Here is a 44,163-nt window from a genome sequence, read left to right as displayed (position 1 = left end):
TATCCAATTTCTTGGATGAAGTAATTATATCATAATTTATGGTAAAAAAAATAGTCGAAATAACAAAAAAATGTAGAAAAATGGTAAAGAACATTTCGGTTTAAAATGTTTGTTAAGCGATAAAAGATTCTATGTTTAAAAAAATGATGAAGTCTTAGTCATCCTCGCAAGTTTTTACATATTTTAAAGACTTAGGAATATAATGAAATGACAAAGAAAAATAGGAGGGTAAAAAATGAGTTATTCATTTAATTGGGATTGTACACTACCAATCAAAAACATAGAAGATATTGTATCGATTAATATTGTACCTGAGACAAACGTTTATGATGAAGGGGATTATTTATCACTTCGCGGGCAAGTGTGTATTGATGGAGAATATGTTTCATCGACTAAAGAGCAATTTTTATTTAATGAGTGTATTCCTTTAGATATCACGCTACCTAATAACGATCGTACGACGAATATTAAAATTGATGTAGAGAATTTTGATTATACGATTGAAGATGGAAATAGGTTATGTTTAAATATTAGATTATGCATTGCAGGATATAATTTAGATAGTACACCAACATTAATTGAACCTGATGAAGAGGATGAAGGGCAGGAACAACCGCCTGTTATTTTTACTAAGGAAGCTATTTTTTCTCCTAAATCAGTTGCGTCGAATGATGATGAGGATCTTGACTATTTAGATTTTGATGACGTTGCGATGCCATCTCACCAGGAAGCGGTGGAATTAGTTGATGAGGAACCAGTTAAAAAAGATGCTGCACTTCCTAAACCATTTTTATCAGAGGTGGCTCGAAAAGAAATAGCAGTTAACCAAGTTCAAAATGATGGAGAGGAAGAAGGAGAAACAGAAATCTTTACTGAATCAAATGATGAATTTGTTCCTGTGGTTGGGGGGGATGTTGAGGCAGTTGCACCGATTGAGGAAGTAGGAGAAGAGCCAGATTTAGTAATTGAAGGTGAGGTAGTGGAGGAGCTAGAACCAGTGATTGAAGCCGAGGTAGTAGAAGAGCTAGAACCAGCGATTGGAGTAGAGGTGGTGGAAGACCGAGATCCAGTGATTGAAGTAGAGGTAGTAGAAGAGTTAGAGCCAGTGGTTGAAGCAGAAGTAGTAGAAGAGTTAGAGCCAGTGGTTGAAGCCGAGGTAGTAGAAGAGTTAGAGCCAGTGATTGAAGCAGAAGTAGTAGAAGAGCTAGAGCCAGTGGTTGAACAATTATCTGATTCAGGTGCATTTGTTGAGCAGGCATCTCGAAAAGAAACATTAACAGATAAAATTAAGCAAATTTTAAATAAAGAACCGGTTGTTGTAGAAAAAAAATCAGAACCTGTTCCAACTACTCCTGCTACTGAGGTGGTTGAAGAAGTCGTACCGGTTAAAGAGGAAGTCGTTAAAGAAGTTGAGGAAATTCAAGTACCCGTTGAACAAAAAGTTGTTGAGCAAGTGGCTACGATTGAGCAAACGATTCAACAACCAATCTCACAATCAACAGGATGGGAAGAAGTTATTTCAGAACAAACGATGCCGACTAAATATCATCCAGTGATGCCAATTCCAGTGGTGCAAGAAGAAGTGACAGAACCAAAAGAAATGATAGAAGAGGAAGAAATTTTACCGTATCCATTAAAACAAAATATTAAAGAAGTAACTTTTGAAGAGCCTGTTGTGAAAGAAAAGTCTAACTTGTTTGATATGTTATATGGATTAGATCAAGAGGAGGAAGTGGCGACGGTGGAAAGTCAAGAAACTGTATCTGAAACGCCAGTTTCGACATCAATTCAAACTGTCTCACAACCTGTTATTCAAAAAGTTCAAGTAACACAACAAATGACACAACCAGTTCAAGTAACACAACAAATAACACAACCGGTTCAAGTGGAACAATCATTAGTTGCTGTACAACCTGTTGAAGAAGAGGTAAAGGAAAGTAAGGTAGCCGTCAATATGTCATCATCAAGTGATGATTCGATTGCAAGTCAATTCTCAGATGGGGAAAGTATTATTAAAATCGTGTTTGTTCAAGAGGAAGAAACAACCATTGATGATATTTGTACAAAATATAATGTAACCCAAGATCATATTTATAATTGTGCAAATGTTCAGTCTCCTCTTTGTCCAGGCGATCATGTGATGATAAATTATGGACAATTTAGAAGAAATTAAAATTTTAATTGAAACAAATTATAATCTGAGTGTTGAAAAGGTTTCAAACATTACCTCTAAATCTTTGAAAGTTTCGACAGCACAACACGAATATGTTTTAAAGCTAGCAGAGGGTAATGATGAATTTATTATGAAGCAATTATTTGCTTATAAGTCATTACCTAAAAATATTTTACCCATTTATAGAACGAGAGATCGACAACATTTAGTTCCTTGTCGAGGTCAATTTTTTTATCTGACAGATTATGTTCAAATTATTGCTGTTCCACTTGAAAAGCAGTTATACTATTATGTTGAATTGTTAAATGACTTGCATGAGAAAACGCGTTTAATGACGGATATAAGCGATGAAGAAATTTCTAAAATTTATAATAAAGAGTATAAACGACTTGAGACGAGTTATTCGAAGTTACAAAAAATTATGGAGGCGTGCGAACTTAAGAAGGATCGCTCGCCTTATGAGTGGTATTTTATGATGGTTTATCCGATGATTTATCGGATGTTACAGCAGGCTCATGAGGAGTTGAAAAAGTTTTACGATTTATTAAAAAGGGATCATAAGATGCCGATTAGTTTAATTCACGGTGATGTGAATGTGGCTAATGTTTTAATAAGCGAAAAGGATACATATCTGATTAATTTTGAAAAAAGCCTGTTTTCTTTATCTTCATTGGATATGTATTATTTGGTTGAGGTTTATTATCAGGTTCCTGGAATGAAATCAATTATTTTAGATTATGTTAAAAATGAAAAAGCCGCAATTTTGCGGCACTATTTTTTCTTTAAATCATTATTAGTTGACTTATCAGAGCTCGGTGAGTCTTTACAAGACCACTCGTTGATTAATATTGCAGTATTAAATGAAACATTAGCTCCTCATTTATTAGCTTTTCAAGTTTATAATGAGTTTAACACACCCACCACAACAACGCCAACAAGCCCCCAAGGATCATCAACATGACAAAGTCAAACTGTGAAAAAGAAAAAATGATGAGGAATAATTGATAAAAAAATAAAAGACAAATAATTGATTTTAAAGAGCTTAGATAAGCTCGCCATCCACCTCTTCTTGGATTATTTTTTGGATACATCATATCCACCCCCTTAATATAGTTTATGCATGAGATAAGGGATATAATATATAAGCCCTGATTAATTTTCTACAGAAAGAAAATTTTATCTCATTATCTAGTAATGAAGGGCGGCTTTTCGAGGGGAGAGAATGTGTATTCAGACTTGATAATCGAGCATTTGAATAACCAAGACTGACTTTCACGATCTAGGTTATTAATCATTATATATAAAACATCTAGCAAATTTTTAAGTTAGATGTTTTTTTGTTCCATTCACTTAATATCTTTTATAAGGTATTAGAATTAATTTGAAATTCTTATTCAGCTATTGAATAAATTTGTTTGATGTTGTAGAATACTAACATATATAGCATGATAGGTAATAACCGTGACCAGGAGGAGTAAAAGTATTTTTACATTTTAGAGAGGAGTTCATGTGCTGAAAGAACTCTATGTGAAGACTTTGAAGGTAGCCTGCGAGTTGAGTTTCTGAATAGAGAAGTTAGTAAGAAATTCCGTTTGCTGCGTTAAAGCATAAGTGGTAAGTATAAACTTACAATTAAGGTGGTACCGCGGAATTTTAAGCATTTCGTCCTTTTATAGGACGGAGTGCTTTTTTTGTTAGTCGAGCTTGTCGGTTTACTGATACGGACTTAGTTTAACTATGTTAGATGTTCTTCTTAAATGAATTAAGAGCTAGAACGTCTATACGCCTGTGGTGGATATCACTAATTCGATGTCGTCTATCAATTGTTTGGTCTTGAGATGAAAGAATAAAATTTCAAGATGTACATGCACACTTTTGCTAGCTTATTTTCTGATGATTAAACGGGACCTTATCGTGAATTTGAATTGAAGGAGGGCATTAAAATGACTAAGAACTTAGCACCTAAGTATAATCATTTAGATGTTGAACAAGGTAAATATGCGTTCTGGTATGAACAAGATTGTTTTAAAGCAGAACCACAATCAAATAAACCAAAATATACAATCGTTATTCCGCCACCAAACGTGACAGGAAAATTACACTTAGGACATGCTTGGGATACATCGTTACAAGATATCATTATTCGTATGAAACGTATGCAAGGTTATGATGCTTTATGGTTACCAGGAATGGATCATGCTGGAATTGCAACTCAAGCAAAAGTTGATGCACGTTTAAAAGAACAAGGATTATCTCGTTACGATATTGGACGTGAAGCATTTTTAGAAAAAGCGTGGGAATGGAAAGAAGAATATGCAGGCTTTATCCGTCAGCAATGGGAAAAAATGGGGTTATCATTAGATTATTCTCGTGAACGTTTCACATTAGATGAAGGATTATCAAAAGCAGTTCGCCGTGTATTCGTTCAATTATACGAAAAAGGATTAATTTATCGCGGTGAACGCATTATTAACTGGGATCCAGCAGCTCGTACAGCTTTATCTGATATCGAGGTTATTCATAAAGAAATCGAAGGAGCTTTCTATCATTTCAAATACATGATTGAAGGAACAGATGAATTCTTAGAAGTTGCAACAACTCGTCCTGAAACAATGTTTGGAGACGTTGCCGTTGCGGTTCACCCTGAAGACGAACGTTATAAACATTTACTTGGTAAAAATGTTCTGATTCCAGGAAATGCTAAACCAATCCCAGTCATTGCTGATGAATATGTTGAAATGGATTTTGGAACAGGGGCTGTTAAAATTACGCCAGCTCATGACCCTAACGATTTTGAAGTTGGAAATCGTCATAACTTAGCTCGTCCAATCTGTATGAACTTAGATGGTTCAATGAATGAATTAGCAGGTAAATATAATGGAATGGATCGTGCAGATGCACGTAAACAATTAGTGGCTGATTTAGAAGCAGCGGGATTAGTTGTTAAAATTGAAAAACATGTTCATGCAGTTGGGCACTCTGAGCGTACAGATGCAGTCGTTGAACCTTATTTATCAACACAATGGTTCGTTAAAATGGAAGAATTAGCTGCTCGTTCAGTTACAAATCAAGGAACTGATAATAAAGTAAACTTCGTTCCAGAGCGTTTTGAAAATACATTCTTACGTTGGATGGAAAACATTCATGATTGGTGTATTTCACGCCAATTATGGTGGGGACATCAAATTCCAGCTTGGTATCATAAAGAAACTGGAGAAATGTATGTCGGAGAAGAGGCTCCAGCAGATATTGAAAACTGGAACCAAGATGAAGACGTATTAGATACATGGTTCTCGTCTGCTTTATGGCCATTTACAACTTTAGGTTGGCCAGATGTTGAATGTGAGGACTTTAAAGCTTACTTCCCAACAGATACATTAGTAACAGGATATGATATTATCTTCTTCTGGGTATCTCGTATGATTTTCCAAAGTTTAGAGTTTACAGATGAGCGTCCATTTAAAAATGTCTTAATCCATGGATTAGTACGTGATGCTGAAGGACGTAAGATGAGTAAATCATTAGGTAATGGGGTTGACCCAATGGATGTTATTGAGAAATACGGGGCAGATAGCTTACGTTACTTCTTAACAACAAATTCAGCACCAGGTCAAGATTTACGTTATATTGAAGAAAAAGTAGAGTCTACATGGAATTTCATTAATAAAATTTGGAATGCTTCTCGTTTCGTCATCATGAATTTGGAAGGGATGACAGTAGAAGATGTATGTTTACAGGCTGCTACATTAAACGTTGCAGATAAATGGATTTTAGGTCGTTTAAATGAAACAATTGAAGCAATCAACTATAATGCAGATAAATTTGAATTTGGTGAGGTAGGACGTCACTTATACAACTTTATCTGGGAAGATTTCTGTAACTGGTATATTGAAATGGCTAAGTTACCATTACAAGGTGAAGACGAAGAAGCAAAACGTTCAACTCGTATGGTTTTAACTTATGTATTAGAATCTATCGTGAAATTATTACATCCATTTATGCCATTCGTAACAGAAGAAATTTATCAAATGATTACACGTGAAAATACGGCATGTGCAGTAGCAGCATGGCCAGTTGTTAAACCAGAATTCAATGATGCGAAAACAATGGCTGATTTCACATTATTAATGGATATTATCCGTTCAGTTCGTAACATCCGTGCTGAAGTAGATGCGCCAATGAGCAAAAAAATCCGTATTTTTATCAACGCTAAATCAGAAGAGGCATTAGTCAACTTAACAGCAAACCAAGCTTACTTAGCTCGTTTCTGTAATCCAAGTGAATTAGTGATTGAAAAAGATTTAACAGTATCAGAAGAAACAATGACAGCTGTTGTAACAGGAGCTGATATCTTCTTACCAACTGAAGGATTAATTGATGTAAGTGCAGAAATTAATCGTTTAACAGCCGAACTTAAAAAATTAGAAGGTGAAGTTAAACGTGGAGAATCTAAGCTTGCAAATGAAAAATTCGTTTCAAAAGCACCTGCTCACTTAGTTGAAGAAGAACGTAATAAATTAGCTGATTACAAAGAAAAATTTGAAACGGTTAAAGAACGTTTAGCACAACTTCAAAAATAATTATTTTTAAACTGCCTTAGTTTTAGGGCAGTTTTTTTTATCGACTAAGATGATGAATTTTGTAAGTAATTATATTTTTTAGTAAATGTGACAAAAAATACAAGTTATGAGGGACGGTTTTTTCTTTCAAAAACGAATATTAGTTGGTAGAATTATGATAGTATTACAAAAAATATGATATCAAATGATGCTTAAATCAAAAGAGAGTTATAAATTTAGATAAAATGGGAAAAATAATCTATTATTGGATGGGGAAAGGGTGGTATCAACATGAATGAGTCAAAGAAAAGAAAAAAATATCGTTTAAATGCTAAGTTTTATTGTTGGATTTTTCTTTTTGGGATTATTGGCACATTAATTTTTAATGTTAAATATTCAATTCAATCAAATACACTTCCTAATTTTCATGGGTGGTCAGCCGAAGAAGTGATGGCATATGACAAAGAACACGAAAATATAACAGTGATTTATGAATTAGTTTATTCCTATGATATTTTACAAAATAGGGTCATGGAACAATCCATTAAACCAAGAACTGTCATTGGAAAAGATCCATTGGTCTTAACGGTAACCGTTTCTAAAGGGGCCCCTGTAATGGATGATTTTACGGGGAAAAGCGTGTCAAAGTTAATGGAGTTTGCAAATGAACACGATTTAATTGTAGTGTCGACTGAAGGATCAGATGAAGTGGAAAAAAGAAGTGGTAATCAGGTTATTTCTCAGTCTGTTTTAATGGGAGAGACACTTAAGAAAGGTGAAAAAATCCAAGTGACGCTAAATTAAAACAGCTGATTTTGATGTAATTAGGTGGTGTTGAAATGTTTAGAAATGGAAATGATGTCATTGAATGGGTAAATCAACAATTACGATTTGGAATAAAACCAGGACTTGAACGAATGGAAGCTGCTTTAGCGCGTCTTGGGAATCCCCATTTAAAAATAAGAACCATTCATATTGCAGGAACGAATGGAAAAGGATCAACAGTTACGTATCTTCGTTCGGTATTACAGGATGCAGGGTATCTTGTAGGAACCTTTACGTCTCCCTATATTGAATCATTTAATGAACGTATTTCATTAAATGGTGTTCCGATTAGTGATGATGATTTAGCGTGGTGTGCGAATGTCGTGAAACCGATCGTTGAAGAAATTAATAAAACTGATATTGGACCTTTTACAGAATTTGAATTAATCACACTTATTTCATTTGTTTATTTTAAAAATCAGCCCGTTGATGTCGTGATTTATGAAGTGGGATTAGGAGGTCGTTTGGATGCAACAAATATGATCCAACCACTGGCATGTGGGATTACGAATATCGGCCATGATCATGAAGCGATTTTAGGTGATACTTTACAAAAAATTGCAGTTGAAAAACTGGGGATTGTAAAACATGGTGTTCCTTTGTTTACAACAGAGGATGATGACGATGTGTTAGAAATTTTTAAAGTTACCTGTGAAGGGAAAAATAGCCCATATTTAAATGCCTTAAGTACTTATGCTCCAACAAATATTAAGAATCGACATGAAGGGATTCAATTTGATTGGGTTGATTTACCGAATGTTAAGTTAAATATGAAAGGACTTCATCAGGTTAAAAATGCGACTTTAGCCTATTCTATCTTAAAGTATTTAAAAGAAAAAAGGATTTTTAGCATTTCTGAAGTAAATATATATAGGGGAATGAAAGAAGCTTTTTGGAAAGGTCGCTTTGAATTGATTCATGATGAGCCAGCCATTATTTTAGATGGTGCTCATAATCCTGAGGGAATGAAGAACCTATGTGAAACAGTACAAGAGCTTTATCCAACCAAACGCCATGTATTTATGGTGAGTGTTTTAAAGGATAAAGAGTATAGCGAGATGTTTAAGTATTTAAAAGTAGTAGCGGATGAGGTTCATTTTACAACCTTTGATTATCCACGGGCACAATCGGGAAAAAATCAGTTTGAGAGTTATAGCGGTCTGAATGCAGATTATGACGAAGATTATGAACAATTACTTGAGAAGTTATTAGATCACTTAACGGATGAGAAGTGCCTAATTATTACGGGATCTTTATATTTCATTTCAGAAGTTCGAAAATATTTAATGAAATGAGATTTCAACAATTTTCTTAAGATGATTTTGATATCATGAGACTCATAAACTAATTAGTAAAACTAATCATGGGATGATTTGTACGATTGGATGGGGGATTATGGTTAAAAAAAATAAAATGGATCCTAAGATGATTCGAGCTTTTTTGTTGTTGACGTTGATATTTACTGTTTTAGGGTTTTCGTTTGGTAAAATATTAGATGGGATTTTATTGCCAAATTCAAGTGAGGATCAACCAACTGTCTCAGTTGAGACACCTGAAGAGACTAAAGCAACGGGCGAATCAGATGAAACAACTGAAGAAAAGACCTCGATAGAGGTGGCAGTAAATGATGAAAATGCCATTTATATTATGCAGTTAGGTGTTTTTGAAACCTATGATAATCTTCTAACGTTAGCTGGAGATTTACAAAAACTAGGGTATAACTATGGTGTTACTAGAACGGATGGAAAGTATTCTGTATTTTCCCATATCTCAGGAACGAAAGAATCATTAGAAAGTGTTGAACAAGCTTTAAAAAGCCAAAATTTAACGTATTTCATTAAACGATTAGAAATTGAAAGTGGAGATTTACGTTGGGATTATTTTTTACAAGCTGTCAAACAAAATCCATTTGAAATGACAAGTGAGTTTATACAGACGTTTACAGATGATGAGATGCACATCTTTGGTTATTATATGACCTTATCAAATGCTTCCTTTGAGACGCTTGCCAATGAGCGTCAAAAAATGTTACTTGAAATCTATCAATGGTTAACTCAATAAGATTGGAAGTGATTGATTTTAAATGGAGTCCTTTATGATTCGTGATTTACCGTTTGATGAGCGGCCACGAGAACGTTTATTAACTGAGGGGGCAGAGTTTTTATCAAATGCTGAACTTTTAGCCATTTTATTAAGAACGGGGACAAAGAATCAATCAGCTCTTCAAATGGCACAGCTTATTTTAAAGCAAACACAAGGATTGAAGTTTTTAAATGAGATGACCATTGAAGAGCTTATGAATGTAAAGGGAGTAGGCAAAAGCAAAGCGATTCAATTGCTTGCAAGTATTGAACTTGGGAAACGTATTTCTAAAGCGAAATATCAAAAAGTTGATGCTATTTTATCACCTAGTGATTGTGTCGATTATTTAGCAGTTGAAATGAAACATTTGACACAAGAACATTTTGTTGTTTTATTCTTAGATACTAAAAATTATATCATCTCGAAAAAAACAATTTTTATTGGATCATTAAATAAAGCGATTGTTCATCCAAGAGAAGTCTTTAAAGAAGCCATTAAACGTTCTGCGGCTTCGGTGATTTGTGCACATAATCATCCGAGTGGTGATCCTACACCGTCTGAACAAGATATTGGCTTGACTCATCGTTTGTATGAGGCAGGCGAATTAATTGGTATTAAAGTGCTGGATCATTTAATTATCGGTGATGATCAATTTGTAAGTCTTAAAGAAAAAGGTTATTTATAAAATTATAAAAGCTCGCTATTACAGCGAGCTTTTATTCTGTTTTAACGTTGGTTTTAGCATCTTCTTTCATTTCCCATTGGATGACAATCGTCATTAAAACTCTCAATAAAAAGATGGAACCGAGGATAATAAGTTCATTTAAACTTTGGATGAGAACAGTTTTTAATATTTCAGCTGCTAATTTAAATTCTAGCCCTGTTGCCATGGAATTAGCAAATTGATGTTTAACAGGGTAGGCATCTTTTGTGAGAAGTGCTCTAACATAATGATAAAAAGCCCTAAATGATCCAATGGTTATAATTAAGATTCCCATCATTTCTAAAATACTAATAATGATAGGTAATATAGTATCAATTATTGATTCAACCATAAAGTCCCTCTTTTTTATAAGATTATTTTTATTATTCGGAATAATGACAAAGATATACAACTTTTCAAAAAATCAGAAAAATTTGTTATTTGTTAGACGTTTCTAGATATATAGTTTAGAAAACTTTAATAAAGTGGGGGGCTAGGAGGTATGTGTGGATTTATGGTGTAATGATTTAAAAACAGAAGAGTTTGAAGGAAGTGTTGTCTAGATTTCGTATCGAGGACCTGATTGATGTATGATTGAAAATCGTGTGGGGATGTGAGAGTTTTATTATTTATCGACTATAAGAGTTGAAGATTCACAGATGCAACCTTTTGAGTTAAATGGCAGTTTAGTTGTTTGCAGTGTAAAAGTCTATGGGGTTGAGGTTGATTATTGGATGTTGAATCAAGCAAGGGAAGGATGTCAGGTTTTGGATCCGATTGCTCGATTTTTAAGTAATTACGGTGATAGTGGAAAATAAATGTAAGAGATAGTTGAAAGGATGTCTAAGTCAAAGGGTTAGATGTTATAATGTAACTAATAAAAATGTAATAGAATGAGATGAGGAATGTATGAATGGTCAAGCATGTAGGAACGTGTGAGTTAGAAACGAAACGGCTGATTTTAAGAAAATTCAAACGGGATGATGCAGTAATGGTTTTTAATAATTGGGCAAGTGATGAGGAAGTGACACGCTATGTGGCTTGGCCTATACATCATCATATCGGGGAAACTACTAAAGTATTGATAGGATGGGAGATGGATTATCAACATCTAACGACTTATCAATGGGCAATAGTTTTAAAAGAAACACAGGATGTGATTGGGTCGATTTCTTTATTTAATATAGTCAACTTACATCAAAAAGAAGGGGCTGTTTGTGAGTTTGGTTATTGTTTAAGTCGAAAGTATTGGAATCAAGGAATTACGACGGAGGCTTCTTGTGCGATTTTAGCTTTTGCTTTTGAAGTAGTCGGGTTTACGAGAGTGAAGGCTCGTCACGATGTGTTAAATGTGGCATCAGGCCGCGTGATGCAAAAGCTTGGTATGACATATGATCGTTTGTTGAAAAACGCCTGTCAAAATAGTAGACGACAATGGATTGATTGTAAGGTTTATCAAATTCAGAAAGAGGAGTTTTTTAAGTCCTTTCAATCAAATATAAAAGGTGGAATGTAAGATTCCACTTTTTATGTGTTTTTGTCTGGTCATTCAGTGTTATTGAGATGATCGGATTCGAATTAAGGATGAGATGACGAAATTTGAGTTAAACTAAATAAGAATATTTCATGTCAGATAGGAAAAAAATACTGTTCTTTTTGGAATATTGTAACTCTTTTTCTTTTAGATAGTGTAAAAAGTGTGTAAACTTTCCACAGTTAAATCTATCTGTTCAAATGGGGTTGTGTATAACATATCAATTCTATATAATTAGCAGTATATATTATTGTTTAAGTTTAGGATGTGTTCGAATGAAGGGTGTTAACCATTTAAAAGTTTTTGGAATTATCGTTTTAATTTTTATGACCTTAATCACGGTGGGGTATACGATGCATAATGAAACGCTTAATCCACTTCCTGAACGTGTGATTAAAGATGGAATGTCAGTGGTTCAGACTGGGTATACAGGGATTGTGGAAGGCTTTAAGCGGTTTGTGACGAATGTGAATGATTTATTTCATACGTATGAGGAAAATAAGTTATTAAAACAGCAGCTTTATAATTATGAGTCTTTAAACGTTTATACGAATCAGTTAGAAGAGCAGTTGGCTTCTTTAGAGGAAACATTAGAGACAGGGTTGTCACTGACCAGTTATGATACGATTAATGCCACAACCGTGATGCGGAATGTTGATCAATGGCATGACTTTATGGTGATTAATAAAGGGAAAAAAGATGGAATTGAGACGGATATGGCTGTTTTATCAAAAGAGGGGTTCTTAATCGGTAAAGTGATTACAGTCAACGAAGTTTCATCAAAAGTTAAATTAATTAAAAATCAAGATTTCGGTAGTAAGGTGTCAGCTTTAATTGATGGGAAAGAAAATTCAATCGGAACGGTTGAAGGTTATGATTACATGAATGATGAGTTAGTGATGACACAGGTTTCAAAAGATGTATTGGTAGAGCCTGGGGATGTGGTCATTACAAGTGGACTTGGAGGTGTTTATCCGCGTGCTTTATTAATTGGCTATGTGGATCGTGCTGAAGTTAGTAAAGATGGCTTGACACAGACGCTTTATTTAAAAGGGGAGAAAAACTATAATAATATGGATTATGTCATTGTTGTAAAACGTGAGGCGGTGGTTCCGAATAATGGTTAGAGTCATTGTTTTATTTATTACCTGCTTTGTTATGGATAATTTGTTAGTTAGTTTTTTACCAATTCAACCGATGTTTGGTTCTTATAGTGCAATTCCTAATGTGTTTTTAATGTGTTTATGCTTCTTTACGTTTTATGATCGTGGAAATAAGGCATTAGTATTTGCGATTATTTTCGGTATTTTATATGATATTTGTTATGCGGATTTGTTTGGAATCTATACGTGTTTGTTCCCGATTATTACGTTCTTACTTCAACGCTTTGTTTCAAATAGTATGCCAGTCAATATTTTATCGATGCTTGCTTTATTCTCAATTGTCATTGTGATTGAAGAATGGGCGGTTTATTTTTTAGTTAATACGATGATGGTAACGAATGTTAGTGGTTATGCCTTCGTAAAATTAATTTTATTTCCAACCTTATTATTTAACTCACTTGTTGTTTTAGTCTTGTATCCCATTTTGAAAAGTCAGTTTGGAAGATATCAAAAACAACTTGAACATATGTAAAAGCATCTCTTAAGAGATGCTTTTTGTTTTATAAAGTAAAGATGACACATTTATAGATGCATTGAGATAATCTAAATAATTTTTATTTAAAATAAGTTTTGAATTTCTCCTCAAATGGTCTAAATGCTTAATTTCCTTCATATGATGAAAGTGAAATATCAGGCTATGAGTTGTAAATGATGTTGTTAGGGGGAATAAATCGTGGCTGATCCTAGAAAGAGAAAAAGCACATACCGGTCTAATTATCAAGGATATCGACCAACACATTCAAATTATTATGCAAAGTATCGAAATAAAAAACAGCAAGATGAGACTAGCCAGATGGTGGGGCGTTTTAGCATGCAGGCAACAGTTTGCTTATGTATTTTGATGGGGGTTTTAATTCTTCAAAAGTTACCACAAACTCCGGCTTATCAAAGTGTAAAGACGATTTTACTGAGTGAGATGCCTTTTTTGAAGTATAAAAATCAATACGAGAAGTTTTTAACTAATATGTTTCCATTTGAATTTAATTTACCAACTCAAGAGAATGACACCACAACAGTTAGTGGAATTATTGGAACAACGGAGAGTGACGTGGGAGTTGAATCTGAAGGGACAGAACAAATGATTGATGTGGCGGAGTACTTAACTAAGATTAATGAAAACATGGTGTTACGTGATTTCCATCACGGTGTCATTGTCAAAACTGAAATCGGAGAAAGTATTCCAAATTTAGTGCCTGGAATTGTGATTCATGTCGGGATTGATCCAGATATCAGTAATTATATGAGTATTGAATTAGATAATGATATGATTTTAACCGTTGGTTTTTTAGAAAAACGAAGTGTGAGTTTGTATGAACATGTTAAACAAGGAGAGTCATTAGGTGTTGGTTCAGTGATTGGAGAACCTGGAACAGAGTTAGGGGATTATGCTTATTTCTATTTGCAATTAGAAAAAGATGGGGAGTACTTAGATGTTAGTGATTTTTTAAATAGCCTAATGAACTAGATGAAATGGAGGGCTTAAGGTTGCATAAGAATAAGATTAAGTTTGAGCCATCTTATTATATCGTGACGTTACTAGCTATCTTAACTGGATATTTTAATCAATATATTGTGTTTGCAATTAGTATTTTGTTGCATGAATGTGGTCATCTCCTGATGGCCTCTTTTTTCAAATGGGAATTAGATGAGCTAAAGTTTTTTGCATTTGGTGGACAGATGCGATTTAAGGGAGAGTTGAATAAGGCGAATAAAGAAGATTTATTGATCAGTAGTGCAGGCGTCATGGTTAATCTCATGTTACTATCCATTTTTCTTTATTTTGCACAACTAGAGGTGAGTGGAATTCAATTAAAATGGATAAACTCATTTATATGGGCGCAATGTTTTATTATCGTATTTAATCTAATTCCATTACCGCCACTTGATGGAAGTCGAATACTTGGAGATATCTTGTCATGTTTTTTTCCGTATCGATACTCTTTAAGAATAATTTGTTACTTTAATATTGTGTTTATCAGTTTTATTGTATTACTTACAATTTTATACGATTTTCGACAATTCTATTTAATCCTAGGTTTTTTGTTTTATTCGACTGTAAAGTTTAATCAAAATGCTCAGTATTTATTTCAACGATTTTTACTACATAAGAAAATGTATAGAAATGTTGATTTACCAAGAAAAATCACGATTCTTTGTGATGATTCCTGGGAGGATAAAATTTATCGAGGGTATTTAAACATGTTTCAGTTTAATGAAAGGTTTCATGACGAGCTAACTTGGTTACAGTTGAAATTTAGGGAAAATAATAAGGTAATTATTGACGTTAAAATTAAAAGTGATTAAAATGATAACTGTCACTTTTTTAAGTAACTATGGAGGCGGAGTTTAAATGGAAATGATGGAACATGATTTTTCCGTTTTAGTAGTAGATGATAATGAAATTAATCTCATGCTAATGGAAGATATTTTAGAAGTAATAGATGTGAAGCATGTTAAAACGGTTGACAGTGGTGAAGGAGCCATTGATGAAATAAAACAAAATCCTAATTACGATGTCGTGGTCATGGATATTTGTATGCCAGTAATTGACGGCTATGAAGCCTCAAAAAGAATTCGTCAGCTCGGGTATTCAGGTCGCATTATTGCATTAACGGCCAATGGTTTATCAAAAGATGATCCGAAATTTTTGGAAGCTGAGATGGATGATATTTTATTAAAACCTGTTGATTTGAATTTAATTAAAAAAGTCTTATGTGCGTAAAAAAACATAAGGCTTTTTGTTTTAAAAGTGAAAAATAAACCAAAATAAAATGAATAGATTATCTCATAGATTAGTTCAGTGAATGTCAAATTGAATAGATAAACGTAAAAAAAGGTAGACATAACCACTTATAAATCGTTGACGAATAGGATTCACTTTGATATAATGAATCATGTTGTTAGCACCTTAGGGTACTACAACCGCTCGGACAAGGTTTCAAATATGAAACTTCATATGCCTTTGATGGCGAGTCTTAGTTAAATTTTAAGGAGGTGCAGGTAAATGTACGCTATTATTAAAACTGGTGGTAAACAATTAAAAGTTGAAGTAGGTCAAGCAATCTACATTGAAAAATTAAATGTTGCTGAAGGTGAAGTTGTAACTTTCGACGAGGTATTATTCGTTGGAGGAGAAAACACAAAAGTTGGTGCTCCTTTAGTAGAAGGTGCAACTGTAACTGCTAAGGTTGAGAAACATGGTAAAGGTGAAAAAATTATCGTGTTCAAATACAAACCAAAAAAAGGTTACAAAAAGAAACAAGGTCACCGTCAACCATACACTAAAGTTGTTATCGAAGCAATCAACGCTTAATTAGTTGACACATGATTACAGCCAATTTTAACTATAAAAACAATAAAGTAGAGTCATTTGAGATTAGCGGCCATGCCTTTGCAGGTGAACCAGGTGAAGACTTAGTCTGCGCTGCGGTGAGTGCTGTTTCGATTGGCTTAACCAATTCCATTATCAGCTTAGATGAATCAGAACTTACAATTAAAATGGAAGATGGTTATTTATTCGTTGAAAATATTCCATCAACTGATGCGGCTCAAACGCTGATGTTTGGAATGTTGACTTCTTTGAATACGATTGAAGAAGATCATTTTAAATATTTAACAGTAATAGAAAACAAATAGGAGGTGGAAACATGTTAAAATTAAATTTACAATTATTCGCATCTAAAAAAGGTGTTGGTTCTACAAAGAATGGTCGTGACTCTGAGTCAAAACGTTTAGGAGCTAAATTAGCTGATGGACAATTTGCTACTGCAGGATCAATCATCTACCGTCAACGTGGAACTCGTATTTATCCAGGTGTAAACGTAGGTATGGGTGTAGATCACACTTTATTCTGCAAAATCGATGGTGTTGTTAAATTCGAGCGTTTAGGACGCGACAAAAAACAAGTTTCTGTTTACCCAGCAGCTAACTAATTGATTGAATAATTCCCCTAATCATCAGATTAGGGGTTTATTTTTATGTAGATTTCTTTGTATGAGAAAGACTAAATCAATTGATAATATAAATAGATAATCAAATTGATGAAGCTTTTGCTTCGCAAAATAGAATTGAGGGATTGCCTTGTTTATAGATCAAGTCAAAATTAAAGTGACGGCAGGTGATGGAGGAAATGGTGCTGTTGCCTTCCGTCGCGAAAAATATATCGCCAATGGTGGACCTGCAGGTGGAGATGGAGGAAACGGTGGAAGTGTCGTTTTCGTCGCAGATGAAGGATTATCAACGTTACTCGATCTTCGCTATAACCGAGTTTTAGCCGCTAAGAATGGTGAAAATGGAATGGCAAAAAGTTGCCATGGTAAAAATTCAGACGATTTAATTGTTAAAGTTCCTGTTGGAACAATCGTTTATGATACGAGCACAAATTTAATTATTGCTGATTTAACTGAAAATGGACAACGTGCTGTTATTGCAAAAGGTGGACGCGGAGGACGTGGAAATATTCATTTTGCTACACCAAGAAATACAGCGCCAGAACTTGCTGAAAATGGTGAGTTAGGACAAAAACGCGAAATTCGTGTTGAATTAAAAGTTTTAGCTGATGTTGGATTAGTTGGATTCCCGAGTGTCGGAAAATCAACTTTAATTTCTGTTGTTTCAGCTTGTAAACCAAAAATCGCTGCTTATCACTTCACAACATTAGTGCCAAATTTAGGTGTTGTTGGAGTTCCGGATGGTCGTTCATTCGTTATGGCTGATTTACCGGGATTAATTGAGGGAGCGGCAAGTGGAGCTGGACTTGGTCATCAATTCTTACGACATATTGAACGTACACGTGTTATTTTACATGTTATTGATATGTCAGGAATGGAAGGCCGAGATCCTTATGAAGATTATGTAACGATTAATAACGAATTAGGACAATATCGTTATAAACTTCTTGAACGCCCACAAATTATTGTGGCGAATAAAATGGATAATCCGGATGCAGAAGAAAACTTACGTATCTTTAAAGAGAAAGTAGGAGACGATGTTACAATCGTTGAGATTTCTGCTGCAACACGTCAAGGAATTGACCAATTATTATACAAAACAGCTGATTTATTAGAAACAACTCCACAATTCCCATTATATGATGAAGAAGAAGTGGAACAATCAGTTATGTATAAGTTTGCTCCTGAAGAAGCTAAATTCCATATCACTCGTGGAGATGATGGAGTTTATGTGGTAACTGGAGCCCATATTGAAAAAATCTTCCATCAAACAGACTTTAATCGTGAAGCATCTGTTATGCGATTTGCACGTCAATTACGTCATGCTGGAGTTGATCAAGCATTACGTGATCTTGGGGTACAAGATGGAGATCTTGTTCGTATTCTTAACTTTGAATTTGAATTCAAAGACTAATCCTATTTCAAAAAACCATGTTACATGTCGTAATATGGTTTTTTTTGTTTTATGCGTTACTTTAAAGCCAACATGGTACAGCATGAATATGTCAATTCATCTCATTCTTTTATTGTTTTTAAATTAACAATAATAAATAAAATATTTACTCTAAATTCATAATCAAAATGGGACGGTATTGGTTTAAAGAGCGCCAGATTAAATAAAAAAATTTTTATTTGTAATGGATTAGCATTGACTATACGTCTAGATTTGTAATGGTGTGAAACTGTTATTAAATGACTCTAGCAACGCAGAGATTTTTCTTCTTGATAGGCCAGTCTTTCTTGCAGGATATTTTCTAGAGTAATCGAAGATAGATTTTATTTTTAAAAATAGGTCTAGCTTCTAAAAGACCTAACCCTTGAGAAGAATTACATCATTTAAAAATCTTTATCTTTAGATAATAGAATCTTTTTCTCATGAAATACGAAGTTATATTCAAGAAATGGTTAACATATATTGTAAAGAGAAAATTGTAGAGAGGAGAATCGGACTTATGAAAATCCATATCGTGCAACGAAATGACACATTTGATTCTATTGCAGAAAAATACAATGTTAGTGTCCAGGATTTGATAGGGATGAATACACATATTAATCATTTAACTCCACTCGTACCCGGATTAAAAGTTAAAGTGCCATCACCAGTCAGAAAAGATGAGCCAAATGTAGCACAAAACATTCAAAAGTATTATCCTAATTTAGATAAGGAGAGTATTAATTTACAAACTGCAACAACTACAGAGCCTGTTGTTGTCAACACAACCCCAACAAAAAAAGTAACAGTAACAGAGAGTCATATGCTTTCTGAAACACCGACAACGACGACAACGACTACGCAAACGGTAACCCAAAAACCAGTTGAAAATATGACTTCTTTAGTGACAGAGACGCCAGTCACAGTGAGTACCCATCAAGAAATGACTACTGTCCCACTTGTTCAAACCAAAACCGAAGAAGCCGTAACTATTCCACTTAAACAGGTTCAAACCAAAACCGAGGCAGTAAAAGCGCCTAATGAGGGTGTAAAAATTGCAAGTACTCAACAAACAATGGAGGAATATCTAGTTAATATGAATAAATCATATTATCAAGGTGCTCCGTCTTATACGACAACAAATTATCAAGTTCCTAATGTTCCTCAGATGACCTTCCCATATGCAGGTGTTCCATATCCACCAATGCCAAGTCCTTATTCGATTCCTTATCCACCAGTATGTGGAATGACAAGAGGACCAGAAGATGAACGCTTTTTTATGGGTGGATTTGGTTATCCATTTTACGGAGGTTTTGGATGGGGAGGCTATCCATTTTACGGAGGATATGGATGGGGGTATCCATATTATGGCGGTTATGGATGGGGCCGTCCTAATTACGGATGGGGATATGGACACAGAGCACCATCTTGTGGCTCATCTTATCCTTACTATTAAAACTAAGTTAATCCCATTTCCTAAAAAGGAGTCTATTTCAAAAGAGATAGACTCCTTTTTAATCTATATTAAAACGATATGGATAAAGTCACACTTCATATTCACTTTTTTTTGAACTCTACTTTATCCCGCCGGTAAGCGTTTACTAATAGTAGTTTTAGTGTTAAGATAACAATGAAATTGGAGGAAAACTCCATTTTAAAAGAAGTGTTTGAAAAATATTTTTATAATCGATTCAAAAGCTACTTAGGCGGAGGGGACTTAAAAAGATGAGTAAATTTAGTATTCAAGACTTTAAAGGGGTTGTACCAGCATTATTAACGGTATTTGACAAAGACGAAAATATTGACGAGATGGGAATGAGGCAGTTAGTTTCCTTTTTACTTGATAAAGGGGTAAATGGATTATATTTAACTGGTTCAACAGGTGAAGGATTTACCATGTCATCTATTGAGAGAATGCGTGTTGTTGAAATTGTCATGGATGAGGTAGCAGGGCGCGTTCCAGTCGTTGTTCATGTTGGAGCTATTGGAACTAAATTATCAATTGAATTGGCACAACATGCTGAAAGAGCTGGAGCAGATGGAATTTCAAGTGTCCCACCATTTTATTGGCGATTTAATGAGGATCAAATTGTAAAATACTATGAAGATATTGCCAATGCAACCTCTCTTCCAATGATTGTTTATAACGTACCGCTTGTTGGATTACTTGGGATGAATGCTATTAAACGATTAGCTCAAATTGAAAATGTTAAAGGAATTAAATACACAGCCTTATCTTTATATGAAATTACTCAAATAAAAGATGAAATTGGAGAAGATTTCTTGGTTTACTCCGGAGCAGATGAAATGGCCATGGCTGGACTATTAGCTGGAGCAGATGGAATTGTTGGATCATTTTACAATGTGATGCCAGAATTATTTATTAATATTTACAATGCGGTCCAGAATAAGGAATTGGACGAGGCAAAGCGTCTACAAAAAGAAGCAGTCGAAATTATTATGTATGCTTTAAGTTATCCATCGTTCTATGCTTTAATGAAAGTGATGCTTAAATGGATGGGAATTAATGCAGGGTACTGCCGTCGTCCATTTGAAAATGTAACACCTGAAAATGAAGCCATTTATAAAGAAGGATTCAAGGTATTAAAAGAAAAATACGAAATTCATGATGTTGAATTTTTAAAGCATCTTTAAGAGATAAATTGATCTGCACACAAATTTAAATAAAGATAACACCCGTCAAAGTAGCGGGTGTTATTTTAAAATAAATCCTAGTTTAAAAGGAGAGACGCGGATGCCAATGGTTGATATGCCTTTAAAGCAGCTTGAAATCTACGACGGAACGAATCCGATTCCACAAGATTTTGATGATTTTTGGAATGAAAGAATTTTAGAAGTATTAAATGTTTCGTTAAACTATGAAATGAATCCATATGAAATTTATCAGTTTGAGACTTGTGAATATTATGAGATATCGTTTATCGGAATACGTGGGGGTAAAAGATATGCGAAATATATAAAGCCCAAATCGTCCAAAAATGTTCCACTCATTCTTCAGTTTCATGGCTATCCTGGAGCGAGTCGAAGTTGGTTTGAGCAAACCTCTTTCGTTGGGATAGGATGCGCCGTAATTGCAATGGATTGTCCGGGTCAAGGAGGTAAAAGTGAGGATTTATCCAAACGAATTGGAACGACGGTATCTGGTCATATTGTAGCAGGATTAGATGGGGATCCTAAACAAATGTATTATGTTGAGTTAGCTCAGGATATCTGTCTTCTTTGTCGCATTGTTGAACAGTTAGAAGGGATTGATCACACACGAATTTTTGCTAATGGAGCCAGTCAAGGAGGTGGATTAGCTCTTATTTGTACGGCATTAAATCCAATGATAAAACGATGTGCTGCACTGTATCCATTCTTATCTGACTATGAACGTGTGTGGGAAATGGATTTGGATCAGATAGCCTATGAGGGACTTCGCTATTACTTTAAGTGGTTCGATCCATTACATGAACGAAAAGAAGAAATATTTACAAAACTCGGATATATTGATGCTCAGCATTTCGCTCATCGAATTCAGGTACCTGTGTTATTAGGAACAGGATTGATGGATCAGATATGTCCGCCTAGTACGCAGTTTGCTGTTTTTAATCATTTGAATGGACCGAAAAAACACGTCATCTTTCCTGATTATAAACATGAAGAAATTGGAATTTTTGATGATTTGTTAATTGATTTTTTTCTAGAGGGGAGTGATTAAGATGCCAATGATGGATATGCCTATACAGGAACTTAATTGTTATTTAGGAAAAGGAAATTATCCCTCGGATTTTATTGACTATTGGAATCGACAAATAGCGCGACTAAATGAGAGAGACTTAGAGTATGAATTGGTAAAAAAAGAGTTCTTAAATGAGTGTGCTGACTATTATGAGTTATATTTTAAGGGAATTGATGGCGCAAGAATTCATGCGAAATATATTTGTCCAAAGAATCGTCAAAATGTACCGCTTATCCTTCAATTTCATGATTATAAGCAAAGTAGTAAGAGTTGGTATCATCTAACGCGATATATTGGCATTGGTTATGCCGTGTTAGCAATGGATTGTCGAGGACAAGGCGGAATGAGTGAAGATTTGGGAGGTGTTTTAGGAACAACTGTCTGTGGTCATTTAATGATAGGCATTGATGATGAACTGGATCAAATGTATTATCGAAAAGTTTATTTAGATGCCTATTTATTATCAAAAATTGGATCACAATTACCTCAAATTGATACCAAAAAAATAGTCTCTTATGGACAAGGACAAGGTGGAGCACTTGCGATTGTTGTGGCCGCAATGAATAAAGAAATTAACAAATGTGTGGCTAAAGATCCTTTTTTAGCTGACTTTAAACGAGTATGGGAAATGGATTTAGATTCATTAATGTATGAAGGACTTCGTTATTATTTTAGATGGTTTGATCCACTTCATGAGCGTGAGGATGAGGTGTTTTCAAGACTTGGGTATTTAGATGTGGTCCATTTTGCGAAGCAATTAAACTGTAAATTTTTACTTGGAACAGGTTTGCTTGATTCATCTTGTCCACCAAGTACGCAGTATGCTATTTTCAATCAGGCAATGTGTAATAAGATGCACTTAGTATTTGCAAAGTTTGATCATGAACTTTGCAATCGATTTGAAGATGAAGTTTTAAGATTTATTCAATTTGAGGAGGGGTGTGTATGAAATATTTAGGCGTTGATATTGGTGGGACGGCTGTTAAGTTAGGGATTGTTGATAAAACGGGAGAGATTATTTCAACGTATAGTAAAGGTGTTGCATTTGATGCTTATGAGACCCCTATTATTGAAACAGTTAAGGTAGCAATTGATGAGTTTTTTGAAAAAGAGCAGGTAGAGTTGGCAGATTTTTTAGGGATTGGAGTATCAGCAACAGGACAAATCGATTATCGAAGTGGGTGTGTCATTGGTGTTGGGGGAAATATTAAAAATTGGTGTCATACAAATATTAAAGAGGAATTAGAGCTTAAATATGGATTGAAAACGACCGTTTTAAATGATGCGAACTGTATGATTATCGGTGAGAAGTGGTTAGGGCGTGCGAAAGGTTACGAGCATGTCATCGGAATAACCATTGGAACAGGAGTTGGAGGTGGAATCCTAGTGAATGGCGAGATTTTGCAAGGGACTACTGGAATTGGGGGTGAGTTAGGGCATTTTTCGATTGATTCTCATGGTGTGAAATGTCGTTGTGGAAATATAGGGTGCTATGAAAATTATGCATCGATGACGGCGTTAGTTAACAAAGTTTTAGAGGGGTATGATGAGTTAGATTTACCTGTTTCAAGGGATGAGGTAAATGGACGTGTTATTTTTGAGGCGTTAGAAGCGGGGAATGAAAAAGTAGCTGATATGGTAGAAGAATGGATTCTTATGATTGCAAAAGGACTTGTGAGTTTGGTTCATTTATTTAATCCTGAAATTATTGTGATTGGTGGCGGTGTTTGCACGCAAGAAGAGCGATTTATTAAGCCTATTAGAGAGTATGTCTTATCTCATGCAATGGAACAGTTCAAAAAAGAATTGAAAGTTGAATCGGCCATGCTTTTTAATAATGCCGGTTTAGTTGGTGCAGTTTATTATCATATTCATCATATTTAATGAAAGGCCAGTTAGGCCTTTTTAAAAAAAATCAAAAACTTGTATAGACAGGACTTGTATAGACAGGTATAATGTAGGTAAGGAAGATAATCAAGAATTTGAGAAGATTTTGATTAAGGAGGAATAAGGATGAAAATTATTAAAGTTAAATCTGTAGAAGCAATGGGACAGGCTGCTCTTTCGGAAGTCTTAAAGGTTGTAAAAACAAAAGAAAATCCTGTTTTAGGTTTAGCAACTGGAAGTAGCCCGATTGGATTATATCAGGCGATGATTGAAGATCATAAAAAAAATAAGACGTCGTATCAACATGTTAAAACGATTAATTTAGACGAATATGTTGGGATTGATGCAACACATTCTCAAAGTTATGCGACATTTATGAAAGAACAATTATTTAATCATATTGATATTGATTTAAATAATGTTAATATTCCATCAGGAGATTGTTTGAATCCGCAGGATGAATGTTTACGATATGATGAAGTGATTCGTCAAAATAAAGTAGATCTTCAAATTTTAGGTATTGGTTCAAATGGGCATATTGGATTTAATGAGCCTGGAACACCATTTAATGCAACGACTCATGTTGTAACATTAGATGAGCAAACTCGTCTTGATAATGCGAGATTTTTTGAGTCATTAGATGAGGTACCAAAATATGCAGTGACGATGGGGATTCGCTCCATTTTACAAGCGAATCAAATTGTGTTAATCGCACTTGGAAAAAATAAAGCGAAAGCAGTTGCACATATGGTAGGGGGAAGTGTGACAACGGATTGTCCAGCTTCAATCTTACAAGTGCATCCCAATGTCATTTTAATTGCAGATGAGGAAGCTTTATCTGAAGTTAAGTTGGATACAAAAAAGTTAAATATTCAATTGGCTTCAACAGCTGTTGCAGAATAAAAAAAGTCAAAAAAACAGATGGTCATCAAACCATCTGTTTTTTTATATTGAACCCTAAAAAAGTGATGATATGGACAAATTTGTTTCTCATTAGGACTATTTTTTCTCATTTTTTAAAAACGTTTACACGGGGTGTGGGCGATGATATGATGAGTTTGTAAATGAAATAAATATTCAAAAAAAATTTAGATGATGAATATTTTTTTCACATCAAATTGAGATGGAGGAAAAGTGGATGAAGAAGTTATTTACTGGGATGATTGCAACACTAGCGTGTGTATCTTTAGTGGCTTGTGGTAATGGAGGAAATGAGGCAAAAAATGAAACTAACGATAGTTCAAATGGAGGAACAGTTGCAGAGCAACCAGCAACATCTAATGAAGAAAAAGTTCTGTATTCAAATGGGGGGGCTGTTGAGTTTTTTGAAACACCATGGTTAAACCCAGGATTATTTATGTATAACAAAGTATTATATGAGCACTTAATTGAAGCAGATGAAAACTTAAATCCAGTAGAGGGAGGACTTGCTTCAGACTATTCCTTAAGTGAAGATGGAACACAATTAACTTTTGTTTTAAGAGATAATATCTATTGGCATGATGGAGAAAAGATTACACCTGAAGATATTAAATGGAGCATCGAATACTCAATGAGAACCGCTGTGTTAAATCCAGTCTTCACGTCAACTTTCCATGCTATTTTAGGAGCTGATGCTTATTTAGCAGGAGATACAGAAGAACTTGAAGGAATCGTGATTGATGGAAATAATGTGATGATTACGTTTGAAAAAGTAGCACCAGATGCGTTGTTAACTTTTACACAATTTGCTCCATTACCACAAAAGTATTTCACAGATGTTGACCCGCTTCAAATTCAACAAGCAAAATTCTTCCAAAACCCAATTGGGTCAGGTCCATATAAAATTGAAGAAGTAAAAATGAACGACTATACCGTATTAGTTCCATTTGATCAATACTATGATGGTGTGGCAAATTTTAAAATTCATTTAACACCAAGTGGTGAAAGTGATTCAAACTTTGTTAATAACGCAAAAGCTGGATTACTTGACTATGGGTATACGAAAAATGTTGATGATGTGAAAGCTTTACAAGGGGTTGAGGGATTAACTATTAATCAAGTGGATGTTCGTTATACTCGTTTATTGTATGTAAATAAATTTAATAAAAAAGATGGATCTGTTTCACCATTAGCTGATGCACGCATTCGTCAAGCGATTCGTTATGGAATCGATATGCAAGCAATTTGTGATAACTTATTCAATGGTTCAGCTGTTCCTGCTAATAGCTTAACGCCAAATGGATCAAGCAAAGTTTCTGGTTTAAATGATTATGAATATAATCCAGAAAAAGCAAAAGAATTATTAGCTGAGGCAAATTGGGATCCAAATTATGTGTTAGATGTTGTTTACTACTACACAGACCAATTAACTGTTGATTTAATGACAACTATTCAAGCTTACTTAAGCCAAATCGGTATACAGATGAATTTTAGATTAGTTGAGGGAGATTTAGCAACGATTTTATGGTCAGCACCAGAAGATCAAGTCAACGGACCATCAGCTGTTGATTGGGATATGGCATATGGAGCAAATGCTGCTTTATCAATGCATGAATATTATGACCGCTACCGTACAGGCTCAGCTTCTAACTCACATACTCCATCAGATGAGACGTTAAATACTTTAATTGATGCAACAAACTCATCAATGGATGCTAAAGTTCAACAAGATGCATTCTATGAATTACAAAAATACGAAAATGAAACATTATTTACAATGGCATTATATTACCAGCCAGTTTTCTTAGTGCAAAGTCAAAAAATTGTTAAAGGGGCTGATGCAATCGGGAACCCACAGTATAACTACAACTGGGAAATTCAAAACTGGGAATTAGCGGAATAATTTAATTCTTAGTGTCATGATTTAAGGAGTGGAACTTAAATCCACTCCTTATTTTAAAATATGGGGGAGGGCCACATGTTTAATTTTATTGTTAAAAGATTACTCGGAATGATTCCGATGGTGTTCATTATTACGTTTTTAATTTATTTAGGATTAGAATTAACGCCAGGTGACGCCGTATCACATTTAATTAGTCCAGAATTATTAGCCAATGCCGATCCAGCAAAGCTTGAAGAGTTACGCCAGTTATATGGTTTAAATGATCCATTCTTAGTTCGTTATTTCCGTTGGGTCGTTGAACTGTTACAAGGAAATTTTGGATATAGTGTTTCAAGTGGTGTTCCGATTAGCCAAATCTTAAAAGAGTTAATTCCAGCAACGCTTGAGTTATCAGCAGCCGCTTTATTTATTTCAACTGTTCTTGGAAGTATCCTTGGATTATTCAGTGCGATTCGTCGTGGGACTTTTACAGAAGGGTTATTAACAGTAGCTGGTATGATTGGAGTTTCGATTCCACAATTTTTCTTCGGAATGTTATGTATTTTAATGTTCTCATTAAATTTAGAATGGTTACCCGTTGGCGGACGTTCGATGCCTGGACAAACAGCCTTTTTTGATCGAATCGAATATTTAATTTTACCTGCGTTAGTTCTTGGAATTGCCCTAACAGCAGGGGTTATGCGTTATGCACGCTCAAGTATGTTAGATACGATGAACAAAGAGTACATTAGAACAGCACGTAGCAAAGGGTTACCTGAGTGGCGGGTTAATTTAGTTCATGGATTTAGGGTGGCATTGACACCGGTTGTTGTTTTAATTGGATTTAGGTTACCAACACTCATCGGGGGAGCCGTTGTGATTGAAACGATTTTTAGATGGCCGGGTGTTGGAAATGCCTTTGCAACCGCTGTGCGTGCGCAAAATTATCCATTAGTTATGATGATTGCTTTATTTTCTGTCTTAGCTGTTTTAACTGCTAGTTTCTTAGTTGATGTGGTGACAGCCTTACTTGATCCACGAGTTAAATTAAAATAGGAGGTTCTTATGAGTGCGAGTGTAATGAAGAGAAGTCGATTTGATCGAAGACTTGATAAATTAAGAGAAGCAGAGGAAAAAGGGCAACTCGGTCACAAAAAGATGAATCGTTCTTTAAGAAAGTTATTAAATAATCGGTTAGCCGTTATTGGCGTTATTATTTTTGGAGTTATTTTGTTATCGGCGATTTTTGCGCCACTTTTAACGTTGTATGATCCACTAGCCATTGATATGAGTAGTGTTTTAAAAGCTCCATCAGCCACTCATTGGTTTGGGACAGATAAGGTCGGGCGTGATGTCTTTGCCAGGGTCTTATATGGAGGGAGAATTTCAATCTTAATTGGACTTGGAAGTGCATTAGGATGTGCAAGTATTGGAGTATTACTGGGTTGTTATGGAGGATATCGTGGTGGTTGGTTTGATGCTTTAATCCTACGTATTTCTGAAGTCTTTATGTCATTTCCCCAATTAGTACTTGTCTTATTATTGGTGACTATTCTTGGACAAAGTTTAATGAATTTAATCATTATTTTTATTTTAACTGGATGGGGGAGTGTTTATCGTTTAACACGCGCTCAAATATTATCCATTCGAGAGGAGGAATATGTTCAATCATTAAGAGCCTTTGGATTAAATTCATTTGTGATTTGTTATAAACACATGTTACCGAATGCGATTGGTCCTATTTTAGTTAATATTACTTTAAGTACAGCGATGTTTATTTTAGAAGAAGCATCTTTGAGTTTTCTAGGACTGGGAGTTCCATTACAAATCGCGACTTGGGGAAATATTTTAAATGCCGCACAGGATATGTTTACGTTACAAAATAGCTGGTGGTTGTGGTTACCCGTTGGGGTTGTTATTTCATTATTTGTGATGAGTATTAACTTTATTGGAGATGGACTAAGAGATAGTACCGACCCAACACAACAAGGATAGGGGTGTGAGAGTGTGCAAAATGAAGCAGTAGTGACCGTTAATAATTTAAATATGTATTTTTATACGAATCAACGTTGTAATAAAGTCATTAATGGCGTTTCGTTTGAAATAAAAAAAGGAAAAACATTATGTATTGTTGGAGAATCAGGATGTGGAAAAAGTGTAACCTCATCTTCTATTATGCAATTGTTACCGAAGTTAGCTCGCATTGAAGCGGGAGAAATTATTTATCATTCGCATCAAGGAGATATTCGAATTGATCAATTAAAGCGCAATGGAAAAGAAATGCGAGCCTTACGTGGGCAGGAGATCTCAATGATTTTTCAAGATCCGATGACGGCTTTAAATCCGGTGTATACAGTTGGATTTCAAATCATGGAAAACATTTTAGCGCATGAAAAAATAAGTAAAAAAGAGGCTCGAGAACGAACATTACAATTATTAAAAAAGATGGGAATCCCATTTCCAGAAAAGCGAATTGATGAGTATCCACATCAGTTTTCAGGTGGAATGCGTCAACGTGCAATGATTGCGATGGCGATGAGTTGCAATCCTAAAGTTTTAATTGCGGATGAACCGACGACTGCACTCGATGTAACGATTCAGGCACAAATTTTTGAGTTAATGAATCAATTAAAGAAAGATCATGAAACGGCTATTTTATTGATTACTCATGATATGGGAGTGGTGAGTGAGCTAGCAGATGATGTTGCAGTGATGTATATGGGAAATATTATTGAGTGTGGAAGTGTTGACGAAATACTAAGAACCCCTGCGCACCCATATACAAAAGCTTTACTGAAATCTATTCCGATTCTAGGAAAAGGAAGTCATCAAGATCTTCAACCAATCAAAGGTTCAACACCTGATCCATTTGATCGTCCGACTGGATGTCAATTTGCACCACGTTGTGAGTTTTCGTGTGAAAAATGTAATCAAATGCCAGGGGAAACCATGGTTGATGGCACGCATATGGTTCGCTGTTTTAAATATAAAGAGGTGATGAATAGTGGAAAATAATCAGGAAGTTTTATTAGAATTAAAAGGGGTTAAGACTTATTTTCCAATTAAATCGGGATTGTTTAATAAAAAGGAACAGTATGTTCAAGCTGTTAATGGAATTGACTTAACCATTTATCGTGGCGAAACGATTGGATTAGTGGGAGAGTCAGGATGTGGGAAAACAACGCTTGGAAAATCAATCTTACAATTAGTTAGACCAACTGCTGGAGAAATGCTGTATCAATTTCAAGAAGAAGGTCAAAAAGATTTAAGAAAACTGACAGCAGAGGAAATGGATTTGGCCCGACAAAAGATGCAGATTGTGTTTCAAGATCCTCATTCTTCGTTGAATCCTGCGTTTACTATTTATCAATCTTTATCAGATCCTTTGAAAAAATTTGGCGTTAAATCCAAAAAAGAGAGACGACAAATTATTGGTGATTTATTAGAGGCAGTTAATATGCGACGCGATTATATGGATCGTTATCCTAATGAATTTTTGGGTGGTCAACGACAACGAATTGGGATTGCGAGAGCATTAAGTATTAATCCTGAGTTAATCGTTTGTGATGAATCCGTTAGTGCTTTAGACGTTTCTATTCAAGCTCAAGTGTTAAACTTATTAAAACAACTCAAAAAAGAACGAAATTTAACATATATTTTTATTACACACGATTTAAGTGTTGTTGAATATATTAGTGATCGAATTGCGGTGATGTATCTTGGAAAAATTGTTGAACTTGCTAAAACAGATCAGATTTTCTCGCATACGCTTCACCCATATACACAAGCTCTTTTATCGGCTATTCCGGTAGCTGATTTAGATAAAAAGACCGAACGTATTGTTCTTGAGGGCGATGTTCCAAGTCCAGTTAATCCGCCGAGTGGTTGTCATTTTCATGGACGTTGTAAAGATTGTATGGAAAAATGTAAAACAGTCATACCAGAATTAAAACGTTACTTGATTGACGGAGAAGAACATTTTGTGGCTTGTCACCTTGTTGCAGATAAAATGAGTCAAGATGTCGAAGAAGTTATTTAAGGGTTGATGTCGGTTATAAAAGGAGAGGGGAAACGTGACAAAAGATTTTATACTTGAAAAATTAAAAGGGAATTTAATTGTGTCCTGCCAGGCTTTAGAGGGTGAACCATTATATCAAGAGGATTATAGTGTCATGCCTTTGATGGCACGAGCTGCAAAACGTGGGGGAGCTTGTGCGATTCGAACGAATAGTGTTCGTGATGTTGCCTTGATTAAAGAAGAAACAAATTTACCGATTATCGGGATTATTAAAAAACAATACGAAGGGTTTGAGCAATATATTACAGTGACAATGGATGAAGTGGATCAATTAGTTGGGGCTGGTGCAGATATTGTGGCGCTTGATTGTACGTTAAGAGATCGAGTAGATGGACGCAGTGTTAAAGAATTTATTCAGGCTATTAAGGACAAATATCCAGAGTTGTTATTAATGGCTGATATTTCAACATATGAAGAAGGCGTTTATGCCTATGAAAGTGGGGTTGACTTTGTTGGAACGACTTTAAGTGGGTATACCAGTTATTCAATGCCAAGTGGGGGACCTGATTATGAGTTAGTAGAAAAGTTAGCTCAAACAATTAAGGTGCCTGTTATTGCAGAAGGTAAAATTCATTATCCAGAACAAGCGGCTAAAATGCTTGAAATTGGGGCTTTTTCCGTTGTTGTGGGAGGGGCTATTACAAGGCCTTTAGAAATCACAAAACGATTTGTTGATGCTTTGCATCAAGATTAGAAACAATAAAACAAAAAGAACCAGGTGTCAGATTACATAGACACCTGGTTTTTCTTTTGGTAAAATCAAATTAATATAATATAAAGGATGGATGAGGCGTGTCGTTACCAAGATATCGTGAAATTGCACGAGAATTAAAAGAGCAAATACAAGTGGGACATTATAAAGAGCATCAAACGATTCCTTCAGAACCGGAATTAGCGAAACTTTATGATGTGAGTCGGATGACAGCACGTCAAGCGATTAATGAATTAGTGTACGAAGGTGTTTTGTATCGCGTAAAAGGGAAAGGAACGTTTGTTAATCATCAAAAGTATGAAAAAAGCATTCATGGACTGACAAGTTTTAGCGAAGATATGATTCAAAAAGGATTCAAACCGAGTAGTCGATTAATTAGTCAGACCGTGAGGCTCGCCAATGAAATCGTTGCAAGTAAACTTCAAATTAAAGAAGGTCAAGAAGTGATTGAATTAAAACGTGTTCGCATGGCTGATGAAGAACCAATGGCAGTAGAAATTGTTTATTTACCGGTTCAAATTATTAAGTCATTACCTGATGATATCGGCGCTATTTCATTATATGATTACATTGAAAAAGAGTTAGGACTTTTAATTGATTATTCGATTCAAGAAATTGAAGCTATTTCACTAGAAGCCCCGATTAGTACTTATTTAGAAGTAGAAGCGGGAGCACCTTGTTTACTCATTTGTTTACAGTCTTACTTAAAAAGTGGTCAAATTTTTGAATACGTGGAATCATATTACCGAGCCGATCGCTATAAATTTATTCAGCCAGCTTATCGAAAAGGAATTTAAGGGGGATTTAAAAAATGAAAAAAATAAAATATTTAGCCGGAATCATCATGTGTGCCATGACTTTAATCGTAATGGGATGCAGTAAAGTTGAATTACCAGATGAAATTATTTATCCAGAAGTTGAAACACCTGAACAATTACCGATTGTGACGATGGTTATTAAAGATTATGGAACCATTGAAGCCCAATTGTATCCGCAGATCGCACCGAATACCGTGTATAATTTTATTTCATTAATCGAAAAAGGGTTTTATGATGGATTAACGATTCATCGAGTGGATAAAGGATTTGTTTTACAAGGTGGGGATCCGACAGGAATTGGAAGTGGTGGACCTGGTTATCAAATTGTTGGAGAATTTGCAGCGAATGGGATTGGAAATGATTTAAAACATACAGAAGGTGTATTATCGATGGCACGTTCAAATGATATGGACAGTGCCGGAAGTCAATTCTTTATTATGCTGGGTGAATTTCCTCATTTAGATGGTTCTTATGCAGCTTTTGGAAAAGTGATTAGTGGAATGGATGTAGCGCATGCTTTAGAATCATTAACGGTTGCGCCTGATGGAAGACCCGTTGATAAAGAAGTCATCATTGAGTCTATGACGGTGAATACGTTTGGGATTGATTATCCTGAACCAGAAGTAATTTCAGAATAGGAAAAAGAGGCCAAGGGCCTCTTTTTGTTTATGATAATTTAACTTTACAAACTGCTTTTTGAACGAGTTCGTGATTGATTTTTAATTTTGGCATGTGAATATCTTCTGGAAACACGATGACGAATGTTTCAGGATAACATGGACAGTTAATCAACGGAGTTCCCTCAAATTCAATGAAATCAGTTTTCTCGTCATAAGTTGTTTTGATATTTAAATCACTAACATCTGCATATCCTAAGTATTCGCATCCTGATAACACGAGATGGATATCTAAATAATTTTGATGCCCCTCAAGTAAGCAATTAGAAAGTTCTTCTCCATAGTAATCAAATCGATTAATAAAGACATCATTTCCATCAATTTCAGTTTTGCCTAGTGGTAAAGTCGATAAATCATGATTTGAAATAAAATCAATAGCTGTATCTAAGTTTTGGTTTAATCCTTTGTAACGTGGTAAGTCTTTTAGTTTTCCGATTATCATTGTTATTCCCCCTCAACATCCATATTATACCACATTCCATCCTTTAGGTAAGAGGTTACATATAAGAGTTGAAGATGAATTTTGAATGAATTAAGTCATTCTAATTTTTAAGCAAATTGAAGGTTTGGAAAATTGAAAAAAACAGAAAATAAAATTAAAAATACTTTACATATGAAGAGGATAGGAACTAGAAATTAGGAGCAGGGATAGATCGATTATAAAGTATGAAAGTTATGACGTGGGTGATAAAAAACGAGTAGGGGCTAACTCTACCCGTTTTTTGGCTTTTACTGATGAAATGACATTTATTTTGATTTTTATTCATAAAATGAAATGAAATACTGTGAGTGAATGGATGGAAAGGGAGTAGGGGGAAAGAAATGGATGATTTAAATCGTGCCTATCAAGTATTAGGAGTGAATGCTTCGATGTCGCTTGAAGAAATTGAAGCGATTTATGATGAGCTCGTTTTGAAATATAAAAAAGAGGCTAAGTGTAATATGTATTACAGGCAGAAGCTACAGGAATGGGAGGAAGCTTATGACTGTATTATGGAATGCCGATTAGACGAATTAGATGAAAGAGCGGAAGAAATGGATCGTATCTATCCGAGTCTCTCTGGTGCTTCGAATCATTTGGTTAAAGAAATTAAAATTGGCATGATAGTAGGAGTAACAGTTTTAATCATGCTTGGAATAGTAGTGGTTGAGCAAATGTACTTTACAAAACAGACCTCAATTCAAGGAACTGAAAATCTCATCTCAGATGTTATTTCATCCGATTTAAATTCTGAATTATTTTATTTGGCGAATCACTTCACGTTAAACCTTGGAAAATTTAAGTCAACTGATGAGTGGGATTGGGGATACTATGAAAATGGACCGACTTGGACGGTTGTCGTCGTACTTGAAGTCACGGAAGCGACGGATTTGGGAGCTCTGATTAATTTAAATAATTTTCGATTAAATTCCGATTATCCGACGATTAGTATTCCTGAGGATGTTTATCTAGATTCTGATGTTAATCATATTCATTACTTAGGGGCTTACAGTGAGATTGTGCCTAAAAGTCAGAAATTTGGGATTGTTTTTAATGTCGATGCCTTTTACGAGGGAGAAGAGCGTTTTATTTATTATCATCATCCAGATGGACGTGTTCAAACGGTGGGATCGTTGTATTTTGAACAAGAAACTCGTGGAATATATGTGGATAATTTTTAAGGAGGGGATGGCATGTCATTCATGCAAAAGTTATCGGGTAATTCGGTAGAGATTCATCCTGATAAGGTGGATGAGAAGTTTAAACGAATTTTAAATTCAGATGAGGAGATTAAGTTTGCTTTTAAATCATTTCGAGACTATATTGTGTTGACAAATAAACGATTAATCCTATCAGATGTCCAGGGTGTGACGGGAAGTAAGGTTGAGTATGTAAACATTCCCTATCATAAAATTTCGTGTTTTAGTTTGGAGGCAGCTGGAACAGTGGATTTAGATGTTGATTTTAAGATCTGGGTATCAGGATATGGCGTTATTGAAAAAACCATTGCAAGGGGTGTTAATGTCACAGAAGTGAGCAAAATTTTAGCGGCTTATATTTGTTAATAAGAAAAAGAGAGGAGTGTACCTCTCTTTTAACATTTCGGATTCCAACCTTTTAACACACGTTCGCGAGTATAATAAGTTGGATGATTAATGACTTTGGCATATGAAGCGCGTTGATGTGGTGTTGCACCGGGACCATAACTGTTGTATTCAACAAATTGTACAGTGTTATGAGAGCTTAATTTTCCCCAATCATCCCATCCTAGAGGATGAATATGATGGCCCATATAGCAATTTAAAAAAGCAACGTGTGCATATTCTCTCCAAGGTCGACCAAGGAAAACTGTGTGCGGTGTGGCATTACTTAATAATTGGCAAGATTCAAAGACGTAGCCGTAGGGTTCTTCTTTTTGAGTAGAGGCAGCTGTAATATAACTGTGTCCGTTTAATGCATTTGAAAAAAGAGTACATTTTTCAAAGTAAGCCGTTGCGCTTCCAAAGATAAAATCAATATCTCCTTGAATGTAGCAGTTGTTAAAGTATTGGCGCCCCACTTCTCGTTTAGCGTGTTCTCTTGGGCCGACAAAAGACCCAGGCTTAATAGGTGCTGGTGGTAGAGGTCCCGTAAATAGCGTATCTTGATGCGCCAGGAAATAGCAGTCGTGAAATTGAATACAATCTCCATCTACATATAATGCGAGTGCTTGTCCTACCTCACTTCCTTTTCCCGCTTCGTTTTTAAAGGTTAAGTTAGAAAAGCATAAATGATTAGCTCCAACTAAAGCCGTATACGTTCGAAAGGTCTGATAAATTTCATCTTCATTCCATTGCTTTTTGGCATAATCAGAGAAGGTAATGATTGTTTCTTTTGCCTCTTCCCCAATAAAGGTTAAATGGGGCTTTTCAATCACCAATTTTTCTTCATAGACTCCCTTTTTAATATAAATCGTTTCAGGTTTACTATCTGAGATGGAATCAACCGCTTCTTGAATCGTAAAAAAATCTCCTGTTCCATCTAATGCGACACGTATCATCGTTTTTCCCCCCGGTATTAGAATTATAATAAAATTATATCAATAATTTTCTATAAATGTATCGTTAAATGAGCATTAGATGGAAGGAAAAAGAAAATCATTGATTAGAAGGTGATAAATTTCAAAAATCTACAATAAACTATAGTATAAGAGCTAAAGAAAAGGATGTGATCAAATGGAAATCAAAATTATGAGTCAACAAGAAGCACAGGATTGGAGCTATGACCAATGGATGGGCGTTGCTTTATTGGTATCCATTGTTGGAACAAATACAGAGCCCCCAAACTTTTATCATAACCCAAGAATTGTTGAAAAAATATCATTAGCCTTTGATGATATTACGGAGGTAGCGGATAGTCAAACGTTACTGTCTGAGGCGCAGTGTCATCAAATTAAAGATTTTGTCTTAGATCATGCAGAAGAAGTAGAAAGTATCGTCATTCATTGCTTAGCGGGTGTATCTCGTGGTGCTGCGATTGCTTTTGCTATTTGCCGTTTACTTGGAATGGATGACATGTGGATTTGGACGTCTAATTGTTATAAACCAAATTCGTATTGTGTTGAAAAGTTAAATCGGGTTTTAAACTTAGGTTTAACCGAAGAGGAAATTGATGCTCGGCACGCCTTAATCACCTTAGAAAAAGTCAGCTAAAACCATTTGTTGTAAGCGTTGATAAAAATAGGGTGACATGTTAAGATAAGGGTGAAATACTTCTGAATGGGGATGAGTTTATGGAAGCGCAAAAAAGATTTAACCTTAGTCTTGTGACTGCTGTTTTAAACTTAATTGCAGGAGTTGTCTATTTGTTAGTAAAACTCGTAATTCCACAAATTGAATTAACAGGTGGGCTATCGGAACCAGCAAAAGGGTTTTCTGGTTTCATGCTATTAGTGTTCTCTTGTTTCGCACTAGGATTACTTGTTCTTAACCTCATTACAATGGCTTACTTAAATCGAGAAGGAAAAAAAGTGAAAGGAGCTGTGATTGGAGCAATTGGTCATACTTTTTCATTTTTTGCAATTGGTGCCTTTTATGGCATTCCATCGTTCGTTTTATGCCTCATTAGTTCCTTGTTATTATTTAAGCCTAAAAAGTATTAAACTAAAAAGACATCAGCTATGATTTGCTGATGTCTTTTTGTTTTGTTTTATATTCTTTAATCAGAACGATTAAAGCAATAAATGCAGTAAAACTTCCGACTAAAAACGGTAATTTACTTCCATAGTCATATAAGAAACCAGCAAGTAAAGAACCGACAATCATCCCAAGAGATCTGGCCGAATTCTGGATTCCCATGATTTCGCCAGCATTGTCTTTTGCATGTTTTGAAATCATACTCTGATAAATCGGTTGTGCTAATGGTAAGACGATGAAGAAGATGATTAAGAATAATCCAACAATTATCAGATTAGAACTAAAGGCCCACATAAACAATGAGAAAGCAGTTAAGGCGATGACCACCATTAATGTTTTTAGTTCATCGTATTTAGCAGCCAGTTTTGGACTAATTAAGAAGTTAACTAAAATGGCACAAATGGGTGCGATACTTAAAACGAGTCCATTTAATTGAGTTGGAAGTTTTAAATCTGATTCAACAAAGTAACCGATTGTTGAATTATAAGACGTTGTGGTAATGTTCATAAAGGCAACCGTTATAATCAAGCTTCCAAGTGTTGATTTAAAATCAATCGATTTCTGGCTCAGTTTTAAGTGGTTAGTCGCAATAGAGGCTTTTCCTTCTTTTTTCGTTTCAATGGTTTCTTTTGTGAAAAGACCAAGTGCAATCGTTAATAAGATGCAGGCAATAAATTGGGCGATGAATGTGTACTTATAATTTGACGCTCCGATCCATCCTCCAATATTAGACCCGAGAGCGGCTCCCATTGCTGTTGTGGCAGCTAAGTAGGCCAGTGATTTAGCACGATTTTCTTTTGTTGAAAGATCGCTAATAGAGGCCATTATAACAGCGACGTAACTAACGCTTAAAATTCCCCCAAGAATCCTGAAGATTGAAATGACACCTGCTGTTTGGCTAAGTCCGAATCCAAGTTGTACGGTTCCATATCCTAAAACACCAAGCATCAAGAAGCGTTTACGCCCTTTGTAATCGGAAAGACTTCCCCAAATCGGTGAAAAAATATAGCTACCTAGAGACATCATGGCAAAAAATAATCCAAACATATATGACGGTAGCCCTAATTCATTAATAAGGCGAGGTGTGACGGGATGAGCAAAGTTAAAGACCGTCATGATTAACAAGTTAAAAATCAAAAATTTTCTTAATGATTGTTGTTCCATGTATCCTCCTAATTTTGAGACATTTAACTATCATTATATAAGACTTATCCTATGAATTCAAATGACACATTCTTTGTTTTTTTTCTGACATGAATAAAAACGTCGAATTCTTTTTTTTGATTAAAGTCATACGCTGAATCTAAATCACGTAAGCTACAATATAAAGAATTATTTTAAAATAATGAGACATCATGAATGAGGATTGTTATGTCGTAACGATAAAGATAACACATAAAAAAAGATCTAATAGCACATACGAAAGGGGGAAGTTGCTAAAGTTAATCACTTTGGCAATGAGGGAGATGTCGACTAGAAAAAGAAAGTATTATCGTAACTGGTATCAAGAATGGAAACTCGAAGAAGAATTAGAGGAAGGAAAACAGCTATATGAAAAACCACGAATAGACCCGACACAATATAAGGCGAATCATGATTTAAGCCGTCAGTACGCAGGGAATCGTCAAAATCATAAATCCTCAAATCAACACCTCAACTTATCGCTTTCAAATGATGGAATGGGAGCTGATGTTTTACGAGGTATATTAGTGGGGCTACCACTTGTCATTGTTTTAGTTACTATTTTGTATGCAAGTGGCGTGATTCCACAAGAAAAACTTCTTGGATTATTTGGAGTGAATTCAGTGAGTCCAATCACAGCATATCTAACCGAGTATGACGAATTAATGTCAATGCATAATGAAGTGAATCAACAACTTACCTCACATTTAAAATTAAATGATTTTTCAGATAGCTATAAACAAGAACTTCAAACTATTCAGCAAAATATTGAAATTAAAACCACTGGTATCAGTGAAGGGGCAGATGAATCTTTTTCTAATTTAAATCGCCTATTATCTTATAAATTAGCTAGCTTAAATCAAATGGTAGAATTAGTCATAGCAAATGAAAGCATGACATCTGAAGTCAGCGATTATTATAGCCAATTTGTGACCGATCAAAATCAAGTGGGCACACAAATTACATCGGAACTGACATCATTGCTTGATCAGCAAAACATTAAGTACGTGAAACAAGTCAATGGAACCATTGAAATTAAATAAAAAAAAAGTCATTCAGTGAATAATTGAATGACTTTTTTTGTTTAAACGGTTTCTTAATCGTTCATGATATAAAGGATACTTTCGGTTTAAACTGATACGATTCAAACGACAAAGTTAGATAATCGTTGCCACCAGTTCAGATTAATGATAAACTTAAAAATGGTATTTTGGGCCATCTTAAAAACGACGTTGTGAGTTTGAGTAAGATGGATAGAATAAAAGAGTAGTTTAAATCTAATTTTGTAATTAAATGTCATCTCAGTATTCGTTTAACTAAACGATCTACTTTAAGATAAGGAGAAATATATATGGATTATCAATTAATTGCAACAACCACATTTGGAATTGAAGCCGTAACAGCTCGCGAATTAAAACGATTAGGTTACGAAGATTTAAAATTAGAAAATGGTAAGGTTCATTTTGAAGGAGATGAAATGGACATCGCCATTACAAATACATGGTTACGTACAGCAGAACGTGTTTTAATCAAAGTAGCAGAATTTGAAGCGACAACATTCGAAGATTTATTTAATCAAACAGAAGCCATTGACTGGAGTCAATACATTCCAGTTAACGGGAAAATGCATGTTGTAGGGAAGTCGGTAAAATCAACTTTACACAGTGTACCTGACTGCCAATCAATCGTAAAAAAAGCCGTTGTTAAAAGTATGCAACGCGCGTATAACCAAGATTGGTTTACAGAAGATGGACCGGTTTATAAAATTGAAGTAGCATTACTTAAAGACGTTGTGACATTAACAATCGATACATCAGGAGCGGGACTACACAAACGTGGATATCGTGAATTCGCTGGAGAAGCTCCGTTAAAAGAAACATTAGCAGCAGCTTTAGTTTACTTATCACGTTGGAAACCAGAACGCTTACTGGTTGACCCATTCTGTGGATCGGGAACGATTTTAATTGAAGCAGCTTTAATTGGAAATAATATTGCACCTGGATTAAATCGTCAATTTGTTTGCGAAGATTGGCCATCAATGGATCCTGAAATTTTTGAACAAGTTCGTGACAGTGCTCGTAAAGCCATCAAGAATAACTCATTACGTATGTTTGGTTATGATATAGATGGACAAGTTTTACGTACGGCTCGTCAAAATGCTGAAAAAGCAGGAGTTGCTAAAGCAATTGAATTCCATCAATTAGACTTCCATAAATTCTCTTCTAATTATAAATACGCCTATATGATTACAAATCCTCCATATGGAGAACGTATCGGTGAAGAGGATGAAGTCTTCAAATTAAACAAAAAATTAGGAATCATGAAACGTAAATTAGATACTTGGGATTTCAATATCTTAACGTCGTTCTCTAAATTTGAAAAAGCATTTGGACGTGAAGCGGATAAAAACCGTAAATTATATAATGGACGTATCTTAACACGTTACTATCAATATTTTGATAATAACTTAAAACAAAAATATGGAGCAGTCGTATCTGAAACAGCTGTTTCAACAGAAGAATAATCATTAAAAGCTACTTTTTTAAGTAGCTTTTAAAATTTTTTTATAAAATATGAATAATTTTAAAAATAAAACCAACAATATTAATGATAGTTCCATCAGTTTTAATATTTAATAAATGACATGTATTAGATGAGATGTAACTAATTAATTAAAATGATTTTATTTTTGGAGGTTTTTTTAACATGGCAACAGGAACTGTAAAATGGTTTAATGCTGACAAAGGATACGGATTTATTACTGTTGATAACGGTGATGAAGTGTTTGCTCACTTCTCAGAAATTCAAAGTGATGGATTTAAAACATTAGAAGAAGGTCAAAAAGTTGAATTTGAAATTACTCAAGGAAACCGCGGACCACAAGCTTCTCATATCGTTAAACTATAAGCATTAACTTAAGAGACTATTAGACTTTCCTGATAGTCTCTTTTTTTATTTATTGCATGTCATTTTATAAATAAAAGAATCAATGGTACAATAAGAGAGGATAAGGAAGGTGCAAAATATGAAACACATTCATATCAAAGATTTAAAACCTCAATTAAATGAGATCAATTTAATAGATATTCGCGAGGCATTAGAATTTAAAACGTTACCTAAATTAGCGCAAGCCAGACATATCCCGATGCAAGAATTAGTGAGAGAACCCCATCAATATTTATCAAAAACAGAGTGCTATTATTTAATTTGTCGTTCAGGAGCTCGTACGGAGCAAGTGACAGCATACCTAAATTCTTTAGGATACGATGTCATCAATGTATTAGGTGGAATGTTAGAATATCGATAGGTTGGAGTTGTATTTTATGACAACTCTTTTTTTTATGAGCTAAACATAATCTCTCGTTATATTTAAGTGTTTATAAAAATAAGGTGTAATAAAAGGTAAAGGGGAGAATTTAATGGGGGCAGTGAAAACATGAATAAAATAATGAAAGTAATGATATACATAGGAGTAATCATTATTTTAATAGGGGGAGTTTGGATGTGTTTTGATTTGGGACAAGTATTCAAAAAAACAGCTTATACAGGAAATGAAATAGCTAAACATGTCATCATGATTAGTTTAGATGGTGTATATGAAGCGGATTTTGATAACTTAATGCAACGCCCTGTTTTTTTAGAGTTAATTAACAGGGGAGCCTATTCTAATCAAGTAACTACCGTCTATCCAACCTTAACTTATCCCATCCATACTTCAATCGTCACTGGAACGACTCCGGATAAACACGGAATTTATCATAATCACCAGCTACAGGTAGGAGTCCCAATCAAAAACCAAACGTGGTACTGGTATCAAGATGAAGTAAAAGTTCCTTCATTGTTTGATAAACTCGCACAACATCAATTTGTGACGGCTAGTATTTTATGGCCAGTCACAGGGCGAGGAAATATCACTTATAATATTCCTGAAATTATTGCCTTAGCAGGAGAAAACCAAGCAACGAAATTATTAGAAAGTGGTACACCGATGTACTTGGTTAAGTCCTATTTGAAATATGGAAAAATCCTAGGAGATGGTACCCAACCTAAGTTAGATCAATTTTCAACCGCTGTAGCAGTTGATACGATAAAATCTAAGAAACCTAATTTGTTAGCGATACATCTTATTTCCGTTGATCATTTTCGGCATGATTTTGGTGTTGAATCTATTGAATCGGTGAAGGCATTTAATGTGTATGAGCAATCAGTGATGGAAATTGTAGAAGCAGTAAAGAAAGCGGGATATTATGATGATACAGTCTTTGTTGTGACAAGTGATCATGGGCAGATGGATGTTCATCAGAATGTTTATTTAAATAATGTGTTAAAAAGAGCGGGTTATATCACTGAAACAGAAGATGGACTAGATTACAAAGCTTATGTTCAATCCCTTGGGTTAGGAGCTTATGTTTATATTAAAGACCACGATTCAGTTATCAAAAAAGAAGTGATGACGTTACTGCGATCTGTCATGCAAGATCCTACTTACGGTATTGAAACTATCTATACAGTTAATGACTTGAAGCGTCTTCATGCTTCATCAGATGTTGATATTGCAATTGAAGCCAAGGCGGGCTATCAATTTAAAGATGATTTAACCTCTAAAGATGTTAAATCAAATTTTACAAAAGGTAATCATGGCTACTCACCGCTTAAGGCAGGTTATAAAACTATTGTCATGATTTCAGGTGTCGGGATAAAAAATCAATTTGAGATGGGAAATATAAGCGTCATGGATATTGCTCCAACTATTGCTAGCATACTAGGATTAGATTTTTATGATTGTGATGGCAGGGTGTTGAATGAAATATTTGAAGAAGGGGAAAAAGAAAATGAGTGAGTTAGATATTATACGCATGATACAAAGTATACATAATGAAGTTTTAGATCAAGTGGTTCAGTTTATCACGATGTTAGGAGAAAGTGCCGTTATTTTGTCGGTGATTCTTTGTATTTACTGGGGCTATAATAAAAAGTTTGGTGAATACATAGGCTATTCTTATTTTACAAGTTGTTTGTTAAATAATTGGATTAAGAATATTTTTAAAGCAGAACGTCCGATTGGTAAAGAAGGGATTCGTTCTCTAAGAACTCAGACGGCAACAGGTTATTCATTTCCAAGCGGACATACGCAAGGAGCCTCTTCAACCTATTTTGCGATAGGAATATTCCTGAAGAAGCGCTCGATTAGATGGGGAAGTTTACTTCTTATATTATTAGTTGCGATTTCTAGACTCTACTTAGGTGTTCATTATCCGCGTGATGTAATAGTTGGATTACTGCTTGGAATTATAGTCGCAACGATTACGTATTATCTTTATGAAAGAACAGAAAATAAACAGTTCTTATATTTAGCGACTTTAATTGTTTTCATTCCTGGGATTTTTATGACTTCAATAGATTTTTCAAAATCATTAGGAACATTTATTGGATTTGCGCTCGGAACAACAATTGAAAAAAGGTATATTCAATTTCAAGAGAATACAACACTAGTGATTAAAATCTTAAGATGCTTAATTGGAATTCTTGTTATTTTAAGTCTTAAACATGTATTCAAAGAAATCCTAGGAGAGATTAGGAATGCAACTTTTATTATTTATAGCAGTATAAGTTTTATAGGATTTGGTATCTATCCCTTGTTTTTTAAGGGGAAAGGACAAGAGAAAAAGTAGCATCATTAGATGCTAA

The 44,163-nt window shown here is 34.8% G+C and carries 46 protein-coding genes and 2 other annotated features; of the genes, 42 read left to right on the top strand and 4 right to left on the bottom strand.

What is annotated here, in order from left to right; translation table 11 throughout:
• The first annotated feature begins 235 nt into the window (after nucleotides 1-235).
• From QWC74_RS13230 to radC, 7 genes are all read left to right on the top strand, one after another.
• Nucleotides 236-2,173, top strand: coding sequence for a hypothetical protein (locus QWC74_RS13230; RefSeq protein ID WP_129821535.1), 1,938 nt, complete (start codon nucleotides 236-238; stop codon nucleotides 2,171-2,173).
• On the top strand, nucleotides 2,151-3,134 hold the full coding sequence (locus tag QWC74_RS13225; RefSeq protein WP_006785466.1) for a hypothetical protein: 984 nt from the start codon (nucleotides 2,151-2,153) through the stop codon (nucleotides 3,132-3,134). The genes QWC74_RS13230 and QWC74_RS13225 overlap by 23 nt, the downstream gene beginning before the upstream one ends.
• 491 nt (nucleotides 3,135-3,625) lie before the next feature.
• Nucleotides 3,626-3,846 (top strand) — a binding site (T-box leader).
• A 270-nt stretch (nucleotides 3,847-4,116) separates the two neighbouring features.
• Nucleotides 4,117-6,753, top strand: coding sequence for a valine--tRNA ligase (locus QWC74_RS13220; protein ID WP_006785467.1), 2,637 nt, complete (start codon nucleotides 4,117-4,119; stop codon nucleotides 6,751-6,753).
• Between the two features lie 270 nt (nucleotides 6,754-7,023).
• Nucleotides 7,024-7,536 carry a PASTA domain-containing protein gene (locus QWC74_RS13215; protein ID WP_006785468.1) on the top strand — a complete coding sequence of 171 codons (513 nt, stop codon included), beginning with the start codon at nucleotides 7,024-7,026 and terminating at the stop codon, nucleotides 7,534-7,536.
• Nucleotides 7,537-7,571: 35 nt separating this feature from the next.
• Complete coding sequence (locus tag QWC74_RS13210; protein ID WP_006785469.1) at nucleotides 7,572-8,852, top strand: folylpolyglutamate synthase/dihydrofolate synthase family protein; 1,281 nt, start codon at nucleotides 7,572-7,574, stop codon at nucleotides 8,850-8,852.
• Nucleotides 8,853-8,952: 100 nt separating this feature from the next.
• Nucleotides 8,953-9,618 (top strand): sporulation protein, encoded by a 666-nt coding sequence (locus QWC74_RS13205; protein WP_229059721.1) that lies wholly within the window; start codon nucleotides 8,953-8,955, stop codon nucleotides 9,616-9,618.
• 34 nt (nucleotides 9,619-9,652) lie between these two features.
• Nucleotides 9,653-10,324 carry a DNA repair protein RadC gene (gene radC, locus QWC74_RS13200; protein ID WP_006785471.1) on the top strand — a complete coding sequence of 224 codons (672 nt, stop codon included), beginning with the start codon at nucleotides 9,653-9,655 and terminating at the stop codon, nucleotides 10,322-10,324.
• 31 nt (nucleotides 10,325-10,355) lie between these two features.
• On the opposite strand, the gene QWC74_RS13195 is transcribed toward radC, so the two are convergent.
• Nucleotides 10,356-10,694 (bottom strand): DUF1622 domain-containing protein, encoded by a 339-nt coding sequence (locus QWC74_RS13195; protein ID WP_006785472.1) that lies wholly within the window; start codon nucleotides 10,692-10,694, stop codon nucleotides 10,356-10,358.
• A 307-nt stretch (nucleotides 10,695-11,001) separates the two neighbouring features.
• Between QWC74_RS13195 and QWC74_RS13190 the strand changes: the two genes are divergently transcribed.
• From QWC74_RS13190 to QWC74_RS13070, 25 genes are all read left to right on the top strand, one after another.
• Complete coding sequence (locus QWC74_RS13190; protein ID WP_006785473.1) at nucleotides 11,002-11,160, top strand: hypothetical protein; 159 nt, start codon at nucleotides 11,002-11,004, stop codon at nucleotides 11,158-11,160.
• Nucleotides 11,161-11,255: 95 nt separating this feature from the next.
• Entirely contained in the window at nucleotides 11,256-11,858 is a 603-nt protein-coding gene (locus QWC74_RS13185; RefSeq protein WP_006785474.1) for a GNAT family N-acetyltransferase, read from the top strand.
• Nucleotides 11,859-12,151: 293 nt separating this feature from the next.
• Complete coding sequence (gene mreC / locus QWC74_RS13180) at nucleotides 12,152-13,003, top strand: rod shape-determining protein MreC (protein ID WP_006785475.1); 852 nt, start codon at nucleotides 12,152-12,154, stop codon at nucleotides 13,001-13,003.
• Nucleotides 12,996-13,511 carry a rod shape-determining protein MreD gene (gene mreD / locus QWC74_RS13175; protein ID WP_006785476.1) on the top strand — a complete coding sequence of 172 codons (516 nt, stop codon included), beginning with the start codon at nucleotides 12,996-12,998 and terminating at the stop codon, nucleotides 13,509-13,511. The genes mreC and mreD overlap by 8 nt, the downstream gene beginning before the upstream one ends.
• A 201-nt stretch (nucleotides 13,512-13,712) precedes the next feature.
• Nucleotides 13,713-14,504 carry a hypothetical protein gene (locus QWC74_RS13170; protein ID WP_006785477.1) on the top strand — a complete coding sequence of 264 codons (792 nt, stop codon included), beginning with the start codon at nucleotides 13,713-13,715 and terminating at the stop codon, nucleotides 14,502-14,504.
• Between the two features lie 20 nt (nucleotides 14,505-14,524).
• Complete coding sequence (locus QWC74_RS13165; protein ID WP_006785478.1) at nucleotides 14,525-15,343, top strand: site-2 protease family protein; 819 nt, start codon at nucleotides 14,525-14,527, stop codon at nucleotides 15,341-15,343.
• Nucleotides 15,344-15,389: 46 nt separating this feature from the next.
• A complete protein-coding gene (locus QWC74_RS13160) occupies nucleotides 15,390-15,761 on the top strand; it encodes a response regulator (RefSeq protein WP_006785479.1) in 372 nt (123 codons plus the stop codon).
• Between the two features lie 188 nt (nucleotides 15,762-15,949).
• Nucleotides 15,950-16,025, top strand: a sequence feature (ribosomal protein L21 leader region).
• Nucleotides 16,026-16,043: 18 nt separating this feature from the next.
• Nucleotides 16,044-16,352 (top strand): 50S ribosomal protein L21, encoded by a 309-nt coding sequence (gene rplU, locus QWC74_RS13155; RefSeq protein WP_006785480.1) that lies wholly within the window; start codon nucleotides 16,044-16,046, stop codon nucleotides 16,350-16,352.
• Nucleotides 16,353-16,363: 11 nt separating this feature from the next.
• Nucleotides 16,364-16,675: a ribosomal-processing cysteine protease Prp gene (locus QWC74_RS13150; protein WP_006785481.1), complete on the top strand. Its 312-nt coding sequence runs from the start codon at nucleotides 16,364-16,366 to the stop codon at nucleotides 16,673-16,675.
• A gap of 11 nt (nucleotides 16,676-16,686) precedes the next feature.
• On the top strand, nucleotides 16,687-16,971 hold the full coding sequence (gene rpmA, locus QWC74_RS13145) for a 50S ribosomal protein L27 (protein WP_006785482.1): 285 nt from the start codon (nucleotides 16,687-16,689) through the stop codon (nucleotides 16,969-16,971).
• A gap of 148 nt (nucleotides 16,972-17,119) precedes the next feature.
• On the top strand, nucleotides 17,120-18,403 hold the full coding sequence (gene obgE / locus QWC74_RS13140) for a GTPase ObgE (protein ID WP_006785483.1): 1,284 nt from the start codon (nucleotides 17,120-17,122) through the stop codon (nucleotides 18,401-18,403).
• Nucleotides 18,404-18,941: 538 nt separating this feature from the next.
• Nucleotides 18,942-19,877, top strand: a complete 936-nt coding sequence (locus QWC74_RS13135; protein WP_006785484.1) for a LysM domain-containing protein — start codon at nucleotides 18,942-18,944, stop codon at nucleotides 19,875-19,877.
• Between the two features lie 269 nt (nucleotides 19,878-20,146).
• A complete protein-coding gene (locus tag QWC74_RS13130) occupies nucleotides 20,147-21,076 on the top strand; it encodes a dihydrodipicolinate synthase family protein (RefSeq protein ID WP_006785485.1) in 930 nt (309 codons plus the stop codon).
• A gap of 100 nt (nucleotides 21,077-21,176) precedes the next feature.
• Complete coding sequence (locus QWC74_RS13125; RefSeq protein WP_006785486.1) at nucleotides 21,177-22,142, top strand: alpha/beta fold hydrolase; 966 nt, start codon at nucleotides 21,177-21,179, stop codon at nucleotides 22,140-22,142.
• 1 nt (nucleotide 22,143) lies between these two features.
• The gene (locus QWC74_RS13120) at nucleotides 22,144-23,112 is read left to right on the top strand and encodes an acetylxylan esterase (protein ID WP_006785487.1); all 969 of its coding nucleotides are present in this window, start codon (nucleotides 22,144-22,146) and stop codon (nucleotides 23,110-23,112) included.
• Entirely contained in the window at nucleotides 23,109-24,047 is a 939-nt protein-coding gene (locus QWC74_RS13115) for an ROK family protein (protein ID WP_006785488.1), read from the top strand. The genes QWC74_RS13120 and QWC74_RS13115 overlap by 4 nt, the downstream gene beginning before the upstream one ends.
• Before the next feature lie 129 nt (nucleotides 24,048-24,176).
• Nucleotides 24,177-24,953, top strand: a complete 777-nt coding sequence (gene nagB / locus QWC74_RS13110) for a glucosamine-6-phosphate deaminase (RefSeq protein ID WP_006785489.1) — start codon at nucleotides 24,177-24,179, stop codon at nucleotides 24,951-24,953.
• Nucleotides 24,954-25,188: 235 nt separating this feature from the next.
• A complete protein-coding gene (locus tag QWC74_RS13105; RefSeq protein WP_006785788.1) occupies nucleotides 25,189-26,874 on the top strand; it encodes an ABC transporter substrate-binding protein in 1,686 nt (561 codons plus the stop codon).
• A 75-nt stretch (nucleotides 26,875-26,949) separates the two neighbouring features.
• The gene (locus QWC74_RS13100) at nucleotides 26,950-27,909 is read left to right on the top strand and encodes an ABC transporter permease (protein WP_006785787.1); all 960 of its coding nucleotides are present in this window, start codon (nucleotides 26,950-26,952) and stop codon (nucleotides 27,907-27,909) included.
• Nucleotides 27,910-27,918: 9 nt separating this feature from the next.
• Nucleotides 27,919-28,848, top strand: a complete 930-nt coding sequence (locus QWC74_RS13095) for an ABC transporter permease (protein WP_006785786.1) — start codon at nucleotides 27,919-27,921, stop codon at nucleotides 28,846-28,848.
• 12 nt (nucleotides 28,849-28,860) lie between these two features.
• The gene (locus QWC74_RS13090; protein WP_262951738.1) at nucleotides 28,861-29,868 is read left to right on the top strand and encodes an ABC transporter ATP-binding protein; all 1,008 of its coding nucleotides are present in this window, start codon (nucleotides 28,861-28,863) and stop codon (nucleotides 29,866-29,868) included.
• Nucleotides 29,858-30,892 (top strand): ABC transporter ATP-binding protein, encoded by a 1,035-nt coding sequence (locus QWC74_RS13085; protein WP_006785784.1) that lies wholly within the window; start codon nucleotides 29,858-29,860, stop codon nucleotides 30,890-30,892. Before QWC74_RS13090 ends, QWC74_RS13085 begins: the two co-directional genes overlap by 11 nt.
• Before the next feature lie 34 nt (nucleotides 30,893-30,926).
• On the top strand, nucleotides 30,927-31,625 hold the full coding sequence (locus tag QWC74_RS13080; RefSeq protein ID WP_006785783.1) for an N-acetylmannosamine-6-phosphate 2-epimerase: 699 nt from the start codon (nucleotides 30,927-30,929) through the stop codon (nucleotides 31,623-31,625).
• A gap of 98 nt (nucleotides 31,626-31,723) precedes the next feature.
• Nucleotides 31,724-32,440, top strand: coding sequence for a GntR family transcriptional regulator (locus tag QWC74_RS13075; RefSeq protein WP_006785782.1), 717 nt, complete (start codon nucleotides 31,724-31,726; stop codon nucleotides 32,438-32,440).
• A 152-nt stretch (nucleotides 32,441-32,592) separates the two neighbouring features.
• Entirely contained in the window at nucleotides 32,593-33,099 is a 507-nt protein-coding gene (locus QWC74_RS13070) for a peptidylprolyl isomerase (RefSeq protein WP_345770257.1), read from the top strand.
• Between the two features lie 28 nt (nucleotides 33,100-33,127).
• Here QWC74_RS13070 and QWC74_RS13065 read toward each other — a convergent pair whose 3' ends face one another.
• Nucleotides 33,128-33,580 carry a YhcH/YjgK/YiaL family protein gene (locus tag QWC74_RS13065; RefSeq protein WP_006785780.1) on the bottom strand — a complete coding sequence of 151 codons (453 nt, stop codon included), beginning with the start codon at nucleotides 33,578-33,580 and terminating at the stop codon, nucleotides 33,128-33,130.
• Nucleotides 33,581-33,960: 380 nt separating this feature from the next.
• Between QWC74_RS13065 and QWC74_RS13060 the strand changes: the two genes are divergently transcribed.
• Nucleotides 33,961-34,800 carry a hypothetical protein gene (locus QWC74_RS13060; protein ID WP_006785779.1) on the top strand — a complete coding sequence of 280 codons (840 nt, stop codon included), beginning with the start codon at nucleotides 33,961-33,963 and terminating at the stop codon, nucleotides 34,798-34,800.
• A 12-nt stretch (nucleotides 34,801-34,812) separates the two neighbouring features.
• Entirely contained in the window at nucleotides 34,813-35,184 is a 372-nt protein-coding gene (locus tag QWC74_RS13055) for a PH domain-containing protein (RefSeq protein ID WP_006785778.1), read from the top strand.
• A gap of 29 nt (nucleotides 35,185-35,213) precedes the next feature.
• On the opposite strand, the gene QWC74_RS13050 is transcribed toward QWC74_RS13055, so the two are convergent.
• Nucleotides 35,214-36,158 (bottom strand): pectinesterase family protein, encoded by a 945-nt coding sequence (locus QWC74_RS13050; RefSeq protein WP_288994189.1) that lies wholly within the window; start codon nucleotides 36,156-36,158, stop codon nucleotides 35,214-35,216.
• A 175-nt stretch (nucleotides 36,159-36,333) separates the two neighbouring features.
• On the opposite strand from QWC74_RS13050, the gene QWC74_RS13045 reads away from it, so the two are divergent.
• Entirely contained in the window at nucleotides 36,334-36,810 is a 477-nt protein-coding gene (locus tag QWC74_RS13045; RefSeq protein ID WP_006785776.1) for a dual specificity protein phosphatase family protein, read from the top strand.
• 80 nt (nucleotides 36,811-36,890) lie between these two features.
• A complete protein-coding gene (locus tag QWC74_RS13040; protein WP_006785775.1) occupies nucleotides 36,891-37,259 on the top strand; it encodes a hypothetical protein in 369 nt (122 codons plus the stop codon).
• Nucleotides 37,260-37,275: 16 nt separating this feature from the next.
• Here QWC74_RS13040 and QWC74_RS13035 read toward each other — a convergent pair whose 3' ends face one another.
• The gene (locus tag QWC74_RS13035) at nucleotides 37,276-38,457 is read right to left on the bottom strand and encodes an MFS transporter (RefSeq protein WP_006785774.1); all 1,182 of its coding nucleotides are present in this window, start codon (nucleotides 38,455-38,457) and stop codon (nucleotides 37,276-37,278) included.
• 269 nt (nucleotides 38,458-38,726) lie between these two features.
• On the opposite strand from QWC74_RS13035, the gene QWC74_RS13030 reads away from it, so the two are divergent.
• The 6 genes from QWC74_RS13030 to QWC74_RS13005 all read left to right on the top strand — a co-directional run bounded on the left by QWC74_RS13030 (nucleotide 38,727) and on the right by QWC74_RS13005 (nucleotide 44,147).
• Nucleotides 38,727-39,518 (top strand): hypothetical protein, encoded by a 792-nt coding sequence (locus QWC74_RS13030; RefSeq protein WP_237701300.1) that lies wholly within the window; start codon nucleotides 38,727-38,729, stop codon nucleotides 39,516-39,518.
• A 308-nt stretch (nucleotides 39,519-39,826) separates the two neighbouring features.
• Nucleotides 39,827-40,999: a class I SAM-dependent RNA methyltransferase gene (locus QWC74_RS13025; RefSeq protein WP_006785772.1), complete on the top strand. Its 1,173-nt coding sequence runs from the start codon at nucleotides 39,827-39,829 to the stop codon at nucleotides 40,997-40,999.
• A gap of 182 nt (nucleotides 41,000-41,181) precedes the next feature.
• Nucleotides 41,182-41,382: a cold-shock protein gene (locus tag QWC74_RS13020; protein ID WP_006785771.1), complete on the top strand. Its 201-nt coding sequence runs from the start codon at nucleotides 41,182-41,184 to the stop codon at nucleotides 41,380-41,382.
• Between the two features lie 118 nt (nucleotides 41,383-41,500).
• Nucleotides 41,501-41,782, top strand: a complete 282-nt coding sequence (locus tag QWC74_RS13015; protein WP_006785770.1) for a rhodanese-like domain-containing protein — start codon at nucleotides 41,501-41,503, stop codon at nucleotides 41,780-41,782.
• 195 nt (nucleotides 41,783-41,977) lie between these two features.
• Nucleotides 41,978-43,315 carry an alkaline phosphatase family protein gene (locus QWC74_RS13010; RefSeq protein WP_006785769.1) on the top strand — a complete coding sequence of 446 codons (1,338 nt, stop codon included), beginning with the start codon at nucleotides 41,978-41,980 and terminating at the stop codon, nucleotides 43,313-43,315.
• A complete protein-coding gene (locus QWC74_RS13005) occupies nucleotides 43,308-44,147 on the top strand; it encodes a phosphatase PAP2 family protein (protein ID WP_006785768.1) in 840 nt (279 codons plus the stop codon). Before QWC74_RS13010 ends, QWC74_RS13005 begins: the two co-directional genes overlap by 8 nt.
• Nucleotides 44,148-44,163 lie beyond the last annotated feature (16 nt).

This window comes from uncultured Turicibacter sp., assembly GCF_938044715.1.
GTDB classification, from domain to species: domain Bacteria; phylum Bacillota_I; class Bacilli_A; order MOL361; family Turicibacteraceae; genus Turicibacter; species Turicibacter sanguinis.
Note: the sequence above shows the minus strand (reverse complement) of the source record. Positions and strands in the feature narration are given on the sequence as shown.

Coding starts and splice junctions, on each gene's coding strand:
- QWC74_RS13060 (WP_006785779.1), top strand. CDS start 33,961: ATGGATGATTTAAATCGTGCCTATCAAGTATTAGGAGTGAATGCTTCG.
- QWC74_RS13190 (WP_006785473.1), top strand. CDS start 11,002: ATGCAACCTTTTGAGTTAAATGGCAGTTTAGTTGTTTGCAGTGTAAAA.
- QWC74_RS13020 (WP_006785771.1), top strand. CDS start 41,182: ATGGCAACAGGAACTGTAAAATGGTTTAATGCTGACAAAGGATACGGA.
- QWC74_RS13115 (WP_006785488.1), top strand. CDS start 23,109: ATGAAATATTTAGGCGTTGATATTGGTGGGACGGCTGTTAAGTTAGGG.
- QWC74_RS13040 (WP_006785775.1), top strand. CDS start 36,891: ATGGAAGCGCAAAAAAGATTTAACCTTAGTCTTGTGACTGCTGTTTTA.
- QWC74_RS13100 (WP_006785787.1), top strand. CDS start 26,950: ATGTTTAATTTTATTGTTAAAAGATTACTCGGAATGATTCCGATGGTG.
- QWC74_RS13125 (WP_006785486.1), top strand. CDS start 21,177: ATGCCAATGGTTGATATGCCTTTAAAGCAGCTTGAAATCTACGACGGA.
- QWC74_RS13195 (WP_006785472.1), bottom strand. CDS start 10,694: ATGGTTGAATCAATAATTGATACTATATTACCTATCATTATTAGTATT.
- QWC74_RS13135 (WP_006785484.1), top strand. CDS start 18,942: ATGAAAATCCATATCGTGCAACGAAATGACACATTTGATTCTATTGCA.
- QWC74_RS13230 (WP_129821535.1), top strand. CDS start 236: ATGAGTTATTCATTTAATTGGGATTGTACACTACCAATCAAAAACATA.
- mreD (WP_006785476.1), top strand. CDS start 12,996: ATGGTTAGAGTCATTGTTTTATTTATTACCTGCTTTGTTATGGATAAT.
- QWC74_RS13010 (WP_006785769.1), top strand. CDS start 41,978: ATGTGTTTTGATTTGGGACAAGTATTCAAAAAAACAGCTTATACAGGA.
- QWC74_RS13120 (WP_006785487.1), top strand. CDS start 22,144: ATGCCAATGATGGATATGCCTATACAGGAACTTAATTGTTATTTAGGA.
- QWC74_RS13130 (WP_006785485.1), top strand. CDS start 20,147: ATGAGTAAATTTAGTATTCAAGACTTTAAAGGGGTTGTACCAGCATTA.
- QWC74_RS13150 (WP_006785481.1), top strand. CDS start 16,364: ATGATTACAGCCAATTTTAACTATAAAAACAATAAAGTAGAGTCATTT.
- QWC74_RS13185 (WP_006785474.1), top strand. CDS start 11,256: ATGGTCAAGCATGTAGGAACGTGTGAGTTAGAAACGAAACGGCTGATT.
- QWC74_RS13050 (WP_288994189.1), bottom strand. CDS start 36,158: ATGATACGTGTCGCATTAGATGGAACAGGAGATTTTTTTACGATTCAA.
- QWC74_RS13215 (WP_006785468.1), top strand. CDS start 7,024: ATGAATGAGTCAAAGAAAAGAAAAAAATATCGTTTAAATGCTAAGTTT.
- QWC74_RS13105 (WP_006785788.1), top strand. CDS start 25,189: ATGAAGAAGTTATTTACTGGGATGATTGCAACACTAGCGTGTGTATCT.
- rpmA (WP_006785482.1), top strand. CDS start 16,687: ATGTTAAAATTAAATTTACAATTATTCGCATCTAAAAAAGGTGTTGGT.
- QWC74_RS13210 (WP_006785469.1), top strand. CDS start 7,572: ATGTTTAGAAATGGAAATGATGTCATTGAATGGGTAAATCAACAATTA.
- QWC74_RS13015 (WP_006785770.1), top strand. CDS start 41,501: ATGAAACACATTCATATCAAAGATTTAAAACCTCAATTAAATGAGATC.
- QWC74_RS13205 (WP_229059721.1), top strand. CDS start 8,953: ATGGTTAAAAAAAATAAAATGGATCCTAAGATGATTCGAGCTTTTTTG.
- rplU (WP_006785480.1), top strand. CDS start 16,044: ATGTACGCTATTATTAAAACTGGTGGTAAACAATTAAAAGTTGAAGTA.
- QWC74_RS13035 (WP_006785774.1), bottom strand. CDS start 38,457: ATGGAACAACAATCATTAAGAAAATTTTTGATTTTTAACTTGTTAATC.
- QWC74_RS13160 (WP_006785479.1), top strand. CDS start 15,390: ATGGAAATGATGGAACATGATTTTTCCGTTTTAGTAGTAGATGATAAT.
- radC (WP_006785471.1), top strand. CDS start 9,653: ATGATTCGTGATTTACCGTTTGATGAGCGGCCACGAGAACGTTTATTA.
- nagB (WP_006785489.1), top strand. CDS start 24,177: ATGAAAATTATTAAAGTTAAATCTGTAGAAGCAATGGGACAGGCTGCT.
- QWC74_RS13055 (WP_006785778.1), top strand. CDS start 34,813: ATGTCATTCATGCAAAAGTTATCGGGTAATTCGGTAGAGATTCATCCT.
- QWC74_RS13065 (WP_006785780.1), bottom strand. CDS start 33,580: ATGATAATCGGAAAACTAAAAGACTTACCACGTTACAAAGGATTAAAC.
- QWC74_RS13070 (WP_345770257.1), top strand. CDS start 32,593: ATGGTTATTAAAGATTATGGAACCATTGAAGCCCAATTGTATCCGCAG.
- QWC74_RS13045 (WP_006785776.1), top strand. CDS start 36,334: ATGGAAATCAAAATTATGAGTCAACAAGAAGCACAGGATTGGAGCTAT.
- QWC74_RS13095 (WP_006785786.1), top strand. CDS start 27,919: ATGAGTGCGAGTGTAATGAAGAGAAGTCGATTTGATCGAAGACTTGAT.
- QWC74_RS13220 (WP_006785467.1), top strand. CDS start 4,117: ATGACTAAGAACTTAGCACCTAAGTATAATCATTTAGATGTTGAACAA.
- mreC (WP_006785475.1), top strand. CDS start 12,152: ATGAAGGGTGTTAACCATTTAAAAGTTTTTGGAATTATCGTTTTAATT.
- QWC74_RS13225 (WP_006785466.1), top strand. CDS start 2,151: ATGGACAATTTAGAAGAAATTAAAATTTTAATTGAAACAAATTATAAT.
- QWC74_RS13025 (WP_006785772.1), top strand. CDS start 39,827: ATGGATTATCAATTAATTGCAACAACCACATTTGGAATTGAAGCCGTA.
- QWC74_RS13005 (WP_006785768.1), top strand. CDS start 43,308: ATGAGTGAGTTAGATATTATACGCATGATACAAAGTATACATAATGAA.